At 54.7% G+C, this 42,338-nt stretch carries 40 protein-coding genes (1 of these 40 cut by a window edge); 24 read left to right on the forward strand and 16 right to left on the reverse strand.

Annotation, left to right across the window (positions count from 1 at the left end):
* From ACOTX2_RS07610 to dsbG, 7 genes are all read left to right on the forward strand, one after another.
* A protein-coding gene (locus ACOTX2_RS07610; protein ID WP_063147302.1) for a sucrose-specific PTS transporter subunit IIBC crosses the window boundary here: on the forward strand, positions 1-153 show its 3' portion. The gene continues 1,218 nt to the left of window position 1, outside the view; the window shows 153 of its 1,371 coding nt (coding positions 1,219-1,371); its start codon lies beyond the left edge, outside the window; its stop codon occupies positions 151-153.
* Positions 153-1,559, forward strand: coding sequence for a sucrose-6-phosphate hydrolase (locus tag ACOTX2_RS07615; protein ID WP_063147303.1), 1,407 nt, complete (start codon positions 153-155; stop codon positions 1,557-1,559). Before ACOTX2_RS07610 ends, ACOTX2_RS07615 begins: the two co-directional genes overlap by 1 nt.
* 28 nt (positions 1,560-1,587) lie before the next feature.
* Complete coding sequence (locus tag ACOTX2_RS07620; protein WP_017693400.1) at positions 1,588-2,604, forward strand: LacI family DNA-binding transcriptional regulator; 1,017 nt, start codon at positions 1,588-1,590, stop codon at positions 2,602-2,604.
* Positions 2,605-2,699: 95 nt separating this feature from the next.
* Positions 2,700-4,250 carry a methyl-accepting chemotaxis protein gene (locus tag ACOTX2_RS07625; protein WP_063147304.1) on the forward strand — a complete coding sequence of 517 codons (1,551 nt, stop codon included), beginning with the start codon at positions 2,700-2,702 and terminating at the stop codon, positions 4,248-4,250.
* A gap of 191 nt (positions 4,251-4,441) precedes the next feature.
* The gene (locus ACOTX2_RS07630; protein ID WP_022648171.1) at positions 4,442-4,855 is read left to right on the forward strand and encodes a hypothetical protein; all 414 of its coding nucleotides are present in this window, start codon (positions 4,442-4,444) and stop codon (positions 4,853-4,855) included.
* Between the two features lie 5 nt (positions 4,856-4,860).
* Positions 4,861-5,418 (forward strand): RNA polymerase sigma factor, encoded by a 558-nt coding sequence (locus ACOTX2_RS07635; protein ID WP_180240181.1) that lies wholly within the window; start codon positions 4,861-4,863, stop codon positions 5,416-5,418.
* Positions 5,419-5,459: 41 nt separating this feature from the next.
* On the forward strand, positions 5,460-6,236 hold the full coding sequence (gene dsbG / locus ACOTX2_RS07640) for a thiol:disulfide interchange protein DsbG (RefSeq protein WP_063147305.1): 777 nt from the start codon (positions 5,460-5,462) through the stop codon (positions 6,234-6,236).
* A 37-nt stretch (positions 6,237-6,273) separates the two neighbouring features.
* On the opposite strand, the gene ACOTX2_RS07645 is transcribed toward dsbG, so the two are convergent.
* From ACOTX2_RS07645 to ACOTX2_RS07655, 3 genes are all read right to left on the reverse strand, one after another.
* Positions 6,274-7,563, reverse strand: a complete 1,290-nt coding sequence (locus tag ACOTX2_RS07645) for a glycoside hydrolase family 10 protein (protein WP_063147306.1) — start codon at positions 7,561-7,563, stop codon at positions 6,274-6,276.
* A gap of 7 nt (positions 7,564-7,570) precedes the next feature.
* A complete protein-coding gene (locus tag ACOTX2_RS07650; protein ID WP_022648167.1) occupies positions 7,571-7,858 on the reverse strand; it encodes a VF530 family DNA-binding protein in 288 nt (95 codons plus the stop codon).
* A 129-nt stretch (positions 7,859-7,987) separates the two neighbouring features.
* Positions 7,988-9,469, reverse strand: coding sequence for a UbiD family decarboxylase (locus ACOTX2_RS07655; RefSeq protein ID WP_063147307.1), 1,482 nt, complete (start codon positions 9,467-9,469; stop codon positions 7,988-7,990).
* A 111-nt stretch (positions 9,470-9,580) separates the two neighbouring features.
* Between ACOTX2_RS07655 and ACOTX2_RS07660 the strand changes: the two genes are divergently transcribed.
* Positions 9,581-10,465 (forward strand): LysR substrate-binding domain-containing protein, encoded by an 885-nt coding sequence (locus tag ACOTX2_RS07660; RefSeq protein ID WP_063147308.1) that lies wholly within the window; start codon positions 9,581-9,583, stop codon positions 10,463-10,465.
* On the opposite strand, the gene ACOTX2_RS07665 is transcribed toward ACOTX2_RS07660, so the two are convergent.
* From ACOTX2_RS07665 to ACOTX2_RS07680, 4 genes are all read right to left on the reverse strand, one after another.
* Positions 10,456-11,364, reverse strand: a complete 909-nt coding sequence (locus tag ACOTX2_RS07665; RefSeq protein WP_022648164.1) for a LysR family transcriptional regulator — start codon at positions 11,362-11,364, stop codon at positions 10,456-10,458. The two genes, ACOTX2_RS07660 and ACOTX2_RS07665, sit on opposite strands and share 10 nt — an antisense overlap.
* A gap of 1 nt (position 11,365) precedes the next feature.
* Complete coding sequence (locus tag ACOTX2_RS07670; RefSeq protein WP_100148799.1) at positions 11,366-12,343, reverse strand: MBL fold metallo-hydrolase; 978 nt, start codon at positions 12,341-12,343, stop codon at positions 11,366-11,368.
* 107 nt (positions 12,344-12,450) lie between these two features.
* Complete coding sequence (locus ACOTX2_RS07675; RefSeq protein WP_022648162.1) at positions 12,451-13,335, reverse strand: SDR family oxidoreductase; 885 nt, start codon at positions 13,333-13,335, stop codon at positions 12,451-12,453.
* 111 nt (positions 13,336-13,446) lie between these two features.
* Positions 13,447-13,974: a GNAT family N-acetyltransferase gene (locus ACOTX2_RS07680; RefSeq protein ID WP_022648161.1), complete on the reverse strand. Its 528-nt coding sequence runs from the start codon at positions 13,972-13,974 to the stop codon at positions 13,447-13,449.
* Positions 13,975-14,105: 131 nt separating this feature from the next.
* Here ACOTX2_RS07680 and treZ point away from each other — a divergent pair, with 131 nt between their 5' ends.
* The 3 genes from treZ to glgX are packed head-to-tail and all read left to right on the forward strand — an operon-like array spanning position 14,106 to position 20,449.
* The gene (treZ, locus tag ACOTX2_RS07685; protein WP_063147310.1) at positions 14,106-15,893 is read left to right on the forward strand and encodes a malto-oligosyltrehalose trehalohydrolase; all 1,788 of its coding nucleotides are present in this window, start codon (positions 14,106-14,108) and stop codon (positions 15,891-15,893) included.
* Positions 15,890-18,358, forward strand: coding sequence for a malto-oligosyltrehalose synthase (gene treY / locus ACOTX2_RS07690; protein ID WP_063147311.1), 2,469 nt, complete (start codon positions 15,890-15,892; stop codon positions 18,356-18,358). The genes treZ and treY overlap by 4 nt, the downstream gene beginning before the upstream one ends.
* Before the next feature lie 15 nt (positions 18,359-18,373).
* A complete protein-coding gene (gene glgX / locus ACOTX2_RS07695; protein ID WP_022648158.1) occupies positions 18,374-20,449 on the forward strand; it encodes a glycogen debranching protein GlgX in 2,076 nt (691 codons plus the stop codon).
* Here glgX and ACOTX2_RS07700 read toward each other — a convergent pair.
* Positions 20,446-20,994, reverse strand: coding sequence for a winged helix DNA-binding protein (locus ACOTX2_RS07700; RefSeq protein WP_022648157.1), 549 nt, complete (start codon positions 20,992-20,994; stop codon positions 20,446-20,448). The genes glgX and ACOTX2_RS07700 overlap by 4 nt on opposite strands.
* A gap of 224 nt (positions 20,995-21,218) precedes the next feature.
* Between ACOTX2_RS07700 and ACOTX2_RS07705 the strand changes: the two genes are divergently transcribed.
* The 3 genes from ACOTX2_RS07705 to ACOTX2_RS07715 are packed head-to-tail and all read left to right on the forward strand — an operon-like array spanning position 21,219 to position 23,929.
* Positions 21,219-21,941 (forward strand): DUF969 domain-containing protein, encoded by a 723-nt coding sequence (locus ACOTX2_RS07705; RefSeq protein ID WP_063147312.1) that lies wholly within the window; start codon positions 21,219-21,221, stop codon positions 21,939-21,941.
* A complete protein-coding gene (locus tag ACOTX2_RS07710) occupies positions 21,938-22,924 on the forward strand; it encodes a DUF979 domain-containing protein (RefSeq protein WP_038416071.1) in 987 nt (328 codons plus the stop codon). The genes ACOTX2_RS07705 and ACOTX2_RS07710 overlap by 4 nt, the downstream gene beginning before the upstream one ends.
* A gap of 9 nt (positions 22,925-22,933) precedes the next feature.
* Positions 22,934-23,929 carry a DUF2891 domain-containing protein gene (locus ACOTX2_RS07715; RefSeq protein ID WP_063147313.1) on the forward strand — a complete coding sequence of 332 codons (996 nt, stop codon included), beginning with the start codon at positions 22,934-22,936 and terminating at the stop codon, positions 23,927-23,929.
* A 3-nt stretch (positions 23,930-23,932) separates the two neighbouring features.
* Here ACOTX2_RS07715 and ACOTX2_RS07720 read toward each other — a convergent pair whose 3' ends face one another.
* The 4 genes from ACOTX2_RS07720 to ACOTX2_RS07735 are packed head-to-tail and all read right to left on the reverse strand — an operon-like array spanning position 23,933 to position 28,910.
* A complete protein-coding gene (locus ACOTX2_RS07720; protein WP_063147314.1) occupies positions 23,933-25,006 on the reverse strand; it encodes a fimbrial protein in 1,074 nt (357 codons plus the stop codon).
* A gap of 15 nt (positions 25,007-25,021) precedes the next feature.
* A complete protein-coding gene (locus ACOTX2_RS07725) occupies positions 25,022-27,526 on the reverse strand; it encodes a fimbria/pilus outer membrane usher protein (protein ID WP_226856286.1) in 2,505 nt (834 codons plus the stop codon).
* Positions 27,527-27,570: 44 nt separating this feature from the next.
* Positions 27,571-28,239 (reverse strand): fimbrial biogenesis chaperone, encoded by a 669-nt coding sequence (locus tag ACOTX2_RS07730; protein ID WP_063147315.1) that lies wholly within the window; start codon positions 28,237-28,239, stop codon positions 27,571-27,573.
* A 59-nt stretch (positions 28,240-28,298) separates the two neighbouring features.
* Positions 28,299-28,910 (reverse strand): fimbrial protein, encoded by a 612-nt coding sequence (locus ACOTX2_RS07735; RefSeq protein ID WP_022648150.1) that lies wholly within the window; start codon positions 28,908-28,910, stop codon positions 28,299-28,301.
* A 367-nt stretch (positions 28,911-29,277) separates the two neighbouring features.
* On the opposite strand from ACOTX2_RS07735, the gene ACOTX2_RS07740 reads away from it, so the two are divergent.
* The 6 genes from ACOTX2_RS07740 to ACOTX2_RS07765 all read left to right on the forward strand — a co-directional run bounded on the left by ACOTX2_RS07740 (position 29,278) and on the right by ACOTX2_RS07765 (position 35,570).
* Positions 29,278-29,805 (forward strand): fimbrial protein, encoded by a 528-nt coding sequence (locus tag ACOTX2_RS07740; protein ID WP_022648149.1) that lies wholly within the window; start codon positions 29,278-29,280, stop codon positions 29,803-29,805.
* Positions 29,806-29,849: 44 nt separating this feature from the next.
* Complete coding sequence (locus ACOTX2_RS07745) at positions 29,850-30,533, forward strand: fimbria/pilus periplasmic chaperone (RefSeq protein WP_046621508.1); 684 nt, start codon at positions 29,850-29,852, stop codon at positions 30,531-30,533.
* 38 nt (positions 30,534-30,571) lie between these two features.
* Complete coding sequence (locus tag ACOTX2_RS07750; RefSeq protein ID WP_063147316.1) at positions 30,572-33,154, forward strand: fimbria/pilus outer membrane usher protein; 2,583 nt, start codon at positions 30,572-30,574, stop codon at positions 33,152-33,154.
* Positions 33,154-33,732: a fimbrial protein gene (locus ACOTX2_RS07755; protein WP_022648146.1), complete on the forward strand. Its 579-nt coding sequence runs from the start codon at positions 33,154-33,156 to the stop codon at positions 33,730-33,732. Before ACOTX2_RS07750 ends, ACOTX2_RS07755 begins: the two co-directional genes overlap by 1 nt.
* 23 nt (positions 33,733-33,755) lie before the next feature.
* The gene (locus tag ACOTX2_RS07760; protein WP_063147317.1) at positions 33,756-34,892 is read left to right on the forward strand and encodes a type 1 fimbrial protein; all 1,137 of its coding nucleotides are present in this window, start codon (positions 33,756-33,758) and stop codon (positions 34,890-34,892) included.
* A 120-nt stretch (positions 34,893-35,012) separates the two neighbouring features.
* Positions 35,013-35,570: an OmpH family outer membrane protein gene (locus tag ACOTX2_RS07765; RefSeq protein WP_023300131.1), complete on the forward strand. Its 558-nt coding sequence runs from the start codon at positions 35,013-35,015 to the stop codon at positions 35,568-35,570.
* Here ACOTX2_RS07765 and ACOTX2_RS07770 read toward each other — a convergent pair.
* A complete protein-coding gene (locus ACOTX2_RS07770; protein WP_063147318.1) occupies positions 35,549-36,937 on the reverse strand; it encodes an MFS transporter in 1,389 nt (462 codons plus the stop codon). The genes ACOTX2_RS07765 and ACOTX2_RS07770 overlap by 22 nt on opposite strands.
* A 129-nt stretch (positions 36,938-37,066) precedes the next feature.
* Between ACOTX2_RS07770 and ACOTX2_RS07775 the strand changes: the two genes are divergently transcribed.
* The 3 genes from ACOTX2_RS07775 (at position 37,067) to ACOTX2_RS07785 (ending at position 38,799) form a co-directional block, all read left to right on the forward strand.
* Positions 37,067-37,996 (forward strand): LysR family transcriptional regulator, encoded by a 930-nt coding sequence (locus ACOTX2_RS07775; RefSeq protein WP_063147319.1) that lies wholly within the window; start codon positions 37,067-37,069, stop codon positions 37,994-37,996.
* A gap of 63 nt (positions 37,997-38,059) precedes the next feature.
* Complete coding sequence (locus ACOTX2_RS07780; protein ID WP_046621516.1) at positions 38,060-38,326, forward strand: DUF1778 domain-containing protein; 267 nt, start codon at positions 38,060-38,062, stop codon at positions 38,324-38,326.
* Positions 38,314-38,799 (forward strand): GNAT family N-acetyltransferase, encoded by a 486-nt coding sequence (locus ACOTX2_RS07785; RefSeq protein WP_063139083.1) that lies wholly within the window; start codon positions 38,314-38,316, stop codon positions 38,797-38,799. Before ACOTX2_RS07780 ends, ACOTX2_RS07785 begins: the two co-directional genes overlap by 13 nt.
* A 25-nt stretch (positions 38,800-38,824) precedes the next feature.
* Here the strand turns inward: ACOTX2_RS07785 and ACOTX2_RS07790 are convergent, their stop codons facing one another.
* On the reverse strand, positions 38,825-39,394 hold the full coding sequence (locus ACOTX2_RS07790) for a hypothetical protein (RefSeq protein ID WP_063147320.1): 570 nt from the start codon (positions 39,392-39,394) through the stop codon (positions 38,825-38,827).
* A 132-nt stretch (positions 39,395-39,526) separates the two neighbouring features.
* Between ACOTX2_RS07790 and ACOTX2_RS07795 the strand changes: the two genes are divergently transcribed.
* Complete coding sequence (locus ACOTX2_RS07795) at positions 39,527-39,856, forward strand: hypothetical protein (RefSeq protein ID WP_023306210.1); 330 nt, start codon at positions 39,527-39,529, stop codon at positions 39,854-39,856.
* On the opposite strand, the gene ACOTX2_RS07800 is transcribed toward ACOTX2_RS07795, so the two are convergent.
* Together ACOTX2_RS07800 and ACOTX2_RS07805 are read right to left on the reverse strand one after the other, a co-directional pair.
* A complete protein-coding gene (locus ACOTX2_RS07800) occupies positions 39,831-40,634 on the reverse strand; it encodes a DUF4225 domain-containing protein (RefSeq protein ID WP_063147321.1) in 804 nt (267 codons plus the stop codon). The genes ACOTX2_RS07795 and ACOTX2_RS07800 overlap by 26 nt on opposite strands.
* A gap of 650 nt (positions 40,635-41,284) precedes the next feature.
* A partial coding sequence (locus ACOTX2_RS07805) for a glycoside hydrolase family 28 protein (RefSeq protein WP_421625899.1) occupies positions 41,285-42,338 on the reverse strand: 1,054 nt, incomplete at its 5' end.

The following is a 42,338-nucleotide window of genomic DNA, read 5'->3' on the forward strand; positions in this document are numbered from 1 at the left end:
GTCTACATGACCGCCGTTGGGCTGACGGCGCTTCCCGGTATGGCGATCGTTCAGGCCAGCTCGCTGCTCAACTATATTATCGGCATGGTGATTGCCTTTGGCGTGGCGTTCACCGTCTCTCTGCTGCTGAAATATAAAACGGACTCTGAATAATGACCTTACCTTCCCGCTGGCCTGCCGTGTTGCAGGCAGTTATGCAAGGCCAGCCGCGTGCGCTGGCGGACAGCCACTATCCGCAGTGGCATCCCGCACCGGTGACAGGGCTGATGAACGATCCGAACGGCTTTATCTGGTTTGCCGGACGTTACCATCTGTTTTATCAGTGGAACCCGCTGGGCTGTGAACATCGCTACAAGTGCTGGGGGCACTGGAGCTCAGCAGATCTGGTGCACTGGCAGCACGAGCCAATGGCGCTGATGCCTGACGAAGAGTATGACCGCAATGGCTGTTACTCCGGCAGCGCCGTGGATAACAACGGCGTGCTGACCCTGTGCTATACCGGCAACGTTAAGTTTGACGATGGCGGCCGCACCGCCTGGCAGTGTCTGGCGGTGCAAAATGACGACGGCACGTTTGCCAAACTGGGACCGGTGTTGCCCCTGCCGGACGGGTATACCGGGCACGTCCGCGACCCGAAAGTGTGGCGCCATGACGGGCAGTGGTACATGGTGCTCGGGGCGCAGGATCAGCATAAGCGCGGCAAGGTGCTGCTGTTTACGTCAGCCGATTTGCACACCTGGGCGTCCTGCGGCGAAATCGCCGGTCACGGCGTCAATGGACTCACGGACGCGGGCTATATGTGGGAGTGCCCGGATCTGTTTGCGCTTGATGGCACACACGTCTTGATCTGCTGCCCACAGGGGCTGGCGCGCGAACCGCATCGCTATCTCAACACCTATCCGGCCGTCTGGATGAGTGGGGCATTTGATTATCAAACGCCTGCATTTGCGCACGACGAATTGCATGAGCTTGATGCCGGTTTCGAATTTTACGCGCCGCAAACCACGGTGGCAGAAGACGGCCGCCGCATCCTCATCGGCTGGATGGGCGTGCCGGACGGCGAAGAGATGCTCCAGCCTACACGGGTGCACGGCTGGATCCACCAGATGACCTGTCCGCGCGAGCTGCGCTACCGCGACGGTAAGCTCTGGCAAACGCCGGTCCGTGAGCTGGAAACGCTGCGCGAGGATGAACATCACTGGCAGGGACGCGCCAGCGATGCCCCGGTGTTGGAGGGAACGCGTCTTGAGTTCGAACTGAGCGCATCGTGCGTAAACGTGGATTTTGCCGGCGCGTTGCGGCTGATTATGGATGATGCGGGGATCCGTCTGGAACGCGCCAGCCTGGAAACCGGAGAGACGTTGACCCGCTACTGGCAGGGCACTGTTCATCATTTACGCGTGCTGTGTGACCGTTCCAGCGTCGAAATTTTCATCAATCACGGTGAAGGCGTCATGAGCAGCCGCTATTTTCCTGACCATCCGGCCCAGGTTCGCTTCGAAGGTGCGTCCGACATCACATTACGCTACTGGTCGCTGCGCAGCTGCATGATAGAATAGGGGTTTTGGCAGCCGGATCTAAGTCGTTGTGAGAAAAACAAAACGCGTCACCATTAAAGATATCGCGGAGCTGGCGGGGGTATCAAAAGCCACCGCCAGTCTGGTTCTGAACGGCCGCAGCAAAGAGCTTCGGGTGGCGGAGGAGACACGCGAGCGTGTGCTGGCGATTGCCAAAGAACATCATTATCAGCCCAGTATTCACGCCCGTTCGCTGCGGGACAACCGCAGCCACACCATTGGTCTGGTGGTGCCGGAAATCACCAACTACGGGTTTGCCGTTTTTTCTCATGAGCTGGAGACCCTCTGCCGCGAGGCGGGTGTTCAGCTGCTGATCTCCTGTAGCGATGAAAATCCGGGCCAGGAGACGGTGGTGGTCAATAACATGGTGGCCCGCCAGGTGGACGGGCTGATTGTCGCCTCCAGCATGCTCAACGACGCGGATTATCAAAAGCTGAGCGAGCAGTTGCCCGTTGTGCTCTTTGACCGTCATATGAACGACAGTTCTCTGCCGCTGGTCCTCACCGATTCAATTACCCCGACCGCCACGCTGGTGGCCGACATTGCGCGCCAGCATCCGGATGAGTTCTACTTCCTCGGCGGCCAGCCGCGGCTTTCCCCGACGCGTGACCGTCTGGAAGGGTTTAAGCAGGGGCTGCGTGACGCTGGCGTCGAGTTACGTCCGGAGTGGATTATTCATGGTAATTACCATCCGAGCTCCGGCTACGAAATGTTTGCCGAACTTTGCGCGCGCCTGGGCCGCCCGCCAAAAGCCCTTTTTACCGCCGCCTGCGGTCTGCTGGAAGGGGTGTTGCGCTATATGGGGCAACATAATCTGCTGCAAAGCGATATGCGTCTGGCCAGCTTTGACGATCACTATCTCTATGATTCTCTGACCATTCCTGTCGATACCGTTCGTCAGGATAACCGTCAGCTCGCCTGGCACTGCTTTGATCTGATTGGCAAACTGATTGAAGGGGAAACGCCGGAGCCAATCCAGCGTAAACTGGATGCCACACTGCAACGGCGATACAAGGCCGTGGAGTGACAGGGTAACGTCTGACGGATATATCAATAACTTTAATTAATTAAAGATCGGATTCAGCCGATAACCAAAGGGAAATTAAATCCCTGAGGTGTGTTATGTCGTTGAAAAAATCATCCCTGATTATCCTGTTTTCTCTGCTTTTCTTCTTTGTGGTCAGCACCATCACCAGCGTTGGGCTCATCATTAAAAGTAATACTTCGCTGGATAATGTGAACAAAGAAATTCAGGTGGTCCTGTCCATTATTGATCCCATTAACCATAGCCGAACCCTGCGCGTCAGGGTTATGGAGTATGTAAAAATGGTGGAAGCGGGGGACGCCACCGACTCGTCTGCGAAACTGGCCTCGGTTAAAGAGGCGCTGACCAAAGCCGATAGTGCATTTTCGGCGTTTATGGCCTCGCCGCGTTTGCAGGACGAAGCCCCGCTGGTCACTGCCTACCAGCAGGCGTGGCAAAACTACCGTAACCAGGGACTGGCACCGCTGATTGCCGCTGCCGCCGCTCACGATGTGTCGCGGTTCAACGCTCTTATTCCCGTGGTGTCTCAACTCGATCGCCAATATGAAATTGTGCTCGATCAGGTTCTCTCCGTTCACCAGAAGTACGCCAAAACGCTGAACGAGGATGCGAGCCATAATTTTGTGTCGGGTCTGGTTATTATCGCCTGCATTGCGGTGCTGTTCGTGGTGGTGATCCTCGTCGTCAGCCTGCTGATGAAACGCGTGGTCTTTGCGCCAGTGAACCTGGCGCGCGAGCACTGTCGACAGATTGCGGCCGGGAAGCTGGACGTACCGGTACCGATCAAGCGTGATTCCGGGAATGAAATCGATCACCTGATGTCCTCGATGGAGCAGATGCGCCAGGCGCTGCTCTCCACCATTTGTCAGGTGCGCGATGCCAGCCACACCGTAACGCATGCGGCGCAGGAAATTGCCTCCGGCAATATCGACCTGGCCTCCCGTACCGAGCAACAGGCTTCTGCCCTGACCCAGACGGCCGCCAGCATGGAAGAGCTGAGCGCGACGGTGGCGAATAACACCGATAACGTGTTCCAGGCCGGTAAGCTGGTGCAGGATGCCGTGAAAAATGCCCATACCGGTGAAGCGGTAACCCGTGAAGTCATCGAAACGATGAATACTATCGCGTCCAACTCGAAGCGTATTGAGGACATCACCAGTGTCATCAACAGTATTGCTTTCCAGACTAATATTCTGGCGCTGAACGCGGCCGTTGAAGCGGCGCGTGCCGGTACGCAGGGGCGAGGATTTGCCGTGGTGGCAAGTGAAGTGCGCACCCTGGCCCAGAAAAGCGCGGTGGCGGCGAAGGATATCGAAAGCCTTATCGCCCAGTCTGTTTCCAGCGTGAAAAACGGTGCGGAACTGGTGAATCGTTCGGGAGAGGTGATTGATTCTATTATCAGCTCTGTGAATAAAGTGCATACGCTGATGGAACAGATTTCGGTTGCCTCAGAAGAGCAGAGCCGTGGAATTGGTCAGGTTGGGCAGGCCGTAACGGAGATGGACGGTGTGACCCAGCAGAACGCGGCGCTGGTGCAGCAATCCGCCGCAGCCGCGGCCTCGCTCGAGGAGCAGGCGCAGCAGCTGTCGCAGAGTATTTCGAGTTTTCGTCTGCCGGCAATTGCGTGATTAAATGAGGAAGGCTCCTGTTGGAGCCTTTTTAATGTCTGCATTCAGCCGCTGCACAATCTCCTTCAGCCATTACTGTTATCCGTACAAAGCCGCTATCACATAAATTTTATCTTTCCCCGGCAATATTTCTGTTCCTCATCCGTCTACCTCATCAGAGACCATAATCATTCAACATAAACGAGGTACACATGAGAAATTTTGATATGCACGGAAAAGGTCACGGACGTGGTTTGGGCCGCCATCGTATGTACAAGGGCATCGTGATAGGCGCAGTCCTGTTCGTGGTGCTTGGCCTGCTGGTCATGTCCCTGTGGAACGCGTTACTCCCGGCCATCCTGGGGGTTAAAGCCATTGGCTTCTGGCAGGCGCTGGGGATCCTGCTGCTGAGCCGCATTCTTTTCGGTGGGCTGGGTTTTCGTCCAGGCAGGTTCGGTGCACACCGTCGTATGCACGCACAATGGATGAATATGACCCCCGAACAACGTGAGGCCTTCATTCAGCAGCGTCGGGCAGGATTTGGGCGTCATGGTCATTGCCGGTGGCACGATGACCGGGATGAGAAGCGAGATGATAACGCTGCGAAAGCGCCGGAAGTCGAGTGAGCGATATGAAAGCCGGTGACGCGGGGGAATCATTACTGATCTCGGCACTCAATGCCTGCCGCGCACGGCTAAAAGCCTTCATTCGCGGACGGACTGCGGTTCGTGATGATGTCGATGATATTCTTCAGGAAGTGACCTGGCAGTTGATGAAAGTGGAACAACCGGTGGAGAACGTCGCCGCCTGGCTGTTTCGCGCCGCGCGGAATGAGATGATCGACCGGGCGCGAAAAAAGCATGAGGTTTCACTGCCGGGGTACCTGACGGCAGATGACGAGGACTTTCCGGAGCAGGAGATTGCAGAAACGTTATTCGGCGTACCGCAAACCCCGGAGGAGGAGTATCTCAACATGCTGCTGTGGGAAGAGTTGGGGCAAGCCCTGTCGGAACTGCCGCCACCACAGCGCGAGGTGTTTGAAAAAACGGAATTTGACGGATACACCATGAAGGCGCTGGCGGAGGAAACGGGCGACAGCGTGCAGGCGTTATTATCCCGCAAACACAAAGCCGTGCGATTTTTGCGTAGTCGCCTCAAGGATATTTATGAAGCGTTGACAGGGCAATAAAGTTCGACCACTCTGAAAAACAATATCTTAGAGGGGTCGTTATGCTTCAACTGTTAGCAAAGAAAAAGATGCTGTTACTCTCTGCTCTGCTGGTTTCAGGGTTGGTCAGGGCAGAGGAGTCGCTTCCGGATGTGGTAAAGCACTTCAGTGAGCAGCAGGATATCAAAATCATTAAGAAAATTGATGCCCCCGGCGGCGCGCCAGCGTGGCTGGGGCAGTATCAGGACATGGGCGTGACGCTCTTTCTGACCCCTGACGGAAAGCACGTGGTGTCTGGCTATCTGTATGATGAGAAGGGAACCAACCTCAGCGAGGCCTTTTTCCAGAAAGAGATCTACGCCCCGATGGGCCGCGAGATGTGGAAAAAGCTCAATGCGGCGCATCCGCTGAAAGAGGGCGCGGAGAGCGCCCCGCGCAAAGTCTTTGTTTTTGCCGACCCGTTCTGCCCGTACTGCAAGCAGTTCTGGGCTGAAGCGCAGCCGTGGGTGAAGGCCGGCAAGGTCCAGCTCAACACGCTGCTGGTTGCGTTTCTTAACCCGAACAGCGGGCGTAACGCCTCCGCGATCCTGAATGCCAAAGATCCGGTGTCGGTCTGGAAAGAGTACGAGCTGTCCGGCGGTAAAAAGCTGCCTAAACCTGAAGGGGTGGCTTCACGGGAAACTGTTGAGATCCTGCAAAATCACCAGACGCTTATGGACAGTCTCGGCGCGAATGCCACACCGGCTATTTATTACCTGAATGAGCAAAACGAACTGCAGCAGGTCGTGGGCATGCCAGACGCAAAACAGCTTGAGGCGATGTTCGGGCCGAAGCCGTAAAAAAAAGCAGAAACAGGACGTTTCTGCCTTTTGTCAGTCAACTACCCCAGCGCCCCCGGAGGTAATTTACGGCCTCCTGCGTCTGCGGCTGGTTAAGATAGTCTTCACGGAACAGGATGGTGCCTTTTACGTCTGGCAGTGAATCGTTGAGGTCGAGCTGTTTTTTCAGCTCCGGTACGCCGCCGTTCACCGTCCAGTCCGGTTCGTTTCTGGAAGGCGCGCCCACTTTGTAGAATGCGATCCCGATATACAGGCGGGTATGGGTCGGTTTCACCACGTCAGCCCACCATTTTGTCAGCACATCGTATCGTGCCGCGTCGCGGGCGAAGGGCCAGTAGATCTGCGGCGCAATGTAATCCAGTAAACCCTGCTGTACCCACTTACGCGTGTCAGCGTAGGATTCATCGTAGGCTGCGGCACCGCGCGTGTCCGATCCTGCCGGGTCGAAGGAGCGGTTGCGCCATACACCCGCCGGGCTGACGCCAAATTCAACCTCAGGCTTTGCCTGCTTGATCGCCCTTGATACCTGCACAATCAGCTGCTGCGTATTGTGTCGACGCCAGTCAGCTTTCGACGCAAATCCCTCGCCGTAGCGCCTGAAGGTCCAGGCATCGTTCAGGGTTGAGCCCGGCGTCTCGGTGTAAAAATAGTCATCGAACTGAACGCCGTCGACAGGGTAGCGATTCACCACTTCCATCACCACCTGGGTTATCCAGTCCCGCACCTCGGGAATGCCCGGGTCGAGAACAAAACGATCCCCCGAGGTGCGGATCCACTCCGGATGCTGGACGTAGACGCTGGAGGGATGAAGCGACGAGGTACGGTTAAGCGCCGCGATGGTCGACGGCTTCGTGTTGGTGGAGACGCGGTAAGGGTTGAACCAGGCGTGAACCTTCATCCCGCGCTTGTGCGCTTCATCCAGCATAAACTGGAGCGGATCGTAACCAGGGTCTTCCCCGATACTCCCCGTCAGGGTATCTGACCACGGCAGTATTTCAGAGGCCCACAGCGCCGTACTGTCCGGTTTTACCTGAAAGAAGACGGTGTTGATCCCAAGCTTTTTCAGCTTATCGAGCTTGTCCGTCAGCGCCTTCTGTTGCTGGGCGATACGCTGGTCCGCGCTGCGGCCATTCACCGATGACACGGGGGGCCAGTCGAGACGGGAGACGGTCGCCAGCCAGATCCCGCGCATGGGTTCGTTAGTCTGCTGTACAGGTTTCGCCTGCGGCAGCGGGGTAACGAGTGATTTGGGTGGTTTGGAAGTGCAACTTACCAGTAAAAGCGCGCAGCCAAGCAGCGCGCCAGTCCGTTTTACGTGTCGCATCATTTGCTTGTTAGCTCCTGGGTGTCCGGCCATCCGTCCAGGGATTAAACGCCGGTTCGTCCTGTTCCTCGTTACCGTCATCGTGAAGGGAGTCGAGGTAGAGGGCTTCAACTTCCGCCCGCGCCCATGGGGTCCGGCGCAGGAACTTCAGACTCGATTTAACACTCGGGTCCTTGCGAAAACAGTTGATTTTGATTCGGTTGCCCAGTTCATTCCAGCCATATCGCGCAACCAGCGCGTTAACCTGCATTTCAAGCGTTACGCCATGCAAAGGATCGTTGGAAATAGGTGCTGTCATAGGCGTCCGGTAGTCTCATTTTTTATGGGGATGTGATAAACGCTCAAAGGTTACAAGAAAGCAGGGGACGCGGCAATTTCAGCGTGAGGTTCTTCACCCGTAAAGGGTGAAGAGGATTTCCGGTTAATACTATTTTTTAAACAGTTCAGGTGCCCACGGCGTCGGGTCTACCTCCATAAAGGGTGCACGCTCAAAGCGGGACTTCAGCGCCCAGGGCACCGTACAGTCGAAAATCGTTTTGCAGGTGATCCCGTTGCCACGAATGGAGGGACTGTAATCCGGTGCCTGAGACGGATCGAGCTGGTGACCGCGGATCCCCGGCAGATGGGTGATACTGACATCGCCCTGCATACGGGTCGTCATCGCCCACAAAATGTCGTCGCTGTCGAAAATATCCACGTCTTCGTCGACGAGAATAATATTTTTAAGCTCGGAATAGGTGGCTAACGCGATGAGGGCCGCCTGACCCTGACGCCCTTCGTCAGAAGGCTGGCGTTTTTTAACCTGCAATACCCCAAGGAATTTGCCCCCGCCAGCGGTATGCGCATAGACGTTTTGCAGGAAACCGGGGATGGCTTCTTCCACCGCATTCCGGATGCTGGCCTCCGTTGGCAAACCGGCCAGCGTGGTGTGCTCTTCGCCCGGTCCTACCAGGGTTTGCAGGATCGCCTGATGACGCATCGTGACGGCCTTCACTTTGATTACCGGTAAGGAGGGGTTAGCCTCCCCGCAGTAGCCGGGAAATTCCGGCATCGCGTGCCCGGTGTGGGTATGCTGATCTTCTTCTACGCGCACGCCCGGCAGCAGTTCGCCTTCGATGATTATTTCCGCACGCGCAATCGCTTTTTCCTGTACGGCCACACCCTGCACCAGCTCGACGGGGGCCTGACGTAACGCGCCGGCGACACCCAGCTCGTTGTAGCCGAAGGGCGTAGTAGGGGCTTCGAAACAAGCGCCAATATAGATAGCGGGATCGAGACCCATATTGATCGTGACCGGCAAGGGTTTGCCCGCCTCTTCGGCTTTCTTACGGAACACTTCAATATGGCGGCCCGCGGCAAGGAACATGGAGAGCTCATCGCGCTCCTGAACGCAAAGACGGTGAATAGTGACATCGGTCAGCGAGGCGTCTTCCGGATCGCTTGCCAGCACCAGCCCCAGACAGAAGAACGGACCGGCATCTATCGGCGTGTTGGTCGGTGCCGGAAGCAATTTACGCAGATCGAAGTCCGGATCGTCGGCATAAAACACCTGCTCCTGACACGGCGCCTGGTCCGCCGGGACCACAACGGGAGCAATCGGGTTTTTCACCGCCTGGCCGACATGTTTTGCCAGTTCAGAGGGCTCGCAGCCCAACAGGAGCGCCGCCCGCTCGCGGCTGGCGTGCATACCGACCAGAATACGGGAGTCGGGATACCCCTTAATAGCGTTAAACATCATGGCCGGGCCGATGCGCGTCGGACGTTTTACCGTGCCGCCAGCACCAATGTGCCGGTACACACCCGCCAGCTCCGCGTCAGGATCGACCGGATGGCTGGTTTCAAGGTATTGACCTTCATGGCGTTTAAGCAGTTCGATAGCACTTCTGAGATCGTTGATGTGGTTTTCCATATTTTCCCCCTCGGATGATTGCATCCATTCTTAACCGGACGAAGAAGGCTATCAATTGCATCATTCATGCTATTTTAATATGAATTTTATTATCAATAATGAAGGCACAGTATGAAGTTTCGACTGATGCGCAATTTTATCGTGGTGGCGGAAGAGCTTCACATGCATCGTGCGGCGGAGCGCCTTAACATGGCGCAACCGGCACTAAGCCAGCAAATCAAAACGCTTGAAGATCGTCTGGGGGTAGTGCTCTTTAGCCGGGCGAATCGTCGCCTGACGCTGACGCCAGCCGGTGAGGCGTTTCTCAGTAAAGCCAGAGTGGCGATTTTTATGACCGATCAGGCGATTCTGGATGCCAGACAGACGGCCAGAGGGGAACAGGGCGTGCTGAATCTCGGATGCGTTTCAAGCGCGATATTCGACAGTAAGCTGCCCGACGCGCTGCGGCTTTTACATGAGAAATGGCCAGCCATCAGCCTTTCCATGATGACGGGAAACGTGCAAACACTTTATACCGGCGTGCAAAGCAACCAGCTGGATGTGGCCATTATTCGTGCCCCGTTACCGCTGCTGCCTGACGATCTTCAAAGTCGTCCTTTCACAACGGAAAAAGCCGTGCTGGCCTTACCTCGTCAACACAGTCTGGCGGGCTCCGCCGCGCTGACGCTTGCGTCGGTGAAAGAGGAGAAGTGGATCGCCCTGCGCGACCCGGAGGGGATGGGGCTGGAGCAATATTTCTATGATGCCTGCCACAGCGCGGGCTTACAGCCTGACGTTGTGCAAAATGCCACCGATGTCCCCACGGTGATAAGCCTTGTCTCGGCAGGGTTTGGTATCGCCATGCTGCCCGCCTCAGCGAAGGCGATATGCGTACAAAACGTCGTCTTTGTGGATATTCTTGACCGACTCCGGGAGAGCGAGCTGACGCTGGTTTGCCACCGGATTATTCGCTCTGAGGTGCTGAAAAAATTGATGAGTATCCTCGATCATACCTGACGTCCGGCGGCCTGAAGAAGCTGTTCACGTAGCCAGCGATTAGCCGGATCCTGACTGTTTTTCGGGTGCCAGTACATACCGATGACGATCGGCGGGAGATCCAGCGGCGGCGGAAAAATATCAAGCGTTTGCGTAAAGCGTAGCAACATGCGCCTGGGTAGGGTGCAGAGTAAATCGGTACCGGCAACAATCGCAGGCGCCATCGCATAGCTTTGCGTCGACATCACCACGTTACGCTGGTGGCCAAGCCCCGCCAGATGCTGATCGACAAAGCCCGCGAACGGGTCGCCCTCGGATGAAACCACCAGGTGTGAAAGACTACAATAGCTTTCCAGATCCACCGGCCCCGTACCGCGCGGATGGCCTTTCCGCTGGGCTGTGGCATATTCATCGTCAAACAGTTTGCGTCTGACCCATGCATCGTGCGCCCCCGCGTTAACGCCGATATAAATATCCACATCGCCATTTTCCATCTGCGCTGACAGCAGCTGGGTTTCCGGGAGCGCAAAACGCAGGCGGATACCTGGTGCCGCACTGCTAATCTGATTCTGCAACTCTGCCCCCAGCATTAGCGCCGGGTTTTCGTGCAGGGCAATAACAAAGGTGCGGTTGCTGTTCTGCGCGTTGAACGTGGTGGGTTCAAGCATCGCCGCTATGCCCTGCAAAACCGTCGCGACCTGCGGCCTTAACACTTCGGCGCGCGGCGTTGGTAACACCCCACGTCCGTGTGGGGAAGGGACAAACAGCGGCTCACCAAACAACACGCGCAGGCGTGCCAGGCGGGCAGACATTGCTGGCTGGCTGATGCCCAGCCGCGCGGCCGCATGGGTGATATTCTGGTCCCTGAGTAACGCATCCAGCGTCAGGATCAGGTCCATATCCATATCGGAGGGGGACATCTTATTTTGCGTCACGGTTGGTATAGGTCACCGGGACCCACGCGTAGCCTTCCCGCTCACCTTTCGTCACATAGCCGATCCCGGGGAAAGGCAGATGTGGCGCCGCAATCAGATCTTTGTTTTTCACAAACTCAGCGAAAGCTGCGTTGCGCACCCGGGCGGCGCCGTCCTGATCCTCATCGTAAGCAATCGTCACGTTGGGCTGCGGGAACTGAACTGCGGCGACGTGGATGATGTCGCCGACAAAGGTAATTTTTTCACCTTTGCTCTCCAGCGTGTAAAACGCGGAACCTGGGGTGTGGCCCGGGTGAACCGTACCGCTGATGCCCGGCAGAAGCTGTTCGGTGCCTGAGAAAGTCTTCATTTTTCCGGCATCCAGATAAGGCTTTAATGTCTTGTGCGCGACATCGAAGTAGTTCTGGTCATAGCCAGACTTTTTCTGGTTCGCGTCGTTAAAGAAGAAATCGATATCCGGTTTGCCGACATAGACCTGCGCGTGGGTAAACACGCGCTGACCGTCTTTGACCAGACCACCGGCGTGATCGGAGTGCGCATGGGTGATTAGAACATCGGTAATATCTTCGGGTTTGATGCCCTGGGTCGCCAGGCTTTCAATCAGCCGCCCGCCTTTGCCGGGGCCAAAGAGCTGACCGGAACCGGTATCCACCAGGATTTTGTGACCGGGCAAGGCGATATAAAACGCGTTAATCGATGCTTCCACCGGATTGGCCTGGAAGTTTTTGGCCAGTAACGCATCGGTATTTTCCGCCGTCGTCCGGCGCAGTAAGGCGTGCAGATCCTGCGGCACGCTGCCGTCCGTAAAGGCGGTGATAATCGTGTCGCCAACCTGAACGCTGTAGCCGCCAGCCTGCTGTTTCACCACATGCTGCGGAACGCTGGCCACCGCGTGGATCGCTGGAAAGAATAAAACTGAACCGGTCAACAGGGTTGATATCGCAAGTTTTTTCACAGTAAACATGATGGGCTCCTTAATAGTAAGTTCATCATAGTTCAACTGCGATTTTTGAGAACAGCAGGGGAGTGAATGTGACCTATCCATGAAATGGATAGGTCTGAGAGGATGCTTTACAGCACGCCGGTACCGCCGTCAGAGCACCACACTTGCCCGGAAGCGTATGAGCAGGAATCGGAGGCAAACAGCACATACAGCGGTGCGATTTCAACCGGCTGACCCGGTCTCCCCAGGGGCGTATCTTCCCCGAACTTCTGAACTTTAGACTGAGGCTGACCGCCGCTGGACTGAAGAGGCGTCCAGTATGGACCTGGCGCGACGGCATTCACCCGAATGCCACGCGGCCCAAGCTGCTGGGCCAGAGACTTGGTAAAGGCCACGTTACAGGCTTTGGTTTGCGCATAGTCCACCAGGATCGCGCTCGGTTTAAACGCCTGAACGGAAGTGGTGTTGATGATCACGGCACCTTCCTGCAAATGGCGCAGCGCAGCTTTGGTGATCCAGAAGGGGGCATAGACGTTGGTCTTAAACGTCGCGTCAAAATCTGCCGTGGTGAGATCGTCGATAGATTCACAGTACTGCTGGCGTCCGGCGTTATTCACCAGGATATCCAGGCCGCCCAGTTCGGCAACGGCTTTTTCCACCAGCGTGTCGCAGAAGGACTCCACGCGAATGTCGCCGGGAATGGCGACCGCTTTACGGCCTTCGGCCTGAATCAGCGCAATGACCGATGCCGCATCGGACTCCTCTTCCGGCAGATAGCCAATAGCGACATCTGCACCTTCACGGGCATAGGCGATGGCTACCGCGCGACCAATGCCGGAATCACCGCCGGTAATCAGCGCTTTTTTTCCTGCCAGTTTTCCTGACCCGATATAACTTGTTTCACCATGATCCGGTATTGGCTTCATTTCCGATGCCAGCCCGGGAGCCCTTTGCGGTTGTTCTGCAAACGGTGGACGAGGGTAATGCAGCGTGTGATTATTTCCTGTAGACATACCGGCCTCCTTAATAGTGAATTCCAAGATTAGTCGTTAATTAAACGTAAGCGGGCAAAATTGACAAATTCAGACAAATCTATATTCCAGTGGCGGATATAAAATATTTTCTCAAGCCAGCATGTAATACCAGAAAAGGGCGACCTCATCTTTTTCCGGCAGGGCGTTGTAAAGGTAACGATCGTAACCGCCCAGAATAAACCCATAGTGACGATAGAAAAGGCAGGCAGAAACATTAACGTTCTGCGTCTCCAGCCGTAAGCCGGGCGCATTGAGGCTTCGCGCCCAGACGTGGGTGGCAGACATCAGCTTGTGCGCCGCGCCCGTTCGGCGTTTTGAACGCTCCACGGCAATGTAATCCACCGAAATAAATTTATTCCAGTTGCAGGACGCGGTAATAAAACCGGCGATTTCACCGTCATCCGTTTCGGCGATAAGAAATATTGAATCGGGATTAACGCAATGATTTTCCAGCGTCTGGAGATCTAGTTCATAGGTTTTATGATAAGGATCGGTTAGCGCCTCGATATGCAAATCACCATTGAGAAAAGGCTCTCTGGCAATCTCATCGACCGTAAAAGAAAAATCACAACATTCAAGACGGGCGAGGTCGGTGCTTAATCCTTTTCGAATATGCATAGTATTCCTTAAGTGGGAGTTATAAATAGATAATAGACGAAGCGGCATACCCTGCTGGCATAACACTCTGTTCATCCTGGTCTAAGCTTGTATTTCGTTCCGCGTAAAATGTGGTCATTCGAGGACAATGAATGGAATTCAGAACATGTCGCAGGCACTGGGGTGCTGAGTTTATTTCCGATGACGTTGTACGTTTTCGCGTCTGGGCAGAAGGGCAGAAAGATCTCACGTTGCGTTTAACCGACACCGACATTCCGATGGCGGCGGTGGGCGACGGCTGGTTTCAGGTTGACGTGCCCGGCGTCAGACACGGTACGCCGTATCAGTTTGTTTTACAGGATGGAATGGCGGTGCCGGATCCGGCCTCGCGCGCGCAACAGGCTGACGTCAACGGCCCGTCGGTGGTAATCGACCCGCGTCACAACCTGCCCGCACAGCGGGAATGGCAAGGGCGGCCATGGGAAGAGACGGTGATCTACGAGATGCATATCGGCACCTTCACCGGGGAAGGAACCTTCAGGGCGGCCATCGATAAATTGCCTTATCTGGCCGAACTGGGTATTACGCAACTGGAAGTGATGCCCGTGTCCCAGTTCGGGGGCGCGCGCGGATGGGGGTATGATGGCGTACTGCTGTATGCCCCGCACTCAGCTTATGGCACACCGGATGATTTTCATGCCTTCATCGATGCCGCCCACGCGCTCGGGCTTTCCGTGGTGCTGGATATTGTACTCAACCACTTTGGCCCGGAAGGGAACTACCTGCCGTTGCTCTCGCCCACGTTTTTCCATCAGGATCGTATGACCCCGTGGGGCAACGGTATAGCCTATGAGGTTGAAGCCGTCCGGCAATACATCGCTGAGGCGCCGTTATTCTGGCTCTCGGAGTATCATCTTGACGGTCTGCGCTTCGACGCCATCGACCAGATCCATGACAACGCTGAGACCCATATTCTTCCCGAGATAGCGCAACGGATCCGCGACGCCTTTCCGGATCGGCATATCCATCTGACCACCGAAGACAGTCGCAACGTGATTTTCCTGCATCCGCGCGATGAGCATGGTCAGACGCCGCTTTTCACCGCCGAATGGAATGATGATTTTCACAACGCCGCACATGTCTTCGCGACCGGGGAATCACACGCCTATTATCAGGATTTTGCCTTTGAGCCGGAGAAAAAGCTGGCGCGGGCGCTGGCAGAGGGCTTTGTCTACCAGGGGGAAATCTCGCTTCAGACCGGGAAATCGCGCGGGGTAGAGTGTCGCGAGCAACCACCGCAGTTTTTTGTCGATTTTATTCAGAATCACGACCAGGTCGGCAACCGTGCCCAGGGGGAGAGGCTTATCTCTCTGGCTGGAGCGGAGAAAACGCGCGTGCTGTTCGCGGCGCTGCTCCTGTCGCCACATATCCCGCTGCTGTTTATGGGTGAGGAGTATGGCGAAACGCATCCGTTCCTCTTTTTCACCGACTTCCACGGCGACCTGGCGAAAGCCGTGCGGGAGGGGCGCGCGAAAGAGTTTACCGGCCATGCCGGGCACGATGAAACCGTACCGGATCCCAATGACGTAAATACCTTTATGCGGTCGAAGCTTGACTGGAACAAGGCAGACACAGAGGAAGGCAGGGCGTGGCTGCACGTTACGCGCGAACTGATTGCGCTGCGTCAACGCTTTATCGTCCCGTTACTGAAACAGCGAGGCGCCGTGGAGGGTAACGTCCTGCAAACGGCGCTCGGCATGGTTGCCGTGAGCTGGCGTTTTCCGTCCGGTACGCTGTCGCTGGCGCTGAATATCGGCAAAAAGCCCCTCGCCTTACCGGACCTGCCCGGAAAAACGATCTTTAGCTGGCCGGAGGCAGTCGAAAACCTGCCGCCGCACAGCATTGTTGTTCGCTTTGCTGATGGAGAAGCAGCGCTATGATCCCTTCCTCTACTTACCGAATTCAGTTTCGCAACGGCATGACCTTCGATCGCGTGGTAGACCTGATTCCGTATATGAAAGACCTCGGAATTAGCCATCTTTACGCGTCGCCTGTTTTCACCGCAACCACGGATTCCACCCACGGCTATGACGTGACCGACCCCAAAGAAATCGACCCGGCGATTGGCGGGCGGGAAGGGTTTGACCGCATGGCGGCAGCATTAAAGCAGGCGGGAATGGGGCTGATTCTGGATATCGTTCCTAACCATATGTCGACCTCGCTGGAAAACCGCTGGTGGCGCGATGTTATCGAGCACGGTCGGCAGAGCCGCTATGCGGCATATTTTGATATCGACTGGTCCCGACCCCTGACGTTGCCGTTTCTTGGCGACACCTTTGAAGCCGAGCTGGAGCGGGGGGCTATCACCCTGAAACGTGACAGTGTCACCGACAGCGCGGCGTTGGTTTACTATGATACCGCCTATCCGCTTAATCCCGGCACGTATGCCGAAGGCAAGAGCATCGCTGAGATCCACGAGGCGCAAAGCTGGCGGCTGATGTCCTGGCGGGAAGCGCCGAAACAGCTTTCATGGCGGCGCTTTTTTGAAATCACCGGGCTGGTCGGCGTGCGGGTAGAGGATGAGGCGGTATTCGCAGACACGCACCGCCTGATCCTTGAGCTTGTCCACGCCGGGGTTGTCGACGGCCTGCGCATTGACCATGTGGACGGGCTTGCCGATCCGCTGGGCTATTTGCAGCGACTGCGTGCGGCGACCGGACCGGATTGCTACATCACGGTAGAGAAGATCCTCGCCAAAGGGGAACAGCTTCCTCCGGAGTGGCCCATCTCAGGTACTACGGGCTATGAGTTTATCGCCTCCCTGGCGGAAGTGCTGGTGGATGATACCAACCTCTCGCGGCTGGAGACGCTCTACGACGAGACACTGGGTACGACCGTTGACAGGCAGGCGGAACTTCGCAACGCCAAAGGGCTGATGACCGATCGTAATTTTGAAGGTGAATTTACCACGCTGCTTAAAATAGCCAGCGAGCTGGCCGGGCATAACGGTGCCGAAGTGGAGCATGAGGATATCCGCCATGCCCTGCGCGAGCTGCTTATCGCGTTTCCGGTGTATCGCACCTACGGCACCGCACAGGGGCTGACGTCACCGGATGTGGCGCTGCTCAGCCGCGTGGTCGCCAGCGTCAACACCTCTGAACCCGCTCTGAGCCTTATCGTGCGTATTCTTTCCGGCGATCTGCCGGAGCATGACCACGCGCTGGCCTCGCTTTTCCGCACCCGTTTTCAGCAGCTGACCGGGCCGCTGATGGCGAAATCGGTAGAGGATACGCTGTTCTTCCGCCATAACCTGGAGCTGGCCCTGAACGAAGTCGGCGCCGACCCGACGCCGCGCGCGTTTTCACTTTCCCGTTTTCATCAGGAGATGCGCATTCGACTTACCCGTCAGCCCGATGCGCTGCTGGGAACTTCCACCCACGACACCAAACGCGGCGAGGATGCTCGAGCTCGTCTGTATACGCTGACGGAAGCGCCAGATCTGTGGGGAGAAAATCTGGCGCGCTGGCGGCAAATGAACCAGACGCAGGTCCGATTCCTCAACGATGGCACCGCGCCGAACGCCGCCGACACCTGGATGATCTTCCAGGCGCTGGCGGGCGTCTGGCCAGCAACCCTGTCGCCTGAGGATCGTGATGGCCTTAAGTCACTGGAAGAGCGTTTCCTCGGCTTTATCGAGAAAGCCCTGCGCGAGGCCAAGCAGCGTACCGACTGGATCGACAGCAACGAAGGTTACGAGAGCGTGGTCCTGGACTACGTGCGCCATCTGCTTTCCCCGGATAACACCCTGTTCCTGCGTGATTTCAGTGCCGCACTCCAGCCGTTTATTTGGGCTGGGTTAATGAACAGCCTGAGCCAGACGGTGATCAAACTGACTGCGCCTGGCGTACCGGACATCTACCAGGGCAGCGAGGGGCTTAACTTCAGCCTCGTCGACCCGGATAACCGCCGCGAACCGGATTTCGCCGCACTGGCGGAAAACCTCAGCGTAGCGGATGGCACTGTTTTTAACGATGCGCAACGCTGGCGAGACGGCAGCGTGAAGCAGTACGTCACCGCCACGCTGTTACGGCTTCGGCCACATTACTCCGCGCTTTTCCGCTACGGCGACTGGCTGCCGCTGAAGGTAACCGGCGAGCGGGAGGAGAATCTGATCGTTTATGCCCGCATCAAAGATGACGAGGCGCTGATCGTCGCCGTGCCGCGCCTGGTGTTTGACGTCACCGATAATGCGATGCTGTGGGCCAATACTACCGTGGCCATACCCCAGGCGCTGGCCGGGAAGCACTACCGGGATCTGTTTACCGGTGAGCGTCGCCTTCTGCCAGAGACGCTGGATTTAACGTCTGAAAAGGGATGTTTGTTGGTTCTGCTTACCTGCGAATAATCGAGGAGAACAAAAATGCCAAAGGATACAACGTTTGAAATTCGGGCCGGTCATGGCCAACAGTTGGGCGCAAATTATGACGGAAAAGGGGTGAACTTTGCCCTGTTTTCCGCCCACGCGGAGCGGGTGGAGCTGTGTCTGTTTGATCCTTCGGGAAAAACAGAAATCGCCCGTCTGGAACTGCCGGAATATACCCATGAGGTCTGGCACGGCTATGTGCCGGACCTGAAACCGGGGGCGCTGTATGGCTACCGCGTTTACGGCCCCTACGATCCGGAGAACGGTCACCGCTTCAACCCCAATAAGCTGCTTATTGACCCCTATGCCCGTGAACTGGTAGGTGAAATTGAGTGGAACGATGCCCACTTCGGCTATGAGCTGGGACACGACGAGCTGGATCTCAGTTTTGACACGCGAGACAGCGCGCCGTTTACGCCCAAATGTAAGGTCATCGACCCCAATGCCGTTGACTGGCAGGACTCACGCCGGCCCGATATCCCGTGGCCGCATACCGTGGTCTATGAAAGCCACGTAAAAGGCTTTACCCAGCTTAACCCGGCTATTCCGCCTGAACTGCGCGGTACGTTTGAGGGGATGGGGCATAAAGCCTCGGTGGAGTACATCAAAAGCCTCGGCATTACCTCGGTCGAGCTGCTGCCGGTTCACTGGTTCCCGGACGATCAGCACCTGCTCGATCGCGGCCTGAAAAACTTCTGGGGCTATAACTCGCTCGGTTTCTTTGCGCCAGCGTCCCGCTATTACGGCCCGGCGGGGATCCAGGGTTTCCGCGACATGGTGCGTGCTTATCATGACGCGGGCATCGAGGTGATCCTCGACGTGGTCTATAACCACACGGCGGAGGGCAATGAGCTGGGGCCAACCCTGTCGTTTAAGGGGATTGATAACTTCTGCTATTACCGCACCATGCCGGATCAGCACCGGTATTACATCAACGACACCGGCACCGGGAACACCGTTAACACCTCGCACCCGCGCGTGTTGCAGATGGTCATGGACTCCCTGCGTTACTGGGCGGAATCGATGCAGATTGACGGTTTCCGCTTTGACCTCGGAACCATTCTCGGACGCGAGCCGGAGGGATTCGACCCGCGCGGCGGCTTCTTTGATGCCGTGACCCAGGATCCGGTGCTGTCGAAGCTGAAGCTTATCGGTGAACCGTGGGATATCGGCCCAGGGGGGTATCAGGTGGGGGGCTTCCCGCCAGGCTGGGGCGAGTGGAACGACAAATACCGCGACACGGTACGTGAATACTGGAAGGGAGATAACGTTTCTAACGATTTTGCCGCCCGTCTGTTAGGGTCCGGTGATTTGTACGATCTGCGCGGACGTCGTCCGTGGGCCAGCGTCAATTTTATCACCGCGCATGACGGCTTTACGCTGAACGACCTGGTATCCTACAACGAGAAGCATAACGCCGATAACGGGGAAGATAATAACGACGGACATAACGATAACCGGTCGTATAACTACGGTGAAGAAGGGCCGACGGAGAACCCCGATATCATCGCCACCCGCGAGCGGCAAAAGCGCAACTTCCTCACCACGCTCTTCTTCTCCCACGGCACGCCGATGCTGCTGGCAGGTGATGAGTTTGGCCGGACGCAAAAGGGCAATAATAACGGCTATTGCCAGGACAGCGAGATCTCCTGGATAAACTGGGAAGGACTCTCTGAAAACGACGAGAAGCTGCGCGACTTTACCCGTCGGTTGATTGCTCTGCGCGCTGAGCAGCCGCTGCTGCGCCGTGAAAACTGGCGCGACGGGCTTGAGATCCGCTGGTTTAACGCCGGTGGCGGACCGCAGCAGTCGGAACAGTGGGACGAGGGTTCCACCCTTGGTCTTGCCATCAGCCGTCCGGATCTTGAGCAGGAAGAGGGCATCTGGCACGACGTGCTGATGCTGTTTAACCCGTTTGAAGGCACGGTGCCATTCCAGATCCCGCAGTTTGGCGAAGGGGGCTGGGTGCTGGAGCTTTCGACGGCGGATGATGCCCCTACAGGGGAAATCATCACGGAATCCGTCGATTATGAACTGGCCGGGCGGAGCATAACGCTTTTCCGCCGTCCTTAAAGCGAGGCCGCCGCGCGTGCGGCGGTATCATACAGGGAGGAGATCGCGCGGAGTAACTGCGCGGTCTCACCAATCGACGCGCCTGGAATGCCGCTTTCCGCATGAATGTTGATCAGGCAGGCTTCCCGTACCTCCCGGTACTTCATGCACAGCGCTTTGCCTTCCTCCGTCGTCGAGAAAAAGAGCTCTTTCCCCGCTTTTTCACTGGTGACGTAACCCGCCTTTACCAGCTTTTTCAGCGCATACGTCACCACGTGGGTATCTTCCACGTTCAGCACAAAGCAGATGTCGGCCAGCTTTTTCTTGCGGTTGCGGTGGTTTACGTGGTGCAGAAGCGAGACGTCGAAAGCGCCCATATCCGGTTCACCTGCTGCGGTCATGCAGCGCACCATCCATTTGTTAAACGCATTGCTGGTCATGATCAACGCGTATTCCAGCTCCGACAGTTCGGCACACCGCTCTGAGACGAGATGGCGGGAGGAGACGATACGCCCGTCCGCAATGTCGTCGTGGTTTAACGCTGTTTTCGTTTTCTTTGTCGTCATACCGATCCTTTCTCCAGAATGTAAACCCGTCGATAAAATAAGAACATTTTATTGATAAATTGTTTACATGTTTTTGACGTTCAGATATAGCTTTTTAGTGCAGGTTCTGTGGAGCCTGACGCAAAACACAACATCGCGCGCCGTAATGCACCGGCTTCGCTCTGCTGCGAAGTATAAAAAATAGCCGTCGGCGCGCAACGCTCACTTTGGATAGGGTAACGTTTATGGACAGTTCTACACTGTTGCCACTTATCGGGATTCCGGTGGTGGTTATTGGTTTTGCACTGCGTTTCAACCCGCTGCTGGTTGTCGTGGTGGCGGGGCTGGCAACGGGCCTGCTGGTTGGCATGGATTTCGGTATGCTGCTGGAAACCTTTGGCGAAAAGTTTGTGAATAGCCGATCGCTCGCTACTTTCATTCTGATCCTGCCGGTGATTGGCCTGCTGGAGTATTACGGGCTGAAAGAGCGCGCCCAGGCCTGGGTCGCGAAGATCGCCAGCGCCACCTCGGCGCGTATCCTGATGCTCTACTTTGTTGCCCGCGAAGGGACGGCTGCGCTGGGCCTGATGTCGCTTGGCGGCCACGCACAAACGGTGCGTCCTCTGCTGGCGCCGATGGCCGAAGGGGCGGCCCTGAATGAATACGGCGAACTGCCGCAGACTATCCGCGACAAAATCAAAGCCCATGCCGCTGCGTGTGACAATATCGCGGTTTTCTTTGGGGAAGATATCTTTATCGCCTTTGGCGCGGTACTGCTGATTGATGCGTTCCTGAAAGAGAACGGGATCGAGGGGATCGAACCGCTGCATATCGGCCTGTGGGCCATTCCGACCGCTATTGCGGCACTGATCATCCATATGATGCGTCTGCTGCGCCTCGACGCCAGCATTCGTCGCGACGTGATGGCCTGGAGAGCAGAGCAGGGTACGCAGGAGATCGCACCATGATGACCTTTATCACCATTAACCGCGTGTACTACCTGATCGGTTTTGTCGTGATGCTGCTGGTTGTGATGACCCTTCGCGATCGCGCTAACCCGAAACGCTATACCACCGCGCTGTTCTGGTTTCTGTTTGGCGGGATCTTCCTGTTTGGCGATCTGATGGTGCAGGAGCTGGGTAAGTCGCTGGCGTATCGCATTATTGGCGGCGCCGTTATCGTGATTGCGCTACTGGCCGGTTTCGGGCTGGTCGGGAAGGGGCATTATAAAATGTCCACCGAGGAGGAGCGGGTTGCCTCATCACACCGGCTGAAAAACTGGCTATTCTTGCCCGCGCTGATGATCCCGGTGGTGACGGTCATCGGGACGCTGTTTCTGAAAGGCGTGTCGATTGGCGGTGTCTATCTGCTCGACCAGAAGCAGCTTACGCTGGCGGCGCTGTGCGTGGCCTGCGTGGCGGCTATCCTCACCGGCTGGTGGCTGACAAAAGGTACGCCGCTGCATGCGGTTCGTCAGTCGCGTCGCCTGGTCGATACCATTGGCTGGGCGGTGATCCTGCCGCAGATGCTCGCCATGCTCGGCGGGGTGTTTGTGGTGGCGAATACCGGTGAATCGGTACAAAAGGTGGTCAGCCTGTTTGTGAACCCGGACAGCCGCTTCATGCTGGTGGTCATTTATTGCGTGGGGATGGCGCTGTTTACCATGATTATGGGCAACGCCTTCGCTGCCTTCCCGGTGTTAAGCGCCGGTATCGCTCTGCCATTCCTGATTAACGTCCATCACGGTAACCCGGCACCATTGCTGGCTATCGGCATGTACGCAGGCTATTGCGGCACGCTGATGACCCCGATGGCCGCCAACTTCAACATCGTGCCCGCCGCGCTGCTGGAGCTAAAAGACAAATATCAGGTTATCAAGATCCAGATCCCGACCGCGTTAACCTTGCTGGTGGTGAACGTGTTCTTAATGTATTTCCTCGTGTTTCGCTAAGGAGCTGCAATGGAATTAACGCAACATCAGGCTGACGCCTTCGCCAGAATGCCGTTGACCTATTTACGTCAGGAATACCCGAACCACATTATGCATCTGCTCAACGATGACGGCGACGTTCTGCCGCCTCGCGAGCTGCACCCGATCTTTTACGGCTGTTTTGACTGGCACTCTGCGGTGCACGGCTACTGGCTGCTGCTGCGCTGCCTGCGTCTCTGGCCCAAACTGCCGTGTCGGGAAGAGATCATCACTCTCTTCGAAGAACACCTGACCGACGAGAAGGTGGCGAAGGAGTTGGCCTATTTTACCGCGCCGTTCCGCGCGTCGTTTGAGCGACCTTATGGCTACGGCTGGCTGCTGGCGCTGGCCCAGGAGCTGAAACAATCGTCACTGCCGCAGGCGGAGCGCTGGTACCAGACGCTGCAACCGTTAACGCGGGATATTCGCCAGCGGCTGGTGGATTACCTCAGCAAGCTTACCTATCCGATCCGCGTTGGGACGCACTACAACACGGCGTTTGCGCTCGCGCTGGGGCTGGATTATGCCCGGGCGGTGAACGATGACACGCTTGAGCGCGCCATCCTGGACGCGGCAACGCGGTTTTACCTCGCGGACACGCATTATCCTGCGCATTATGAGCCGGGTGGCGACGAGTATATCTCCGGAGCGCTGACCGAGGCCCTGCTGATGAGTAAGGTGGTGGAGGATTTCCCGGCCTGGTTCGATGCGTTTCTGCCTGAAGTGGGCGCCGTTTCTGCGCTCATGAACCCGGCTGAGGTGAGCGATCGCACCGACCCGAAAATCGCGCATCTGGACGGTCTCAACCTCAGCCGTGCCTGGTGTATGAAGCACATTGCCCGCGCCCTGCCGGAAAATCATCACGCCCGGAAGCCATTACGCGATGCCGTTGCGCGCCATCTCTCGGCAAGCGTGGAGCATGTTGTCGGCAGTCACTACAGCGGCGGGCACTGGCTGGCGAGTTTTGCGCTGCTGGCACTGGAGTAGCGCTTAGTTGTATATCAGACTAAATGTTGCCAGGCTGTCTGCCAGCCCCGCGGTGGCCTGGGTTTCGGTGCGCACATATTGTGCGTCGTAATCCAGGGAAAACGCGGTCTGCCGGGCAGCGTTGGCAAAAGGTTCGACACCGGTGCTGTTGAGAGGAACGGTTGTGCCTCTGGCGGCACCGTAGTTATCGCCATACAGAATGCGGATCCCCACGCCGGTAGCGGCGCTCTCCTGTTGACTTAGCGCCAGCACATCGTGATTCTGCGCGTCTTTTTCAGTCGGACCAAAGAACCCGATCTTCACCGCTGCCGTTTGGGATGCGTCACAGACCAGAGGGATGATGAAGCGGTGTTTATCCCCATCCATTCCTTTGTTGAGATCGCTTACGCTACTTTGTCCCATATTAACGGTGATGTTGTTATCCGAGATATAACAGCTCGATTTATGCACTTTCAGGTCGGCGGCAGCGACTTCAACCGTCACGCCAGCTTCAGATATCACCGCGCCGTTAGCATCCTCCAGAATCAGCGTTCCTGCGCGAATTTGCCCGCTGTTCGGCTGTTCATAGACAATCTCTTGCGCGGTTTTATAAAACACGACGAAGAACTGGGTCGCCATTTGCCAGGGATCGTTTGTGCTGCAAATCGCAACGCTGTCATCCCCCGAGGCGATGTAATGCACGGGTTCGGCTGCACAGTGCGTGGTTTCGCGAATGCCCACCGCAAACCCGACGCCGGGAATATCTGGCACGTCATAAACGGAGGCCGGGGCGCCCGTACCGTTCGGCGCCACGCCGCTGACGGGCGCTACGGTTAAGGCGTTATTGGCCACAAAGCGCATCGTTACCGGGCCGGTTCCCTCAGGACAGTTATAAAATGAGCGGTTTTCCTGGCCCAGGATAGCGCCTGAAAGCATCGACCCCGGAGGGATCGAGGGGTTATCAGTGATCGAGTAGTTTTGAAAGTTAATGACCGCATCGCCCATGGTCGGCGGGCAGGTCTGAGACGCCCTTGCCGTAGCGTGAATCAGCAAAAAAGCGAGCATCAGGAGATTGATTAAACGGTTGATATTGTTCACAGATATCTCAGTAAGTTATTGGCACTGAAGCTTCAGAAGCGTGACCGGAGTGCGGCCAGCGGTATCCGTAAGGCGTAATGGGGCGCTACAGCGCATATCCTGGCCGTTCTGCCGCCAGCTGGCATGCAAGGTCCCGCGTAGCGGCACGCCGCTGAGATAGATCTGTCCTGCTTCGCCAACGATGCCGACGCTTGATTTCGCAGACGTCCCGTTCGAGACATACGCGCTGGCGCCGAATGGAAGCGGGCGCCCGTGTGCCGTAAGGGTGATGAGCGTTCTGATGCCCACGTGGGTATGGTAATTCGCCAGGACGACCGCGCCGCTGGTCGGCACAATCGTTCTGCTGTTCTGGTCCAGATCGACATTTTCTGCCAGCGTTTCGGTATCCAGCGAAATGGTGTTTTTGTGATACGCCGATAAGGTTGGCATCACGGCATAACCTCGGGAGTCGGTGTGAACGTTGGTCGCCCCTTCAACCTGAACGTCCGACGCCTCGTCAGCGCGGATCAGCGCCAGGGTATCCCCAAGGCTTTGGCTCAACGTCACCCCATACTGTGTTGCCACAATGCCGCCTGCTGTGCCGTAGTTCACGCGGTTGCTATAGCGATCGTGGCTGTACCCGAGACTGGCGCTGCCATAACCGCCGTGATAAGCCAGCGCAAGGTTGCTGTTCGCGGTATTGGCCTGGTTGTCGAAGCCCTGCTGGAGGTTATAGTTCAGGCGATCGTGGGCCAGCGCCGTACCATACAGCGAAACCTGCCGGGTAGTATGGCCATCAAGGTTATTGTTGAGGCTGTAGCTGGTTGTTGCGCCGGGTAACCAGCGGCTGAGTGGGACGCTGATGCTAAGGTTTATCGCCCGTTCGTTGTCGCTATCATCAGCGCTTGAGCGGGTGAGATAATACCCAACACTCAACGACACCCCTTTGTAGTTTGCGTAATAGCCAAGATGGACGGTTTGATCGACCGCCGAGGCGTTCCAGTAATCCTGACGGTAAAAGGATGCGCTGATATTGCCCAGCGCACCGAGATCCTGCGTCAAACTGAACTGCGTGCGGTTACGCCGGTTATGCACGTGCTGGTCTGGGTCGCTGTCATCATTTGCTTCACTGAAACTGTAAAAGTCATGCGTCGTGTAATGGCTGGTCGAAAGGGTGAGCGACGTGTTCGTCTCAGCGAGATTTTTTTGGTACTGAGCGCGTATTTGCTGCCCGAGGGCCAGCCTGTCATCACTGAGGTGTGCTTTCGCCGCAACGGTGTCCACACCCAGTGCCCCAAACCGGCCAAAATCTTTACCTAATCCCAGCGCGAGAGCCTGATAGTGGCCGGAAAGCTCCGCTCCGCCGTACAGCGTCAGGCTTGAAGACAATCCGTAAAAGGCGGAGGCCTGAACAAACGGCGGGGTTTCGCCCTCGGCGTCAGGGCTGTTATACCGTCCGGCGCTGGCGCTGAATTTCAGTCGTTTCTCCCGTAGCATAAAGGCCACCGAGGAGTAGGGTTGGGTGAACGTGCGTTCGCTGCCGTCACTTTCATGGACCGTGATCTCAAGATCGCCGCTTTGCGAAGTGGGGAAGAGATCGCTAATGACAAATGCGCCAGGCGCAACATAGGTTTCATAGATGGTGTAACCGTGCTGGCGAACGCTGACGCGGGCATTGCTGTGAGCGACCCCGCGGATCGTGGGCGCGAAACCGCGCTGGCTGTCCGGCAGCATATTCTCATCCGAGGCAAGCTGAAGCCCCGTAAACTGAAAACTGTCAAAAACCTCGCCAGACGTGTAGGCATTCCCTATTGTTAACGCGCTCTTCAGCGGCGTAATGGCCCGCTGGAGTGATGTTCCCTGGGACTGCCAGTGATGGGTATTACCATATTCAAACGTGGCGTAATTGCGTAAACGCCACGCCCCCAGGTTGATACCGGATCGCAGGCTCAGATAGCTGCTGTTGTCATGAATATTGTCGATGTTGGTTGTCGAGCCCGTAAGATTGTAATCGACAAAAGCAGCGGGGATGCCGTCGTCCCACTGTTCGGGAGGAATATAATCGGCACTTTTTTGCAACATGGCTGCCTGCGGAATGCTGAAAACCAGTTGATGATGGGTGAAGTCAAAATGCGTCGACGCATCGGGAATATATTTGCCGATGTCCGTAAATGTCTCCTCGTCATGCAGCGCATCGAACGAAGAGAAGGCCGCGATGTTTACCCCAAGTCTCTTGAGGTACGCCAGGTTGAGGACCGGTGAGAGCGTTCCCCCGGTATCAACGAATGCAATTTCGCGCTCATCCCGCTGCGTCTGGTTAACAACAACCGCGACACGATAACGTCCCGGCTGCTGACCGCCTTGTCGGGAAAAATAGCTTAAGTCGCTAGCCTGCTGCTGATCTGCGGTGATCTCCAGCGCCTGAGGATCGAAGTACTCATCGGCCTGTGCCCGGCGCACATGAATGCCAGACGTGACCGCACCCGCAAGCATCGCGAGCGTATAAATGCGGGGTAAATTGCGTGGGCCGAGAGAATGCATGTGCGGTCGTTGGCTACATTCGCCAAAGGCGTATTGTCACAGCGTCAGGATTGCGTGGCGACTCTCGTCAGCCCGCCGTAATCGTTGATCGCCTGCCAGCGAATGGTCCCCGAGCAGGGAATGTGCCATTGACGATCGGAGAAGGGGTCAATCATTCCCGGCATTTCAACGTCGGTGTTCCCAACGCTGACCTTGTAAAACGATACAAACCAGGGCGAGGGGTTGTGTGCGCTAAGCGTATTATTACGACAGGTAAATTTTAATTTTTTGTAGGCAAGTTCGGCATTGCCTTTCAACCCTGCGGGACGGAAAAATAACTTGAATTTTGACTTCACGTTAATCTGCAATTTGTTGCTGTTTGCTTTTTTGCTCGGGGCAATATTTTTGATGTTAAGCCAAAAAACAGATTCCCGGTCAGTGGGTAATGGCGTTCCAAGATAATTGATGCGCAGCGAGTTTTTCTGTTCCGCATCTAAACGAAATAACGTAGGCGTCACGATAAAGGGCGGAGCGGTTTTATTTTTACTGTCAATATTTTCAATCCACGACTGAATAAGATAAGGGGTTTCTTTTTCCATATTGGTAATGGAAAATGCCACTTCTCTTTGCCCCTCAAGGTAAACAACACGCGTACCGCCCATCACGACCCCCGCGTGTGCTGACAGACTCATGCCGAACGAATAAAAGAACAGGGCCGCGGTGAGTTTCTTCATTTTCAGATCCCCGTAGAGGAAAAAGATAAGCAGAGCAAGCTCTGCTTATCATCAGTCGATCAGTTATAAACCATCAGGAAATTGGCATCTGCGTCGGCTTCTCCGGTGCTGACGACATCGGTGGTGGCATTATAATTGGCGTAGAAATTGAGTGTTTTTGAATCTTCCCCTTCGGCAAGGTCGATACTCTGAGAAATATCACCAATTTTAATCTGCGTGTTACGATCGCTTTCATAGAGTTTAACGGCAACGCCAGTCGCCGTATTGCCATCGCTGTCCACGGAAGAATTTAAACCCAGCAGGGTATTATCATTCGCATCTTTGTTACCATCAAACAACACGGCAACGGTTTTAACGGAATCCGGGCAACCTTCAACTGAGATCTGGAAAGGCGTGCGCGTGGTCTCTTTTTGGGTGGCAAAGTAGCTTGCAGCCCAGGTGCCTAATTCAACGGTTTGCCCTGCTGAGTCGGTGGTGATATTACAGGATGCATCGGTAATCTTACCGGTAAAATGGACTACGCCGCCCGTGCCCTGAGTCCCCGCATCGTTCTCTGGGTTGGTATTAATATTATTGTCGCTGTCACCAGAAGGAAGGCCCGCCAGCGCACTGCCACTTGCCATCATCAGGCCACAAAGGGTTAATGCGATCATGTTTTTTTTGTTGATCATGCCTATTGTTCTCATTCGCTCAAATATGTCAGTCTGGATATGCTGCTAGCAACACTGCCGGTGGCGTTATTGCTCAGAAAAAACAGCGCGAATGCTAACAAAATGCCAATCCAGGCCATAACAAAAGGTTGTCTAAAATTAAATTACTTTATTTTACGAAACTCCGTAACTTTCTTGTAACCTTACTTCGGGTTTGCTGATGTCGTTTATTGATGTTACGAATCTAATTCCTGCCTGAGCGTTTATATTAGCCTTGTCACAGACGGTGCATTATTCATTGTGAGCTCAGCGGTGCTGCTTTGTTATTGTCTCGTCCTGGCAGGAATAAAAATGAAGATATTTATTATTTCTATTGGGATATCAACGAATGAAACTGACTAAAATTGGTGCGACGCTTATTCTGACTTTCTGTGGCGCGAGCGCGGCGACGGCTTCTAACACTATCACATTTAATGGAACGGTGCTCGATCAGGGTTGTGATATTGCCGTTGATGGCGGCACGGCAAATGCGACCGTTGATCTGGGCTCAACGGCGGCAACCGACCTCGCTACAAAAGGCGACCTTGGCGCGCCAAAACAGTTTGTGTTCGACCTGAATAACTGCCCAACCAGCACGACTGCAAATATTGTCTTCTCAGGCCCTGTTGATGCTGTTGCAGCCGATCCATCCTATTTTGCAAACACTGCTACGCTGGGTGCGGCAACCAACGTGGCCGTTCAGCTCAAGCAGGGCGGCTCAAATGGTACCATCGTCAAAAATAATGCAGATAACGATCCTATTACTTTCACCGATGGCACAGCGAGTCAAACCTATACCGCGCAGATGATTGCCACCGGGCAGGCCGTTGCCGGCGATGTTAACGCTGTTATTACCTATAACGTCCGTTATAACTGATTCCGCAGGAGGGGAAACCCTCCTTTTTAGTTTGTGAGTGCATTATGAAACCCATCGCCGCTGTTATTTTTTGCGTGGCCAGCGCCGCCAGCCTGAACGCGTCCGCCAGTATTGTTACCGGGAGTACGCGGGTTATTTTTGACGGCTCCCGCCAGGCCGCCTCTTTGTCCGTTGAAAACTCTGACAAGGTTACTAACCTGGTACAGTCGTGGATTAGCCCGGCTAAAGGCAGCCCGTTAAAAAAAGAAAATATGATTATTACGCCACCGCTATTCCGTCTGGAAGCCGGGAAAAAAGCGTCAATTCGTATTGTGCGTTCAGGTTTACCTGTTCCGGAAGATCGTGAATCGCTGTTATGGCTGAACGTGAAAGGGATCCCCGCTACCGACGGTAGTGAAGGTAAAAATACGATGCAAATTGCCATCAACTCAAAGATTAAGCTGATCTACCGTCCGGCAGCATTACAGGGGCAGACACCAGAATCCAGTGCGGAAAAGCTTAAGTGGAACCTGACCGCGAAGGGTTTACAGGTCAATAACCCGACACCTTTTTATATGAACTTCTCACGAATTGAAATTAATCACCATGCGTTAAGCGGACAGTATTTTGTCGCGCCATTCTCCACGTTGAGTATTTCTGAAGGTGTTATGTCACCTCACGGCAAAGTAACCTGGTCGCTTATTAATGATTATGGCGTGAAAGGCCCGGACAAAGTCACCTCATATTAATCGACACCGTAAGTCTCCCGCACGGATACAGGGTTACAATGGAAAAAGTGAAACAAACCTACGTCCTTTCTTTAGGGCTCGGGCTCAGTGTTGTCTTTAGTTCTTTCAGCGCACGTGCGCAGGAACATTTCAACCCTCATCTTTTGGAAACAGACAGCGCAGAAGTGCCAGCAATGGATCTCAGTCTGTTTGCCAAAGATGAGGTGCCGCCCGGGGACTATAACGTCGACATTTTTATCAACGGCAATCTGGTAGACAGTAAAACCCTCTCTTTTCGACGGTTGAAAAGTGCCCCTACGTCAGACCGCACAGGGGCATGCTTAAACGTCACTCTGCTGAAAGCCTGGAACGTTCGTGTCGATAACTATTTTGGCGAACAGGAAAAAGCCAGCGAATGTGTGGATCTGTATGCCATCCCCGGCGCGGACGAAAAAATCGATCTGGCGCAGCAGCGTTTCGACCTGATCCTGCCGCAGGTTGCTTTATTTAACACCGCAAGGGGTTATGTTTCACCGGAGCGCTGGGATGAAGGGATCACGGCGGGTTTACTTAATTACAGCGTCTCGGGTCAACAGGATCTGCATCAGCGCAACGGCACCGACAGCAGTAATCAGTTTCTTAGCCTGCAACCGGGGCTGAACGTAGGCGCCTGGCGCTTTCGCAACTATTCCACCTATACCCATTCCGAATCCGAAAATGACTGGGATTCCGTGTATACCTACGCCTCACGGGATATTAAATCTCTTAAAAGCCAGCTGGTGCTGGGACAAGGAACCACGCGCGGCGGCATTTTTGATAGCGTCGGTTTCACCGGGGTGCAGATGTACTCGGATAACGATATGAAGCCGGACAGCATGCAAGGCTTCGCCCCGGTAATACGCGGTATAGCCCGCAGCAATGCCGAAGTGACGGTATACCAGAACGGTCACAGCATTTATAAGGCTACCGTGCCGCCGGGACCGTTTGAATTCAGCGATATGTATCCGACCGGCAGCTCCGGCGATCTGCAGGTGGTGATCAAAGAGTCCGACGGTACGCAAAGTAGCTTTATTGTGCCTTACGCCACGCTGCCGGTATTGCAACGTGAAGGTCAGGTGCAGTATGGCCTGGTGGCGGGCAAAACCCGTCAGGACGGGTCGGGTTCACGTGCAGAGGATTTTAACTTTATTCAGGGATCAGCGGCCTGGGGCGTCGGAAAAGGGATCACGCTTTACGGCGGCTATGTTCAGGCGGAAGACAATTATTCCAACCTGATTGCCGGAACCGGTTTTAATATGGGCAGCGCCGGAGCGCTCTCATTTGATATTTCCCAGTCGTGGGCGGATATCCCGCAGCCGGACAACATGCGACAACAGGAACACCATAGCGGCCAGTCGTATCGCGTGCGCTACAGTAAGACGCTTCAGCAGACCAACACCGATATTGCCGTCGCCGGTTATAAATTTTCAACCCGGGGTTATCTTTCGTTTCAGGACTTCCTCAATGACTGGGATCCGGGCAATAGCACTATTGATAATGGCCGGGAGCGAAACCGTTTTGATGTGACAATCTCACAGACGTTGCCTTTCGGCACCCTGTCACTGAGCATGTACGACGCCTCTTACTGGAACAGTGAACATGCGGACTCCATGAACCTGGGCTTCAGCAGCACGCTTGGACCGGTGTCGTACTCGCTGAACTATGCCCACTCTAAAAACGTCAATGGCGGTTACAATAACGATTCCGATAACTACGACGACGATAACGTCTTCTCGCTTAACCTGAGCGTACCGTTCAGCGCCTTCAGCCACAGTGAAGCGGCCCGGTCTGTTTCGGCTAACTATTCGATGAACAGTAGTAAAAACGGCGATACCACGCACAACATCGGAATTTCCGGTACCGCGATGCAGGAAAACCAGCTGAACTGGCAGGTTTCAGAAGGCTATAACGCCGATTCTGAAGCTACTAACGGCAATGTCACTGTGGGTTATCAAGGTACTTTTGCCGATATGTCCGCAGGCTATAGCTACGACGATTACAGCCGACGACTGAATTACAGCCTGCGCGGGGGCATGGTGCTGCATCGCGACGGTATCACTCTGGCGCGTCAGCTGAACGATAGCGTAGCGCTGGTTGAAACACCGGGTGTTTCCGGTATGCCGATCAACGGGCAGACGAACGTTCATACCGATTATTTCGGTAACGCCATTGTGCCGTACGTTCGTCCGTATCACAGCAATTCGATCTCACTCAACACAGTGGATGCCAGCGATACTTCTGCGGCCATTGATAACATCGCCAAAACCGTGGTGCCGACCAAAGGGGCGGTAGTACGCGTGAAGTACAACACCTGGATTGGACAAAAGGCGATGATGACGCTGACCTACAACAGTAAACCGGTGCCGTTTGGCGCAGTAGTAACACAAACCAGCGGCGAGTCGGATGACACGCGCAGCAGTATTGTTGGCGACGGCGGGGAAGTGTATCTCGTCGGGCTCGCCGGGAAAGGGCGGTTAATTGTTAAGTGGGGGGAGACGGCGAACAAGCAGTGCGCCGTTGATTACACACTTGCCGGCGCTAAAACAGAGGCCGATATTTTATTCATCAACGGGGTTTGCCATCCCGTATCGGGAGCAAATTAATGTCACGCTTCATTATTCTCCGTTCCGGCCTTAAATCGCTCATCGGCCCGGGAATGGTATTCATGCTGAGCGTGTCGCCGGCAATGGCGTACACCGATCGCAATGATATTGAGTTCCATGTCACCGGAAACATTATTGATGGCTCATGTAACGTCACCAAACCGGAGGCAGTCGACCTCGGGAAATATTACTGGAAAGACTTTGCCGTAGCGGGGGGGAACACAGGAAATGTGCCAGTGACCATCGCGTTTGACAGCTGCACCGCAGGGTTAAGCCAGGCAACGGTTACCTTTACAGGCGCACCTTACGCTGAAGATCCGGCTTATGCTTCTGTCATTTACGCCAATCAGGTGGCGGCAGATGCAGGCGGCGCGACCGATGTCGGCCTTCAGTTGTTTATCCGTGATCACGAACATCCCATCAGCGGTGTCGCGCTGGCCAACGGCGTGAGCTACCCGGTTGCGCTCGAAAACCAAACCGGCGCGATGACTTTTACTGCCCGAATGTATACCCCACATGGGACCCCAACACCGGGTGCATTCAGCAGTGCGATTACATTGAATGTTGTTTATAACTGAGCTTAAGTGAGCAGACTAATTTCATGTCAAAATATTTATATTATCTGGTGTTATTGCTGGGGCCAGTCCCACTATTAAGTCATGCAGCCTGTAACCGGGATAACGGCGATGATGTTACCGTTACGACGATCCCATTACCCTCGAAACTGTTGGTCAGTGCGAAAAATTATACCTTTGGCGAAGTGTTATACGATTCTGGATATATCAGCGGGACGGATGGGGATGTCACGATTAAAAACTGTAGCAGGGATTATTACGTAGGATTTCATTATAACCCGACTCATTTAGCGTCGGCGTCGCCGGTGGGAGATAATATCTACCCGACCACGATACCGGGTATCGGCATTAAGACCTACACGCTTAACCAGGCCGGTCCGTATGATTATGAACGTGCGGTTGATAACTCATGGCAGTCCGGCGATGGCGAGAGCAGCCATACGCTGGCGGGCTCGGCCTATCGTGTGCAGTTGATTGCGACGGGGGGTACAATCCCGGGCGGTAATCTGGCCCTCGAGAGCGGCAAACTGGCGACGGTGGAATTTCGTGAAGGGCAAAGCAGTTCGGATAACGGTGATAATGCGTCAGAAGTCTATTTGTCAAATACACAGATAGAAGTCTATGCGATGGGATGCTCAGCATCCGTTTCTTCCCTGCTGTTTAATATGGGCGATGTGGATACCTCTGCGTTTGATAATCTTAAGATGGTGGAAGGACCCGAACAGGATGTTGGTCTGAGCTGTCAGCCAGGCACCAACGTGACCTTGACCATCAACGGGCCGCTTGCCGAGGGCGACAACGATGATGGTTCAGTGATTGCTTTAGACCAGTCTGAATCGGGTACGACGGCGACCGGTGTGGGGGTCGTGATATCAGCCTATCAACCGGCGCTACGCAGTTTTACCTACTGGGCCATTGGTCAGGAGGTACAAGCTTTTAATTCCAGTCGTGTAAAAGCCGCATCACAAGGCAGTGGGCTGGCTGCCGATGGTACCGCGCTTGCTGATATCGGCTCCGCAACCACCTATAGCGATCCGGCAAATACAGGCGGGGCCGGAGAGTCTGAAACCTTACGTTTTAAAGCGTGGTATTACAAAACCAGTGACGTTGTCACGCCAGGGCAAGCAAATGCCACTGGGACAATCACCCTTAAATATAATTGATACCTTTGATCATGACAGGGGGTAGCGCTGCGGTTTATTTTTGTACACCTCTGCGCTACCGTTATGTGTTTCTGTCGTGTACATTTCCTCTGCGACCCTATTTATTCGGTGGAACTGACAATGATTACTAAACGGTCTGAGCCACGCTTTTCATTCATTCTGTTAATTTTTGTGTGTCTTGTAGGATTATATTCTTTTAACGGTCACCTTAAGCCTCACGCCGGACAAAAAGGGGTTGCATGTATTTCTTACAAGCGGATCCTGCGTGAATCACCGTTACTGGCACAGGAAAAAAAGCAGAACGAAATACTTCTCGCATTAGCTAAAAAATCCGCGCTTGAAGTTGAGAAAAAATATTACGCTCTGCCAGAACCCTTGCGCCGTGAAATGAAAGCGATCGATGATATGAGTAAAAACACGCAACTGCGGGCAGAGCAGGGTCGCCTGCGGCATATAAGCCAGCGAGTCATATCTGATACCGTTGAAAAATACAGAATAGATCATCACTATTCGGTCGTTTTCAATAAAGATAGCGCCTCTACAGTGGATTATGGTCACGACATCAGTAATGAAATCATTAATGAATTACAGCATGTAAAAGTGGTGTACGGGCCGCGCCCTAATTTTGAAGATGCGACCCGGGAGCTTTTGCTCGCTCAACCTGTTTCCGCAGGATGAGTGATTTTACGCAGTCGGCTCGCGCTGACGATGACCGCTACCGCAGAAGCCGCCGCAGCGATCCACAGTGCAGCATGAATTGCTCTCTCATTTGTCGCCAGCAGTACGCCCACAGCGGCGGCCCCCAGACACTGCCCGAACGTGCGCATAATGGATAACACACCGGATGCATAGCTCGCATAGTCACGACTAACGTTTGAGAGCATTTCCCGGTTATTGGGACTCTGAAAGCAGCCAAATCCCATCCCGCAAACCAGGCTTCGCAGGCAGATATCCCACATCGAAGGGCTGGCGGGTAACGTTGCCAGCAGAATCAAACCGACGACAAAAATCATCAGCCCCAGGGTTGAAATCACCGGGGCTGAAATCGTGTCCGCCCACCGGCCTGCATGCGGCGCAATCAGCACGATCCCGAGCGGCCACGGCGTAAATAGCAGGGCAGAAATCACCGGACTGTAGCCGTATTCGCTCTGAAACAGGAAGGGCAGCGCAATAAAGGTGATACCCTGGCTGACAAAAGCAATCATCGACGTTAAGGCCGCGAGGGTAAAACGTTCATTTTTGAATATGGCTGGCGGCAGTAAGGGGTTATCCGTGCGGCGGATCTGCCAGATAAAAGCCATGCCGCTCAGCGCAGCGAGAACCGTCCAGCAAAGACTACCTGTGTGATAAGTAGCATCATGGAGGCTGTTCGCCGCCACGATCGTCGAACCCAACAGCAGCGCCGACAATATGGCGCCCAGGGTGTCAAAGGGCGCTTGCTTTCGAACCGCATCCCGCGGCAGCGCTTTGACCGCCAGCAGCAAGGCGAGGGTGCCGGGAAGAACGTTTATCGCAAAAAGCCATTGCCAGCTCAGGGTGTGAAGGATCGTACCGCCCAATACCGGGCCGATAGCGGAGCTGGAGGCGATGAGCAGGGCGTGCAAACCCAGAATGCGGCCAAGCAATCGTCCGGGAAATACGGACCGAAGTATCGCGGGAGCAATACTCAGCGTCGCTGCGCCGCCGATCCCCTGAAGCACACGCATACCGATAAGCACTTCGGGCGTTTTCGCCAGCGCGCAACCCAGCGATGTCAGGGTAAAGGTCGTCAGGCCTGCCAGAAATACGGGGCGATAACCCAGGCGGGCCGCAAGCGCCGCGAATATCGCCAGCGTCATTGCAGCCGCCAGCAGATACCCGTTGGCGAACCAGACGGCATAACTGGCTGGCACCTGCATCTCCTGAGCCATGGAGGGCAGGGCAATATTGATCATGGTGCCATCAAAAACGCCCATTAACGTGGTGGTCATTATCGCGGCCATCACCCGTGCGCGCGTCGGGCCAGGCAGTCCATCGTCCCCGGGTTGGCTGGAAAAAAGCATCATCTTGTTGTCCTTAGAGAAGAGTGTGTGGATGACAAAACTATAAAGATGGCTTTTGCAGGGCGGAAGGCGCACCATTTGCACTTTATCGTTGCATGAAACGCCTTATCTGAATCTACAGGGAGGAAGGAGATGTCCGAACCCGATTTTAATTTGCTGATAGCACTCGACATATTGCTGAGCGAAGCGAGCGTGGCAGGCGCGGCACGTCGTCTGAACCTCAGCACCTCGGCAATGAGCCGGACATTAAGCAGGTTACGCGACGTCACTGGCGATCCGATTCTGGTGCGCGCCGGACGTAACATGGTACTGACCCCGTGGGCCGAAGCGACCCGGGACCATGCCAGGCGTGCAGTGCACGAGGCCAGGGCGGTATTACAGCCCTCAACTGAAACGTTCAGCGCGCGAAGCCTGGCGCGACTTTTTACCATCAGGGCAAACGATGGTTTTGTGGTGGCGTTTGGGCCTGCGCTTATAGCGGCTGTGGCCGACGCCGCGCCGGACGTCTGTATACGCTTTGCGCCTAAGCCGGAAAAAACGTCGCGCTATCTTCGAGAAGGGCTGGTTGATCTGGAGATTGGCGTCCAGAGTAATATGGGGCCTGAAATACGGCTGCAACGACTGTTTGAGGATCGGTTTGTGGGCGTCGTGCGTAAGGGGCATCCGCTGGCTAAGCAGGCAGAAATAGGGGTGAAGGATTATGTCGCCTGGGGCCATGTTGTAGCGTCACCCGAGGGTGCACTGCACGGATCCGTTGACGATGCGCTGGCCGAACTCGGAACAAAACGTAAAATCGCGAGCGTCGTACCGGGATTTCCGACGGCGCTGTCCGTGGCGGTGGCATCGGATCTTATCGCCATGATACCCGCGCTCTATTTACTCAATCAGCAGGTAACGGACCAGGTACACGTTTTCGAGCTGCCGTTCAAAAGCCGTCAAATTACGGTATCACAGATGTGGCACCCAAGAATGGAACGCGATCCCGCGCACCGCTGGCTGAGAGAGCAAATTCTCGCGATATGCAGAGTGAAGAGGTCAGACATGATTAAGGGGCCTGTATAGCGATTGCTATACGCGCCGCTTGTGCTATGCTTGTAAAGCAATTGCTATACAAGAGGTATACCCATGAAATCAGATGTTCAACTCAATCTTAGAGCCAAAGAATCCCAGCGGGCGCTTATCGATGCCGCCGCAGAGATCCTCCATAAATCACGTACTGACTTCATTCTGGAGATGGCCTGTCAGGCAGCCGAAAATGTGATCCTCGATCGGCGTGTATTCAATTTTAACAATGAACAGTATGCAGAGTTCATTGATATGCTCGATGCCCCGGTCGCCGACGATCCTGCCATAGAAAAACTGCTGGCAAGGAAACCTCAGTGGGACGTGTAACCCCCCCAGAGCCCTTATCCAGCGTCCATCAACTGGCGGAGTTCGTCAGTGGAGAGGCCGTACTTGACGAATGGTTAAAACAAAGAGGTCTGAAAAACCAGGCGCTTGGCGCAGCCCGAACGTTTGTCGTTTGTAAAACGGGCACAAAGCAGGTCGCGGGATTTTACTCTCTGGCTACCGGCAGCGTTAACCATACGGAAGCGACAGGTAATTTGCGGCGTAACATGCCGGATCCCATTCCCGTGATTATTCTCGCCCGTCTGGCTGTCGATGTCTCAATACGCGGAAATGGGTTGGGAGCCGATTTACTCCAGGATGCGGTTTTACGCTGTTATCGGGTAGCAGAGAATATTGGGGTGCGGGCGATCATGGTTCATGCACTCACTGAGGACGCCAAAGCGTTTTATATCCACCATGGTTTTAAAGCATCGCAGACTCAGGAACGGACACTGTTTCTCAGGCTTCCGCAGTAGCGGCGGGATTTTATGGAATGGATGTTCAGCCCGTCTGGCTGATAAGCTTGCGCCAGACTCTGTTATGCAAAGTAAATAGCAGCATCTTATAGAAAGCGGTAGAGAGGATACAGCTGCCGCTAAGCCCAAGCATGACAATACTTACCAGTGCCGCGGTCAGGCTGACGCCCGGAGAAGAAGTACCGCTCAGCGCAGCCAGCAGATAGGCTGCCGTTAATACCAGGCTTAGCACCGCCAGCGTAAGATGTAACCGCACGGCGCGCATGCTACCTTTGCCAATCATAAACATCGTCACTCCGTTGATGCCGGCAAAGAGTAGGGCGATAAGCACAACCCACACGAAAACGCGCTCTGCTGGCTGGCCGAGCGCGGTGAGTACGCCATACCCCAGCCACAGTTGCGGAATGGCGAAACTGACAATCACCCCGAGCGTACTAACCGCTGCCGGAATACCCATGGTATGAAGCCCCACGGGCTTAACCATATCATCAGCCAACTGCGTCTTCAGCTGCTGCAACTGTTTCGGGGCGGCATTTTTTATGCTGGCGGACACCTCATTACAATATTGCAGGCGACGGGTTAAAACTTTAACCATTTGAATACTCAGCGTTTATTTTCTATATCCAAACTGCCCCCCAGTACAACAATCCGGAAAGTTTAAAACAAAAGCAGCAAGGAACCGATCTTATAAATAGTGTATTATTTTTTCAGGTTAAAGGAGACGTGAATGACAGTGAAAAACCAGGAACTCATAGCGGCAGGATTCACCAGTAAGGATATCGAGCGAATCAAACGTCACCAGGCGACGGGGGAATCGCAGGAAAAGGTTCTGAAGGATCTGGCCGGTTATTTCCTGTCGGTAGCCTGGATCACCGGCGGGATGGCCATCATCACCTTGTTCACCGCGATCTTTGGCAGCGCCAGCCATGTTATCTCCTGTGTGGTTGCCGTCGTCTTTTTGCTAATTGTTCTGCTTCTGGTGATGCCGGTCAGACTTGGCTATAAATCATGGAAGCTGATGAGAACACAGATCAGCGACTCCGGTCATCACGGGTAAGGAGTTCCAGTACCACCTTCGCGCTCACCCCCCATCCCATAACCTTCATCGTCAGTTTGCCCGGAGACATGGTTTCCACCTTGCGGTAATAGTCTCCGGGAAGATAACGGAAAAGACGCCAGGCATCAGCTTTACCAGTCATACCAAACACCCCATAAACGCTGGCTGCAAGCGTGGTTGCGTTAAAGATCCCCAGGCCAACATCGCGACTGAACCCCATAAATTCCGCTATGGACATAGCGCCGTCCGCTATTATCCCCTCTGAAGCCGGTTCATTCAGGAACTGACGGGCTGCCTCCCGTGATACCGTATTAAGAGCATCACCGACCAGAACGGCACCGGCAAGCATACCAGCAGGCGTCATGGTGGCGATCATAACACCGCCAAACACTGCCTGAACGCCGGCAAGAACGACCTTAATTCCGGATATGAAATACCCGACTATTTTATTCTGCTCTGTTACATACTGAATATCAGCGTAGATCCGGGCATAGCCTGTTTTCAGCATGCGCGACTGTTCAAGCAGGTACTCATTCTCAGCTCTAAGGTTTTTCATGCAGGTAATGCATTCTTCATCGTTCCTTGCTCGCCTCGCCACGTCAAACTGTTGCATTACAACCTGTCTTATTTCATCCACGAATTTCAGTCGGTTCAGTGAATCGCTGAGATGCATGGCCGCGACCATATTTGCGGTATTAACAAGCTTCCGGGCTTCCAGATTGATCATCGTATCAGCCCACTGACGCCGACTTTGTCCGGAAAAAAGCGCGATATCCATTACATGTTCCTTATGTGTCGTCAGGACGAGAAGTCATTAGCCTGCCAGGCTCAAATACTGCAGTTGCGCGCCATGACTTCACGTCTTCAGTTTTCTTGCCATCAACAAAGTGCTGCTTCCCGAGCAGGTAGGTAAAGAAGCCATCAAGCTGCGTGATAAAACAGGAGATATTGTAGCCAGACCTATAGAAATCGTAGTCAAATGTTCGTATGTGCTTCTTATAGTAATAGACGTAAAAGAAACGCAGCGAACACAGAATGTTTTCTTGAATCCCCAGATGTTTCTTGCTCAGTTCATTCATTCCATAAATTGTGGCGAACATAACCGGTAGGGTAGTCACATCATCAACTATGAGATGAGTTCTCTGATTGTTCCTCGATAAATATTAGATGGAATATGCCATGAACTTTGCGGATGCCCCGTAATTTTTGCGTTATGAAGTCATCGTAAGTCCACAACTAAATTTAGGCAACCGACTGATTCATCGGTAAGCTCCTGAAAGAGAGGAACTCATGAACTAAAGAATAAACTCACCGTATTTAACATAATATACATTATGCGCACTTAGATTGAATACGAGTAAATCCAGCCAGTTCAGACCCATCCTTGTTCTGCTCATTCCGCGCAACATGTCCCTCTGTTCTGTGCCATCAACGTTCATAACTGTCGTTACGGTCTTGCGTGATCTCCACGGCAGTCACCTGTACATCCTTAAAGCGCAGCCCATCCACACCAGAAATTTTCCCGAACTCTGACGCGTCAATCAAAATCCCCTCCAGCGTTAACCCGACCACAGGACGCTCCGGATATCCCTCGATGAAAAATGCCCGCGAAAAGCATTTGCTGTCTGATCGACGCGCCGTCATATTTTTAATCGTCAGTCCGCTGACCGCAGTAAGACCGGCTTCGCCCTCAACACCTTCAGCCAGTTTGCGCCAGTGTTCTGGTTTATCAGATAAATTGCTCTGGTCGCCATAGCTATACTGCGGAAACCAGTTCAGCTGGATCAGCACCGGAAAACGCACGTCCGTAAGCCGTAGATTTTGTACGGTGATATCACGGATAAATCCGCCCCGGTTGCGAGCAGATTTAATGCGAAACCCGACACCCGTTCCGTTAAACGCGTTATCTTCTATCAGGACGCGTTCAATGCCACCTGAAGTTTCACTCCCCAGTGTGATCCCGGATCCCTTATTCAGCGTACATCCTCGAATCACTATATCCCGCGCGGCACGAGCTTTTTGCGCCGCTTCGCGTCCTCGTCCTGATTTGATGCAGATATTGTCGTCATTGCAGGACACAATGCAGCGTTCAATCCGCACCTGTTCGCAGGAGTCGACGTCAATCCCGTCGGTGCTCGGCCCCGCAGAATTGCTGATTTGCACGCCCTCAACCGCGATATGGCGCGAATAATAGAGGTGCATGTTCCAGAATCCGGACTCCCGACTGGTAAAATCACGCAGCAGAATACTCTGGCTTTCAAAGACCAGGATATTGCGCGGGCGCTGACAGTCATAATCAACAACCCAGCGCAATCCTCTTGCGCTGTAATCGCCGACCATGCCGCTGCGCTCGTCATCGCCCCAGTAGCGTTGCCACCAAATTGCACCCTGCCCGTCTATCGTGCCTGTACCGGTAATGCTGACGTTTTCACAATCGATGATATTAATAATGCCTGCCGGCCAGCGCATATTAATGCCGGCC

Origin of the sequence: Enterobacter cloacae complex sp. IR5412, assembly GCF_049237385.1 — a bacterium.
GTDB lineage: Bacteria > Pseudomonadota > Gammaproteobacteria > Enterobacterales > Enterobacteriaceae > Enterobacter > Enterobacter intestinihominis.

Excerpts from the sequence above, each read along its gene's own strand:
- ACOTX2_RS07615 (WP_063147303.1), top strand. The coding sequence starts at position 153 with ATGACCTTACCTTCCCGCTGGCCTGCCGTGTTGCAGGCAGTTATGCAA.
- ACOTX2_RS07625 (WP_063147304.1), top strand. The coding sequence starts at position 2,700 with ATGTCGTTGAAAAAATCATCCCTGATTATCCTGTTTTCTCTGCTTTTC.
- ACOTX2_RS07630 (WP_022648171.1), top strand. The coding sequence starts at position 4,442 with ATGAGAAATTTTGATATGCACGGAAAAGGTCACGGACGTGGTTTGGGC.
- ACOTX2_RS07635 (WP_180240181.1), top strand. The coding sequence starts at position 4,861 with ATGAAAGCCGGTGACGCGGGGGAATCATTACTGATCTCGGCACTCAAT.
- dsbG (WP_063147305.1), top strand. The coding sequence starts at position 5,460 with ATGCTTCAACTGTTAGCAAAGAAAAAGATGCTGTTACTCTCTGCTCTG.
- ACOTX2_RS07645 (WP_063147306.1), bottom strand. The coding sequence starts at position 7,563 with ATGATGCGACACGTAAAACGGACTGGCGCGCTGCTTGGCTGCGCGCTT.
- ACOTX2_RS07650 (WP_022648167.1), bottom strand. The coding sequence starts at position 7,858 with ATGACAGCACCTATTTCCAACGATCCTTTGCATGGCGTAACGCTTGAA.
- ACOTX2_RS07655 (WP_063147307.1), bottom strand. The coding sequence starts at position 9,469 with ATGGAAAACCACATCAACGATCTCAGAAGTGCTATCGAACTGCTTAAA.
- ACOTX2_RS07660 (WP_063147308.1), top strand. The coding sequence starts at position 9,581 with ATGAAGTTTCGACTGATGCGCAATTTTATCGTGGTGGCGGAAGAGCTT.
- ACOTX2_RS07665 (WP_022648164.1), bottom strand. The coding sequence starts at position 11,364 with ATGTCCCCCTCCGATATGGATATGGACCTGATCCTGACGCTGGATGCG.
- ACOTX2_RS07670 (WP_100148799.1), bottom strand. The coding sequence starts at position 12,343 with ATGTTTACTGTGAAAAAACTTGCGATATCAACCCTGTTGACCGGTTCA.
- ACOTX2_RS07675 (WP_022648162.1), bottom strand. The coding sequence starts at position 13,335 with ATGTCTACAGGAAATAATCACACGCTGCATTACCCTCGTCCACCGTTT.
- ACOTX2_RS07680 (WP_022648161.1), bottom strand. The coding sequence starts at position 13,974 with ATGCATATTCGAAAAGGATTAAGCACCGACCTCGCCCGTCTTGAATGT.
- treZ (WP_063147310.1), top strand. The coding sequence starts at position 14,106 with ATGGAATTCAGAACATGTCGCAGGCACTGGGGTGCTGAGTTTATTTCC.
- treY (WP_063147311.1), top strand. The coding sequence starts at position 15,890 with ATGATCCCTTCCTCTACTTACCGAATTCAGTTTCGCAACGGCATGACC.
- glgX (WP_022648158.1), top strand. The coding sequence starts at position 18,374 with ATGCCAAAGGATACAACGTTTGAAATTCGGGCCGGTCATGGCCAACAG.
- ACOTX2_RS07700 (WP_022648157.1), bottom strand. The coding sequence starts at position 20,994 with ATGACGACAAAGAAAACGAAAACAGCGTTAAACCACGACGACATTGCG.
- ACOTX2_RS07705 (WP_063147312.1), top strand. The coding sequence starts at position 21,219 with ATGGACAGTTCTACACTGTTGCCACTTATCGGGATTCCGGTGGTGGTT.
- ACOTX2_RS07710 (WP_038416071.1), top strand. The coding sequence starts at position 21,938 with ATGATGACCTTTATCACCATTAACCGCGTGTACTACCTGATCGGTTTT.
- ACOTX2_RS07715 (WP_063147313.1), top strand. The coding sequence starts at position 22,934 with ATGGAATTAACGCAACATCAGGCTGACGCCTTCGCCAGAATGCCGTTG.
- ACOTX2_RS07725 (WP_226856286.1), bottom strand. The coding sequence starts at position 27,526 with ATGCATTCTCTCGGCCCACGCAATTTACCCCGCATTTATACGCTCGCG.
- ACOTX2_RS07730 (WP_063147315.1), bottom strand. The coding sequence starts at position 28,239 with ATGAAGAAACTCACCGCGGCCCTGTTCTTTTATTCGTTCGGCATGAGT.
- ACOTX2_RS07735 (WP_022648150.1), bottom strand. The coding sequence starts at position 28,910 with ATGATCAACAAAAAAAACATGATCGCATTAACCCTTTGTGGCCTGATG.
- ACOTX2_RS07740 (WP_022648149.1), top strand. The coding sequence starts at position 29,278 with ATGAAACTGACTAAAATTGGTGCGACGCTTATTCTGACTTTCTGTGGC.
- ACOTX2_RS07745 (WP_046621508.1), top strand. The coding sequence starts at position 29,850 with ATGAAACCCATCGCCGCTGTTATTTTTTGCGTGGCCAGCGCCGCCAGC.
- ACOTX2_RS07750 (WP_063147316.1), top strand. The coding sequence starts at position 30,572 with ATGGAAAAAGTGAAACAAACCTACGTCCTTTCTTTAGGGCTCGGGCTC.
- ACOTX2_RS07755 (WP_022648146.1), top strand. The coding sequence starts at position 33,154 with ATGTCACGCTTCATTATTCTCCGTTCCGGCCTTAAATCGCTCATCGGC.
- ACOTX2_RS07760 (WP_063147317.1), top strand. The coding sequence starts at position 33,756 with ATGTCAAAATATTTATATTATCTGGTGTTATTGCTGGGGCCAGTCCCA.
- ACOTX2_RS07765 (WP_023300131.1), top strand. The coding sequence starts at position 35,013 with ATGATTACTAAACGGTCTGAGCCACGCTTTTCATTCATTCTGTTAATT.
- ACOTX2_RS07770 (WP_063147318.1), bottom strand. The coding sequence starts at position 36,937 with ATGATGCTTTTTTCCAGCCAACCCGGGGACGATGGACTGCCTGGCCCG.
- ACOTX2_RS07775 (WP_063147319.1), top strand. The coding sequence starts at position 37,067 with ATGTCCGAACCCGATTTTAATTTGCTGATAGCACTCGACATATTGCTG.
- ACOTX2_RS07780 (WP_046621516.1), top strand. The coding sequence starts at position 38,060 with ATGAAATCAGATGTTCAACTCAATCTTAGAGCCAAAGAATCCCAGCGG.
- ACOTX2_RS07790 (WP_063147320.1), bottom strand. The coding sequence starts at position 39,394 with ATGGTTAAAGTTTTAACCCGTCGCCTGCAATATTGTAATGAGGTGTCC.
- ACOTX2_RS07795 (WP_023306210.1), top strand. The coding sequence starts at position 39,527 with ATGACAGTGAAAAACCAGGAACTCATAGCGGCAGGATTCACCAGTAAG.
- ACOTX2_RS07800 (WP_063147321.1), bottom strand. The coding sequence starts at position 40,634 with ATGGATATCGCGCTTTTTTCCGGACAAAGTCGGCGTCAGTGGGCTGAT.